The 54,542-nt window shown below is 61.7% G+C and carries 63 protein-coding genes and 1 riboswitch (2 of these 64 running past the window's edge); of the genes, 16 read left to right on the top strand and 47 right to left on the bottom strand.

Features of this window, described 5'->3' with window-relative positions; genetic code table 11:
• Window positions 1-779: the 3' portion of a Do family serine endopeptidase gene (locus R1T40_RS08815; protein ID WP_394805024.1), read on the top strand. 730 nt of this gene lie to the left of the window's left edge; 779 of the gene's 1,509 nt are visible here — the last part of the coding sequence; its start codon lies off the left edge, out of view; it ends in the stop codon at window positions 777-779.
• Between the two features lie 329 nt (window positions 780-1,108).
• Here R1T40_RS08815 and R1T40_RS08810 read toward each other — a convergent pair whose 3' ends face one another.
• Window positions 1,109-1,777, bottom strand: coding sequence for a Crp/Fnr family transcriptional regulator (locus R1T40_RS08810; protein ID WP_106162915.1), 669 nt, complete (start codon window positions 1,775-1,777; stop codon window positions 1,109-1,111).
• A gap of 127 nt (window positions 1,778-1,904) precedes the next feature.
• The gene (locus tag R1T40_RS08805) at window positions 1,905-2,540 is read right to left on the bottom strand and encodes a peptidoglycan-binding domain-containing protein (protein ID WP_317386648.1); all 636 of its coding nucleotides are present in this window, start codon (window positions 2,538-2,540) and stop codon (window positions 1,905-1,907) included.
• A gap of 403 nt (window positions 2,541-2,943) precedes the next feature.
• On the opposite strand from R1T40_RS08805, the gene R1T40_RS08800 reads away from it, so the two are divergent.
• Both R1T40_RS08800 and R1T40_RS08795 read left to right on the top strand, forming a co-directional pair.
• On the top strand, window positions 2,944-3,267 hold the full coding sequence (locus R1T40_RS08800) for a 2Fe-2S iron-sulfur cluster-binding protein (protein ID WP_317386647.1): 324 nt from the start codon (window positions 2,944-2,946) through the stop codon (window positions 3,265-3,267).
• Entirely contained in the window at window positions 3,267-4,088 is an 822-nt protein-coding gene (locus R1T40_RS08795) for an FG-GAP repeat domain-containing protein (protein WP_317386646.1), read from the top strand. Before R1T40_RS08800 ends, R1T40_RS08795 begins: the two co-directional genes overlap by 1 nt.
• Here the strand turns inward: R1T40_RS08795 and R1T40_RS08790 are convergent.
• The 3 genes from R1T40_RS08790 to purD form a co-directional block, all read right to left on the bottom strand.
• Window positions 4,085-4,969 (bottom strand): bestrophin family protein, encoded by an 885-nt coding sequence (locus tag R1T40_RS08790; RefSeq protein ID WP_106162912.1) that lies wholly within the window; start codon window positions 4,967-4,969, stop codon window positions 4,085-4,087. The genes R1T40_RS08795 and R1T40_RS08790 overlap by 4 nt on opposite strands.
• 110 nt (window positions 4,970-5,079) lie before the next feature.
• Window positions 5,080-5,544, bottom strand: a complete 465-nt coding sequence (locus R1T40_RS08785) for a GNAT family N-acetyltransferase (RefSeq protein WP_317386645.1) — start codon at window positions 5,542-5,544, stop codon at window positions 5,080-5,082.
• Window positions 5,544-6,806, bottom strand: coding sequence for a phosphoribosylamine--glycine ligase (purD, locus tag R1T40_RS08780; RefSeq protein ID WP_317386644.1), 1,263 nt, complete (start codon window positions 6,804-6,806; stop codon window positions 5,544-5,546). The genes R1T40_RS08785 and purD overlap by 1 nt, the downstream gene beginning before the upstream one ends.
• Before the next feature lie 131 nt (window positions 6,807-6,937).
• Here purD and xseA point away from each other — a divergent pair, with 131 nt between their 5' ends.
• Entirely contained in the window at window positions 6,938-8,467 is a 1,530-nt protein-coding gene (gene xseA / locus R1T40_RS08775) for an exodeoxyribonuclease VII large subunit (protein ID WP_317386643.1), read from the top strand.
• A gap of 72 nt (window positions 8,468-8,539) precedes the next feature.
• On the opposite strand, the gene R1T40_RS08770 is transcribed toward xseA, so the two are convergent.
• A complete protein-coding gene (locus R1T40_RS08770) occupies window positions 8,540-9,037 on the bottom strand; it encodes a hypothetical protein (protein ID WP_317386642.1) in 498 nt (165 codons plus the stop codon).
• A gap of 15 nt (window positions 9,038-9,052) precedes the next feature.
• On the opposite strand from R1T40_RS08770, the gene R1T40_RS08765 reads away from it, so the two are divergent.
• Window positions 9,053-9,712 (top strand): lysoplasmalogenase family protein, encoded by a 660-nt coding sequence (locus tag R1T40_RS08765; RefSeq protein WP_317386641.1) that lies wholly within the window; start codon window positions 9,053-9,055, stop codon window positions 9,710-9,712.
• A gap of 73 nt (window positions 9,713-9,785) precedes the next feature.
• Window positions 9,786-10,916, top strand: coding sequence for a signal recognition particle-docking protein FtsY (ftsY, locus tag R1T40_RS08760; protein ID WP_317386640.1), 1,131 nt, complete (start codon window positions 9,786-9,788; stop codon window positions 10,914-10,916).
• A 23-nt stretch (window positions 10,917-10,939) separates the two neighbouring features.
• On the opposite strand, the gene R1T40_RS08755 is transcribed toward ftsY, so the two are convergent.
• On the bottom strand, window positions 10,940-11,431 hold the full coding sequence (locus tag R1T40_RS08755; RefSeq protein WP_106162905.1) for an MgtC/SapB family protein: 492 nt from the start codon (window positions 11,429-11,431) through the stop codon (window positions 10,940-10,942).
• A 92-nt stretch (window positions 11,432-11,523) separates the two neighbouring features.
• On the opposite strand from R1T40_RS08755, the gene R1T40_RS08750 reads away from it, so the two are divergent.
• The gene (locus tag R1T40_RS08750; RefSeq protein WP_106163109.1) at window positions 11,524-12,429 is read left to right on the top strand and encodes a DMT family transporter; all 906 of its coding nucleotides are present in this window, start codon (window positions 11,524-11,526) and stop codon (window positions 12,427-12,429) included.
• Window positions 12,430-12,473: 44 nt separating this feature from the next.
• Window positions 12,474-13,112: an inner membrane-spanning protein YciB gene (locus R1T40_RS08745; RefSeq protein ID WP_317386639.1), complete on the top strand. Its 639-nt coding sequence runs from the start codon at window positions 12,474-12,476 to the stop codon at window positions 13,110-13,112.
• A 383-nt stretch (window positions 13,113-13,495) separates the two neighbouring features.
• Here R1T40_RS08745 and R1T40_RS08740 read toward each other — a convergent pair whose 3' ends face one another.
• Window positions 13,496-14,428, bottom strand: coding sequence for an alpha/beta hydrolase (locus tag R1T40_RS08740; protein WP_317386638.1), 933 nt, complete (start codon window positions 14,426-14,428; stop codon window positions 13,496-13,498).
• 248 nt (window positions 14,429-14,676) lie between these two features.
• A riboswitch (SAM riboswitch) is annotated at window positions 14,677-14,755 on the top strand.
• A 75-nt stretch (window positions 14,756-14,830) separates the two neighbouring features.
• Between R1T40_RS08740 and metZ the strand changes: the two genes are divergently transcribed.
• A complete protein-coding gene (gene metZ, locus R1T40_RS08735) occupies window positions 14,831-16,018 on the top strand; it encodes an O-succinylhomoserine sulfhydrylase (protein ID WP_317386963.1) in 1,188 nt (395 codons plus the stop codon).
• A gap of 193 nt (window positions 16,019-16,211) precedes the next feature.
• Window positions 16,212-17,315: a GTP cyclohydrolase FolE2 gene (folE2, locus tag R1T40_RS08730; RefSeq protein WP_317386637.1), complete on the top strand. Its 1,104-nt coding sequence runs from the start codon at window positions 16,212-16,214 to the stop codon at window positions 17,313-17,315.
• A 287-nt stretch (window positions 17,316-17,602) separates the two neighbouring features.
• Here folE2 and R1T40_RS08725 read toward each other — a convergent pair whose 3' ends face one another.
• A complete protein-coding gene (locus tag R1T40_RS08725; RefSeq protein WP_317386636.1) occupies window positions 17,603-18,187 on the bottom strand; it encodes a hypothetical protein in 585 nt (194 codons plus the stop codon).
• 195 nt (window positions 18,188-18,382) lie between these two features.
• On the opposite strand from R1T40_RS08725, the gene R1T40_RS08720 reads away from it, so the two are divergent.
• From R1T40_RS08720 to ptsP, 3 genes are all read left to right on the top strand, one after another.
• Window positions 18,383-19,831 carry a TrkH family potassium uptake protein gene (locus R1T40_RS08720; protein ID WP_106162901.1) on the top strand — a complete coding sequence of 483 codons (1,449 nt, stop codon included), beginning with the start codon at window positions 18,383-18,385 and terminating at the stop codon, window positions 19,829-19,831.
• Between the two features lie 136 nt (window positions 19,832-19,967).
• Complete coding sequence (locus R1T40_RS08715) at window positions 19,968-21,206, top strand: aspartate kinase (protein WP_106162900.1); 1,239 nt, start codon at window positions 19,968-19,970, stop codon at window positions 21,204-21,206.
• Window positions 21,207-21,558: 352 nt separating this feature from the next.
• A complete protein-coding gene (gene ptsP, locus R1T40_RS08710; protein ID WP_106162899.1) occupies window positions 21,559-23,796 on the top strand; it encodes a phosphoenolpyruvate--protein phosphotransferase in 2,238 nt (745 codons plus the stop codon).
• Window positions 23,797-24,430: 634 nt separating this feature from the next.
• On the opposite strand, the gene R1T40_RS08705 is transcribed toward ptsP, so the two are convergent.
• Window positions 24,431-25,093, bottom strand: a complete 663-nt coding sequence (locus R1T40_RS08705) for a hypothetical protein (protein ID WP_317386635.1) — start codon at window positions 25,091-25,093, stop codon at window positions 24,431-24,433.
• A gap of 541 nt (window positions 25,094-25,634) precedes the next feature.
• Between R1T40_RS08705 and R1T40_RS08700 the strand changes: the two genes are divergently transcribed.
• Complete coding sequence (locus R1T40_RS08700) at window positions 25,635-26,780, top strand: hypothetical protein (protein WP_317386634.1); 1,146 nt, start codon at window positions 25,635-25,637, stop codon at window positions 26,778-26,780.
• 5 nt (window positions 26,781-26,785) lie between these two features.
• Window positions 26,786-27,358 carry a hypothetical protein gene (locus R1T40_RS08695; protein ID WP_317386633.1) on the top strand — a complete coding sequence of 191 codons (573 nt, stop codon included), beginning with the start codon at window positions 26,786-26,788 and terminating at the stop codon, window positions 27,356-27,358.
• A gap of 24 nt (window positions 27,359-27,382) precedes the next feature.
• Here R1T40_RS08695 and R1T40_RS08690 read toward each other — a convergent pair whose 3' ends face one another.
• Genes R1T40_RS08690 through R1T40_RS08640 form a run of 11 tightly spaced genes read right to left on the bottom strand, consistent with a single transcriptional unit; the run spans window position 27,383 to window position 35,110 of the window.
• Complete coding sequence (locus R1T40_RS08690; RefSeq protein ID WP_317386632.1) at window positions 27,383-27,628, bottom strand: hypothetical protein; 246 nt, start codon at window positions 27,626-27,628, stop codon at window positions 27,383-27,385.
• A complete protein-coding gene (locus R1T40_RS08685; protein WP_317386631.1) occupies window positions 27,606-27,968 on the bottom strand; it encodes a hypothetical protein in 363 nt (120 codons plus the stop codon). Before R1T40_RS08685 ends, R1T40_RS08690 begins: the two co-directional genes overlap by 23 nt.
• Window positions 27,965-28,210 carry a hypothetical protein gene (locus R1T40_RS08680; protein ID WP_317386630.1) on the bottom strand — a complete coding sequence of 82 codons (246 nt, stop codon included), beginning with the start codon at window positions 28,208-28,210 and terminating at the stop codon, window positions 27,965-27,967. Before R1T40_RS08680 ends, R1T40_RS08685 begins: the two co-directional genes overlap by 4 nt.
• A gap of 1 nt (window position 28,211) precedes the next feature.
• A complete protein-coding gene (locus tag R1T40_RS08675) occupies window positions 28,212-29,027 on the bottom strand; it encodes a peptidoglycan-binding protein (protein WP_317386629.1) in 816 nt (271 codons plus the stop codon).
• A 44-nt stretch (window positions 29,028-29,071) separates the two neighbouring features.
• Window positions 29,072-29,467: a hypothetical protein gene (locus R1T40_RS08670; protein ID WP_317386628.1), complete on the bottom strand. Its 396-nt coding sequence runs from the start codon at window positions 29,465-29,467 to the stop codon at window positions 29,072-29,074.
• A gap of 29 nt (window positions 29,468-29,496) precedes the next feature.
• Window positions 29,497-29,982: a hypothetical protein gene (locus R1T40_RS08665; protein WP_317386627.1), complete on the bottom strand. Its 486-nt coding sequence runs from the start codon at window positions 29,980-29,982 to the stop codon at window positions 29,497-29,499.
• Window positions 29,975-30,280 carry a hypothetical protein gene (locus R1T40_RS08660; protein WP_317386626.1) on the bottom strand — a complete coding sequence of 102 codons (306 nt, stop codon included), beginning with the start codon at window positions 30,278-30,280 and terminating at the stop codon, window positions 29,975-29,977. Before R1T40_RS08660 ends, R1T40_RS08665 begins: the two co-directional genes overlap by 8 nt.
• Before the next feature lie 17 nt (window positions 30,281-30,297).
• Complete coding sequence (locus R1T40_RS08655; protein WP_317386625.1) at window positions 30,298-31,290, bottom strand: phage late control D family protein; 993 nt, start codon at window positions 31,288-31,290, stop codon at window positions 30,298-30,300.
• Window positions 31,290-31,502 carry a tail protein X gene (locus R1T40_RS08650; RefSeq protein WP_317386624.1) on the bottom strand — a complete coding sequence of 71 codons (213 nt, stop codon included), beginning with the start codon at window positions 31,500-31,502 and terminating at the stop codon, window positions 31,290-31,292. Before R1T40_RS08650 ends, R1T40_RS08655 begins: the two co-directional genes overlap by 1 nt.
• Window positions 31,502-31,924, bottom strand: coding sequence for a phage tail protein (locus R1T40_RS08645; protein WP_054462408.1), 423 nt, complete (start codon window positions 31,922-31,924; stop codon window positions 31,502-31,504). Before R1T40_RS08645 ends, R1T40_RS08650 begins: the two co-directional genes overlap by 1 nt.
• 9 nt (window positions 31,925-31,933) lie before the next feature.
• Entirely contained in the window at window positions 31,934-35,110 is a 3,177-nt protein-coding gene (locus R1T40_RS08640; protein ID WP_317386623.1) for a phage tail tape measure protein, read from the bottom strand.
• 66 nt (window positions 35,111-35,176) lie between these two features.
• Between R1T40_RS08640 and R1T40_RS08635 the strand changes: the two genes are divergently transcribed.
• On the top strand, window positions 35,177-35,380 hold the full coding sequence (locus R1T40_RS08635) for a hypothetical protein (protein WP_317386622.1): 204 nt from the start codon (window positions 35,177-35,179) through the stop codon (window positions 35,378-35,380).
• A gap of 151 nt (window positions 35,381-35,531) precedes the next feature.
• Here the strand turns inward: R1T40_RS08635 and R1T40_RS08630 are convergent, their stop codons facing one another.
• The 26 genes from R1T40_RS08630 to R1T40_RS08505 all read right to left on the bottom strand — a co-directional run.
• On the bottom strand, window positions 35,532-35,831 hold the full coding sequence (locus tag R1T40_RS08630) for a phage tail assembly protein (RefSeq protein WP_317386621.1): 300 nt from the start codon (window positions 35,829-35,831) through the stop codon (window positions 35,532-35,534).
• 10 nt (window positions 35,832-35,841) lie between these two features.
• Window positions 35,842-36,348 carry a phage major tail tube protein gene (locus R1T40_RS08625; protein ID WP_317386620.1) on the bottom strand — a complete coding sequence of 169 codons (507 nt, stop codon included), beginning with the start codon at window positions 36,346-36,348 and terminating at the stop codon, window positions 35,842-35,844.
• 86 nt (window positions 36,349-36,434) lie between these two features.
• Complete coding sequence (locus R1T40_RS08620) at window positions 36,435-37,613, bottom strand: phage tail sheath subtilisin-like domain-containing protein (RefSeq protein WP_317386619.1); 1,179 nt, start codon at window positions 37,611-37,613, stop codon at window positions 36,435-36,437.
• Window positions 37,614-37,720: 107 nt separating this feature from the next.
• Window positions 37,721-38,119 (bottom strand): hypothetical protein, encoded by a 399-nt coding sequence (locus R1T40_RS08615; RefSeq protein WP_317386618.1) that lies wholly within the window; start codon window positions 38,117-38,119, stop codon window positions 37,721-37,723.
• A gap of 12 nt (window positions 38,120-38,131) precedes the next feature.
• Complete coding sequence (locus tag R1T40_RS08610; RefSeq protein WP_317386617.1) at window positions 38,132-38,836, bottom strand: hypothetical protein; 705 nt, start codon at window positions 38,834-38,836, stop codon at window positions 38,132-38,134.
• 10 nt (window positions 38,837-38,846) lie between these two features.
• A complete protein-coding gene (locus R1T40_RS08605; protein ID WP_317386616.1) occupies window positions 38,847-39,362 on the bottom strand; it encodes a phage tail-collar fiber domain-containing protein in 516 nt (171 codons plus the stop codon).
• A complete protein-coding gene (locus R1T40_RS08600; protein WP_317386615.1) occupies window positions 39,362-40,123 on the bottom strand; it encodes a phage tail protein I in 762 nt (253 codons plus the stop codon). The genes R1T40_RS08605 and R1T40_RS08600 overlap by 1 nt, the downstream gene beginning before the upstream one ends.
• Entirely contained in the window at window positions 40,116-41,072 is a 957-nt protein-coding gene (locus tag R1T40_RS08595) for a baseplate assembly protein (protein WP_317386614.1), read from the bottom strand. The genes R1T40_RS08600 and R1T40_RS08595 overlap by 8 nt, the downstream gene beginning before the upstream one ends.
• Window positions 41,069-41,458 carry a GPW/gp25 family protein gene (locus tag R1T40_RS08590; protein WP_317386613.1) on the bottom strand — a complete coding sequence of 130 codons (390 nt, stop codon included), beginning with the start codon at window positions 41,456-41,458 and terminating at the stop codon, window positions 41,069-41,071. The genes R1T40_RS08595 and R1T40_RS08590 overlap by 4 nt, the downstream gene beginning before the upstream one ends.
• A 5-nt stretch (window positions 41,459-41,463) precedes the next feature.
• A complete protein-coding gene (locus R1T40_RS08585; RefSeq protein WP_317386612.1) occupies window positions 41,464-41,691 on the bottom strand; it encodes a hypothetical protein in 228 nt (75 codons plus the stop codon).
• Between the two features lie 21 nt (window positions 41,692-41,712).
• On the bottom strand, window positions 41,713-42,006 hold the full coding sequence (locus tag R1T40_RS08580; RefSeq protein WP_317386611.1) for a PAAR domain-containing protein: 294 nt from the start codon (window positions 42,004-42,006) through the stop codon (window positions 41,713-41,715).
• Window positions 42,006-42,479 carry a phage baseplate assembly protein V gene (locus R1T40_RS08575; RefSeq protein ID WP_317386610.1) on the bottom strand — a complete coding sequence of 158 codons (474 nt, stop codon included), beginning with the start codon at window positions 42,477-42,479 and terminating at the stop codon, window positions 42,006-42,008. Before R1T40_RS08575 ends, R1T40_RS08580 begins: the two co-directional genes overlap by 1 nt.
• Window positions 42,479-43,255 carry a hypothetical protein gene (locus tag R1T40_RS08570; RefSeq protein WP_317386609.1) on the bottom strand — a complete coding sequence of 259 codons (777 nt, stop codon included), beginning with the start codon at window positions 43,253-43,255 and terminating at the stop codon, window positions 42,479-42,481. The genes R1T40_RS08575 and R1T40_RS08570 overlap by 1 nt, the downstream gene beginning before the upstream one ends.
• Window positions 43,255-43,626 carry a hypothetical protein gene (locus R1T40_RS08565; protein ID WP_317386608.1) on the bottom strand — a complete coding sequence of 124 codons (372 nt, stop codon included), beginning with the start codon at window positions 43,624-43,626 and terminating at the stop codon, window positions 43,255-43,257. The genes R1T40_RS08570 and R1T40_RS08565 overlap by 1 nt, the downstream gene beginning before the upstream one ends.
• Window positions 43,626-44,012 (bottom strand): hypothetical protein, encoded by a 387-nt coding sequence (locus R1T40_RS08560; RefSeq protein WP_317386607.1) that lies wholly within the window; start codon window positions 44,010-44,012, stop codon window positions 43,626-43,628. The genes R1T40_RS08565 and R1T40_RS08560 overlap by 1 nt, the downstream gene beginning before the upstream one ends.
• Before the next feature lie 113 nt (window positions 44,013-44,125).
• Window positions 44,126-45,124 carry a major capsid protein gene (locus R1T40_RS08555; RefSeq protein ID WP_317386606.1) on the bottom strand — a complete coding sequence of 333 codons (999 nt, stop codon included), beginning with the start codon at window positions 45,122-45,124 and terminating at the stop codon, window positions 44,126-44,128.
• Between the two features lie 13 nt (window positions 45,125-45,137).
• On the bottom strand, window positions 45,138-45,518 hold the full coding sequence (locus R1T40_RS08550; RefSeq protein WP_317386605.1) for a head decoration protein: 381 nt from the start codon (window positions 45,516-45,518) through the stop codon (window positions 45,138-45,140).
• A gap of 3 nt (window positions 45,519-45,521) precedes the next feature.
• Window positions 45,522-46,595 (bottom strand): head maturation protease, ClpP-related, encoded by a 1,074-nt coding sequence (locus tag R1T40_RS08545; protein WP_317386604.1) that lies wholly within the window; start codon window positions 46,593-46,595, stop codon window positions 45,522-45,524.
• 17 nt (window positions 46,596-46,612) lie between these two features.
• Window positions 46,613-46,873 carry a hypothetical protein gene (locus R1T40_RS08540; protein WP_317386603.1) on the bottom strand — a complete coding sequence of 87 codons (261 nt, stop codon included), beginning with the start codon at window positions 46,871-46,873 and terminating at the stop codon, window positions 46,613-46,615.
• Entirely contained in the window at window positions 46,870-48,450 is a 1,581-nt protein-coding gene (locus R1T40_RS08535) for a phage portal protein (RefSeq protein WP_317386602.1), read from the bottom strand. The genes R1T40_RS08540 and R1T40_RS08535 overlap by 4 nt, the downstream gene beginning before the upstream one ends.
• Window positions 48,447-50,417, bottom strand: a complete 1,971-nt coding sequence (locus R1T40_RS08530) for a phage terminase large subunit family protein (protein ID WP_317386601.1) — start codon at window positions 50,415-50,417, stop codon at window positions 48,447-48,449. The genes R1T40_RS08535 and R1T40_RS08530 overlap by 4 nt, the downstream gene beginning before the upstream one ends.
• Window positions 50,417-51,142, bottom strand: coding sequence for a hypothetical protein (locus tag R1T40_RS08525; RefSeq protein ID WP_317386600.1), 726 nt, complete (start codon window positions 51,140-51,142; stop codon window positions 50,417-50,419). Before R1T40_RS08525 ends, R1T40_RS08530 begins: the two co-directional genes overlap by 1 nt.
• Window positions 51,143-51,358: 216 nt before the next feature.
• Window positions 51,359-52,081, bottom strand: a complete 723-nt coding sequence (locus R1T40_RS08520; protein ID WP_317386599.1) for a phage tail protein — start codon at window positions 52,079-52,081, stop codon at window positions 51,359-51,361.
• 359 nt (window positions 52,082-52,440) lie between these two features.
• On the bottom strand, window positions 52,441-53,112 hold the full coding sequence (nusG, locus tag R1T40_RS08515) for a transcription termination/antitermination protein NusG (RefSeq protein ID WP_317386598.1): 672 nt from the start codon (window positions 53,110-53,112) through the stop codon (window positions 52,441-52,443).
• On the bottom strand, window positions 53,106-53,696 hold the full coding sequence (locus R1T40_RS08510; RefSeq protein ID WP_317386597.1) for a hypothetical protein: 591 nt from the start codon (window positions 53,694-53,696) through the stop codon (window positions 53,106-53,108). Before R1T40_RS08510 ends, nusG begins: the two co-directional genes overlap by 7 nt.
• A 240-nt stretch (window positions 53,697-53,936) precedes the next feature.
• A protein-coding gene (locus R1T40_RS08505; protein WP_317386596.1) for a hypothetical protein crosses the window boundary here: on the bottom strand, window positions 53,937-54,542 show its 3' portion. 15 nt of this gene lie beyond the right edge of the window; 606 of the gene's 621 nt are visible here — the last part of the coding sequence; its start codon lies off the right edge, out of view; its stop codon occupies window positions 53,937-53,939.

Raw genomic sequence — 54,542 nt, 5'->3', positions numbered from 1 at the left:
ACGGCGAAGTGGTCGGCGTGAACACCGCCATCCTGTCGCCCAATGGTGGCTCCATCGGCATCGGCTTTTCCATGGCCTCCAATGTGGTGACCAAGGTGGTCAGCCAGTTGAAGGAGTTTGGCGAAACCCGTCGTGGCTGGCTTGGTGTGCGTATTCAGGACGTGACCGATGATCTGGCCGAGGCGATCGGCCTGACAAACGACGAAGGCGTGCTGATCACCGATGTGCCGGAAGGCCCGGCCAAGGAAGCCGGTTTGCTGGCCCGTGACGTGATCACCAGCTTTGACGGTTTCGAGGTCAAGGATACTCGTGATCTGGTCCGCCGCGTTGGCGATACCGAAGTGGGCAAGACTGTGCGCGTGGTGGTGTTCCGCGATGGCAAGACCGAGACCGTTCGCGTGACCCTTGGTCGTCGCGAGGATGCGGTTGGCAACGATGCTGGCACCGGCACCGGCGATGATGTCGTGCCGGATGAGAGCGAGAAAGAGATTCTCGGCCTCACTGTCGGCGCGGTTCGCGATGATATGCGCGAGGAACTGAACCTCGATGCAGACACGCCCGGTCTGGTGATCCTGTCGGTGGACGAAACCTCCGCTGCTTGGGAAAAAGGCTTGCGGGCGGGTGACGTGATCACCGAGGCGGGGCAGAACAAAGTGGCCTCCATTGCCGATCTCGAAGCCCAGATCGAGGCCGCCGAGGAAGGCGGACGCAAGTCCATCTTCCTGATGGTCCGTCGGGCGGGCGAGCCGCGCTTCGTGGCGCTGAACCTCGACGACTAAACTGCCCCGACCCTTGAGAGGGGCAGGGCGTAACATCAAACGACCGGCCGGGCCATTGGTCCGGCCGATTGTCGTTCGGGGGCAGCAGCAGGCGGCACGGGGCGGGTTCAAGGAGCGCAGAATCCAAAGAGCCATGTGTCGGGCGGACACATGGCTCACGATGGGACGGACGATCATTGGGATGGATAGGAGAATGACCGCCTTGCAGATCTTATGGCAGGCGCGCGCGCGATGTACTGTGAAACAGATCACATTGGCGCCGGGTATTTTGCTTTCTGGCGGGAATATTGCATGCCGCCCCGTGGGGAGGTTCGCCAGAGGCGCGCCGCTCAGATGCCCTCGGGGTCGGCCAGAACCGCCAGCCCGCCGCGATCCTTCAGTTGCAGCCCGCCGCGGCTGATCTCGATCAGCCCGGCCTTGCGCCAGTTCGACAAGGTCTTGGACACCGCTTCACGGGTTGCACCGACAAATTCCGCGAGTTCGGATTGCGACAGGCTGAGATGGCCGTTGCCCTCTGCCGGCGTGAGATACAACAGCTTGCGCGCCAGCCGCACTGGCATTGGCAGGAACACCTGTTCGTTCAGCTGGGTGTTCATCCAGCGCATGCGCTGTCCGGCAAGCTTCAGCATGTCGCCAGCCAGTTCCGGGTGCCTGGTCAATTGTCCCAGCACATCGCGGTGACGCAGACGGCGCAGATGGCTTGGCTCTGCTGCGGTGGCGGTGGCGGTGCGTTCGCCGGGGTCGAACATGGCGATTTCGCCAAAAATTGCACCGGGGCGCATCATATCAAGTGACAGCTTCCGCCCCGCTGCCGAAAGCGTGGAAATTTCCAGCGCACCGGAGATGATCGCATAGAGCGCATCGCCTTCGTCGCCCCGTTCGAACAACACGTCGCCGGTGGCCAGATGCACATCCGTAGCCTGACTGTCGAGCATCGCTCTGAGGCGCTCCGAGGCTCCGAACAGGAAGCTGGAGGCAGGAAGCGGGGCGACGGGCATAGGAGATCTCCGGCAAGGGCGAACGATATCGGGGCGATGTTCGGCTTTTAGGCGGCAAGGCGGCGTCGCGCAAGCTCAGGCATCAAGACTGGAATGTTTGCGGTGCCATTGTGCAGCAAATCGCGGCTCAGCGGTCCACCACCACGGCACTGAGCCCCAGGCTGCGTGCGCCGCGCAATGACAGGCTGGCGCTGTCGATGCCTATGTCTTTTTGATAGCTGCGGATGGCGGCGCGGGTCTCGGCGTTCAGGGTCCCGGTGATCTCGCCTTGATAGAGGTCACGGGCTGCCAGCGCACGTTGCAGCGAGGAGACATATTCGCGGGTCATGGCGTCGGGGCAGGGGGTCTGAAAATAGGTTTCCTTGCGCGGGCGGGTGATCTCCTGCCGGGTTTCAGTGGCAAAGACCGCAGGTTTTGTCACCGAACCGTCGGCGGCTGTTTCCGGCGGCGAGACCATGACCTGCTCGGTTATGGTCTCCACCCGTGCAGGTTCAATCAGCGTATCCCAGCAGGTTCCGGGCAAAGCGCCCGGCGGAGCTGGACGACCGACACCTTCAAACGGGGGCGGGGCCAGACAGCCGCTCAGGAGGGTGAGATTGACCGTCATCAACGCGGCCAGCCGAAGCCGTGAGGACGCAGATCTGGGCACCACAACCCCGTCCGGGACCGATGCGCGCACATGCAGCTGTCGCATGAGGAACAGGTTCAGGACATCGTGTCGCAGAAAAGCGAGGCCGGAACGCGGAGGCAGCGGGGCGGTCATAGGCTCTGACAGGGTCCTCGGGTAAAGCGGGCTTCGGGATCCTGTAATGACCCGATTATGGCGGATGCTATCTTAAATCCGAAGCGCGCGCAAAGCCCGCATTCGCGCTACGGTCCTGTTTTGCCGACAGAAGATCCTGCCTTTTGCTGGCACCGCATGCGGTGAGGGTTTCACACGGTAGGACGCGAGGGTCGGTTGCGGGCGTCTGACGGGGCTGCATCTGATGGCGCGTCATCGGCGCGCAGGGCTGTCGGCAGGGGCGCGCGCGTGACGGGGTGAGAACAAACATGGAAAATGTAGCGTGAAATGGCATGCGACACCGGGGATGACGTAAATGGGGCTGGAACGGCTGGGATACGCTCGCTACACACGGGGGCGAGTACCGAAAAAGGGAAGACGGATCATGGCAAAAATCACCTACATCGAGCACAACGGGACCGAACATGTGGTCGACGTCGCCAACGGGCTGACCGTGATGGAAGGTGCGCGTGACAACAATATTCCAGGCATCGAGGCTGATTGCGGTGGCGCCTGTGCCTGCTCCACCTGCCATGTCTACATTGCACCGGATTGGGTCGAGAAACTGCCCAAGAAGGACGACATGGAAGAGGACATGCTGGATTTCGCCTTTGAGCCGGATCCGGCCCGCTCGCGTCTGACCTGCCAGCTCAAGGTCTCGGACGCGCTGGACGGTCTGATTGTGCATATGCCCGAAAAGCAGATCTGATGCGGTCGGCGGGCCGGGCGCGGCGTCTTCTGACACGCACCAGGCCCCCGGTCATCCGCCGCGCGGCGCAGGTGTTGTGCCTGTCGCTGGCGGGGGCGGCGAGCGCGCTGAACGCGCAAGAATCCTGGCGGGTCATGGGCGCAGATTTTGATGCGCCCACGACCCGCTATGGCCATGCGGTTCTGGGGGATGACGTCGAATACGGCCAGCTTCGCATCCATGTGCAGCAGGATGAGGGCGGCACCGCTGAGCAATCCGCGGCAGGCGTTCGACGAGATGTCTTTGAGGTCGATCTGCCGCTGGATCATGTGTTTGAGGATCTTGCGCCGCGCCTCTGGGATATCACCGGCGACGGGATGCCCGAGGTTGTGGTGGTCGAGACGGATGTGGCGCTGGGCGCCCAGTTGGCGGTCTACAACAGCACGGGCGACAAGATCGCCGCCACGCCCCATATCGGCCAGACAAACCGCTGGCTGGCGCCTGCCGGTGCTGCGGATCTGGATGGCGACGGCCATATCGAGGTCGCCTATATCGACCGGCCCCATCTGGCCAAGACCCTGCGGATTTGGCGGTTTCACTATGGCAAGCTGGTGGACGTCGCCGCCGCGCCCGGCCTGACGAACCATCTGATCGGTGAGGATGTCATCACCTCCGGTCTGCGCGACTGCGGGCAGGGGCCGGAGATCGTGACTGTCGATGCCGATTGGTCCCGCATCATCGTCTCACGTCTCGACCCAGACGGCAGCATCAGCCGCCGCGATCTTGGCCCGTTTGACATGCAGACCCGGCTTGGTCCCGCGCTGGACTGCCAACTGCCCTAGCTCAGGTAGTAGCCGACCGGTTTCAGCGGCGCCGGAGCCTCCTCGCCCAGCTGCGACAGCAGAGAGATCTCGATGGTGCGGCACATGGCATCCAGCGGCAGGCCGTTCACGGTCTCGCCAAAGGGGTTGGACAGCTCCTCGGTCACCTCGGCCAGGCCGAAGAAGACATAGGCGATGATCGCCACGAACAGTGGCGTCATCCAGCCTGCGCCCTCCAGCAGGGCGAAAGGGAACAGCAGGCAGTAGAGGTAGGTCGTGCGGAACACCAGCAGCGTGTAGACAAACGGCAGGGGCGTCGCCGCGATACGCTCGCAGCCCGCCTGCGCCAGCGCGATGGAGCCGATGCGCTCGCTCAGCGCCTTCTTGGCAAACCCGTCAGGTGCATGATGCGCCACGTCCCGCGCCATCAGGTCGAGCGCGGCGCAGGGCGGATGCGGCGCGTCCCGCAGATCCTCGCCGTCTTCCAGCCATGTGTGCCCGTCGTCATAATGGCTCAACCGGCGCAGGTTGGCGCGGTGCAGGTGGATGAAGGCCAGCGCCAGCCGCAGGGGACGGCGCTGGTGACCCTCGGGCTGGAACATCACCACCTCGCGCCCCAGTGCCCGCATGTCAGCCACCAATTGCCCCCAAAGCCGGCGCCCCTCCCACCAGCGGTCATAGGCGGCGTTGTTGCGAAAGCCGAGGAACAGCGACAGCGCCACGCCAAAGACCGCAAAGGGCGCAGCATTGGTGTGGGGCAGGGCCAGCAGGCTGCCGTCAAGCCAGACCAGCAGCGCGGCCAGGGCCGTCAGCGCGAGAATGCGCGGCAGGATTCGCGGCAGTACGGAGCCATGGGTGGCGATCAGCAGTTCGAGGAAGCCGGGTTTGTGGCGGACGATCATCGGGAGCACTCCGTTGCGGTTGCGCCCTCAAGAGCAAATTTCGCGTCTGTTATCCTGTCGCCAAACGCCGGATCAGGGCCGCGCTGCGACGGGTATGGCGATCGGAGCGATCAGAGCGAGCGGCGCAGGACGACGGAGGTCGGGCGGGTGTATCCCGGATGTGCGCAGGTCGCCGTCTGCACGAAGCCCAGTTGCGCAAAGGTGGCGTGGTTTTCCAACAGCTCCACCCGGGTCTGCAGCTCCAGTGCCTCCAGCCCATGGGCGCGGGCCCGCTCTGCGGCCAACTCAACCAGCTGCCGTGCCAGACCGGTGCCGTGCTGGTCCGCCGCAACAGCCAGCTTGCCAAGATAAAGCACATCTGTTCGGGGGGTCAGAACCACGCAGGCCACTACCGGCGTGCCGATGGCCCAGACCTCACCCGCCTCGGCCTGCGCCGCTAGATCCGCAACGGTGAGATGATGCATGGAGGAGGGCGGATCGATCCGCCCGTCCATATCGGCAAAGCTGCGCCGGATCAGCTCCAGAACCTCGATCAGCGCGGGGCTGTCGGAGGGGAGCTGAACCGGCGCGGGCATTACAAGGCGCGCCAGCCGATGTCGCGGCGCACAAAGCCTTCGGGCCAGTCGATCTGATCCACCATCGCATAGGCACGATCCCGGGCTTCCTCCAGGCTGTCACCGCGCGCGGTGACATTCAGCACCCGACCGCCATTGGCCAAGATCCGGTCGCCGTCTGCCTTGGTGCCGGCGTGAAAGACCATGTTCATGCTGTCCTCGGGAAGCGCCTTCAACCCCTTGATCTCAGAGCCTTTCTGATAGGCGCCCGGGTATCCCTCAGCGGCCATTACCACGGTGATCGCATGATCCTCGGCCCAGTTCACCCGGGCCTCCGACAGGCGGCCCTCGGCGGCGGCCTGCATCAGGTCCAGCGCCTGCGCGCCCAGCCGCATCATCAGCACCTGGCATTCCGGGTCGCCAAAGCGGACGTTGTATTCCACCAGACGCGGCTCTCCGTCCTTGATCATCAGACCGGCGTAGAGCACGCCCTGATAGGGCATGCCGCGTTCGGCCATCACGCGCATGGTGGGCTTGACGATCTCTTCCATCGCGCGCGCCTCGATCTCCGGACTCAGCACCGGTGCCGGGGAATAGGCGCCCATGCCGCCGGTGTTGGGGCCGGTGTCGCCTTCGCCGACCCGCTTGTGGTCCTGCGCGGTGCCGATCGACAGGATCTCCTCGCCATCACAGAGCACAAACAGCGACGCTTCCTCGCCCTCCATGAACTCCTCGATGACCACCTCGGCCCCGGCGCCGCCAAAGGCCCCGCCGAACATGTCATCAATTGCATCCAGCGCGGTCTGCTCGTCCATCGCCACGATCACGCCCTTGCCAGCGGCTAGGCCATCGGCCTTGACCACGATCGGCGCGCCATTCTCGCGCACATGCGCCTTGGCGGCCTCGGCTTCAGTGAAATGGCCGTAGCCTGCGGTCGGCGCGTTTGCAGCGTCGCAGATCTCCTTGGTGAAGCTCTTGGAGACCTCAAGCTTGGCCGCCGCCTCGGAGGGGCCAAAGACCAGGATGCCCGCCGCCCGCAACCGATCCGCCACGCCCGCCGCCAGCGGCGCCTCGGGGCCGATGATGACAAACTCGATGGCGTTTTCCTCGGCAAATGTGACCACCGCCCCGCCGTCCTCGGCGTCGAGGCTGGCGCAATCGGCGATCTGCGCGATGCCCGCATTGCCCGGCGCCACGATCAGCTTGTCACATTTCGGGTTCTGCATCACCGCCCAGGCAAGTGCATGTTCCCGCCCACCGCTGCCGAGGATGAGGATATTCATGAGCCGTTCTCCGATCTGCTTGGCCTCCGTTGTCGCGCGTTCTATGCTGTGCGCGACGCATAAACAAGAACGCCCTGTGCCACGCGGGCGTCAAACCTATCCACCCGAGCAGCCAAGAGCAAGAGTTTCCCATGTCCGACCTCCTCGACGACCCGACACCCGGTCAGAACGCGCCCGAGTTTTCCGTCTCCGAGATCTCCGGCGAGGTGAAACGCACGCTGGAAGGCACCTTTGGCCGCATCCGCGTCAAGGGCGAGGTAGGCCGGGTGTTCAAGGCGCGGTCGGGGCATCTCTACTACGACATCAAGGACGACCGCTCGGTGCTGGCCTGCACCACCTGGAAGGGGCAGGTGAGCAAGCTGGCTGTGGTGCCCGAAGAGGGGCTGGAGGTGGTGGTGACCGGCCGCCTGACGGCTTTTGGCGCCCAGTCGAAATACAACATGAACGTCGAGGAGGTGGCGGTCGCCGGTCAGGGCGCACTGATGGCGCTGCTGGAAAAGCGCAAGACCCAGCTGCAGTCCGAGGGGCTGTTTGCCCCCGAACGCAAGAAGCCGCTGCCCTATCTACCACAGATCATCGGCGTGGTGACCTCGCCCTCCGGCGCGGTGATCCGCGACATCCTGCACCGGTTGCGGGATCGTTTTCCGCGCAAGGTGCTGGTCTGGCCGGTGGCAGTCCAGGGCAGCAATTGCGCCCCCGAAGTGGCCCGCGCCATCGACGGCTTCAACAGCCTCAGCCCCGGCGGCGCCTTGCCCCGGCCTGATCTCATCATCGTGGCGCGCGGTGGCGGCTCGATCGAGGATCTCTGGGGCTTCAACGAAGAAGCCGTGGCGCGCGCGGTGGCGGCCAGTGACATCCCGCTGATTTCCGCCGTGGGGCATGAGACCGACACCACGCTGATCGACTATGTCTCTGACCTGCGCGCCCCCACTCCCACGGCGGCGGCGGAACATGCGGTGCCGGTGCGGCTGGAGCTTCTGGGATGGGTTGAGAACCAAAGCGCGCGCATGGCCCATGCCACCACCCGCGCAGTGCAGCTGCGCCGGCAGCGGCTGGGCGATCTGGCGCGGGCGCTGCCCAAGCCCGACACGTTGCTCGAATCGCCGCGCCAGCGACTGGACCGGGTCTCCGACCGGCTGCCCAACGCGCTGATCGCGGGCGTGCAGAAACGCAAGCTGACCCTCAGCGAGCGCGCCGCGTCGCTGCGCCCGGCCACCCTGCGCGGACTGGTGGAGCGGCGCCGGGATCGGCTGAACAACCTCGCCTCGCGGCTGAGCCTGCGTCCCATTGAACAGGACGCGCGCCGCAAGCGCGACGCGCTGGATCAGATCGCCAACCGGCTCGATGCCGCGCAGACCGCGCGCATCCAGCGCCAGCGGGATCGCCTGATGGCCACCGGACGCCAGCTGGAGATCCTCAGCTATAAGGCCACCCTCAGCCGTGGCTACGCGGTGGTGCGCGACGGCAAGACCTTGGTGACCGACACCGCAGGCGCGAAGGGGGCACAGGCGCTCAGCATCGAATTTGCCGATGGTATCACCGAAATCGGCGGCGCGAGCAGTGCCGAGACAAAAGCCCCGGCCCCTTCCAATCCGGCCACCGCCAAGCCGGCAAATCCCAAACCGCCAAAGACACCCGGCGAACAGGGCTCGCTGTTCTAGCAGGCGGCCAGCCCCTTCATCTTTTCATAAATATCTCGGAGCGCGAGGCAGAGCCTCGCTTCCAAGGCCGCCTCAGACACCCACTTCGGGGCCGAGACAAACCATGTCCTTGGGCGGATCAGGCTGTTCGGTCAATGTGAGCGCCGGCCCGTCGCCCGTGATCGTGACGCTGAGACCCTCGCTGCCGATCTCATAGCTCCAGCACTGCGCCTCCGGTCTGTCCTCGTAGACAAAACAGATCTCATCGCCCTGCGCATACCACTCCCCCTCGACGCAACGCCCGTCGAGAAAGGACCATTGCACCCGCTGGCCGGGCAGATAGCGTTCCGCGCCGTAGTGCTGCCCCAGAAAGTCGAAGTGAATGGTCCGTCCGCGGGTGTAGCTGTCGAATTGCTCCGCGTCGGCTGCACTCAGAGGCGCGGCGACACAGGAGAGGCCAAGGATCACGGCACAGAAGCGCAGGGGGGCAGAGTTACACATGCCCTCACCATGGCGCATGTCCGAAGCCGCGCCAAGGGTACAATTGCCGGGTGCTGGCTGGCGCAAGGTCAGCTTTGACCTGTCGGCCATGCCCGGCGCAGGCTGATGCAAATCGGCAGGGAGGCCGCGATGACGGTGCAGATGATCGGACTGGGTGCGGCTGCGGTTTTGGCGCTGGGATATCTGGCACAGGTGCGGGCGGCAGAGAGCTGGCCGCGATCGGCGCTGAAAACCGGCGCGGTGGCGCTGCTGGCCGTCCTTGCCTTTGGGCAACTGCCGCTGCTTGGTCTGGCGCTGGGGCTCTGCGCGTTGGGGGATCTGGCCCTGTCGCGCCCGGGCGAGCGCGCCTTTCTGGCGGGGGTGGCCAGCTTTGCCGCCGGGCATCTTGCCTATGTGGCGCTGTTCTTGTCGCGTCCTCCATCTGATCTTGCGGCGCTTCTGACCGCTCCGATGATCTGGGGGATGGCGACGCTTGTGTTGGTGGCGGGCTTGATGGCGCGGGTGCTGACGCGCCATGCGGGCGAGATGCGCGGGGCGGTCCTGGCCTATGTGCCGGTGATCCTCGCCATGGCGCTGGCTGCACTGACGCTGCCACTGCCGCTGCTGTGGGTGGCGGCGGTGATGTTCATGTTCTCGGACATGGTGTTGGCGCTGGAAACATTTGTGCTGCCGCCAGCCCATGCCTTGCGTCGCATCACCGGGCCAGTGGTCTGGGTGCTCTACTGGGGGGCGCAGGCGCTGTTTTTCGCGGTGTTTGCGATGTGACACAGCCGCATTGCGCTTTGCATCCCGCCTCAAAGGGCATTAGGTGAATATCAAACGACCTGCGGAGACCCAGATGGCGCTTTTCTCGAAGCTCAAGGAACGGTTGCTGAAATCCTCATCCCGCCTCGGCAAGGAGGTGGATGCGATCGTGGAAGAGGGGGCCACGTCCCCGGAGCCCACACCAGCAAGCCCACCGCCCGCGCCCGGAGCGCGCGCGGCGGCAGAGCCTGCCGGGACGCCGCAAGCAGGGGCTTCGACTGAGGCGCCCGCCGCAGATGTGCCCACCACCCCTGCACCGCAGGCCGAGGTGTCCAGACCGGGCCTTCTGGGGCGGCTCATGGGCCGCAGTGCCGCGACCGAGCCGCGCCGGGTGCTCGATGACGACATGCTTGAAAGCCTCGAAGAGATGCTGATCGCCTCCGACATGGGGGTGGACACGGCGCTGCGGGTGACCGGCAATATCGCCGAGGGCCGCATGGGCCGCCGCGTTTCGGGTCGCGAAATCCGCGAATTGCTGGCACAGGAGATTGCCCGGGTGATGGAGCCGGTGGCGCGTCCGATGCCGCTTTATCCTTCAAAACCGCAGGTGGTGCTGGTGGTGGGGGTCAATGGCTCCGGCAAGACCACCACCATCGGCAAGCTCGCCAGCCAGTTCCGCGCTGCCGGGAAATCCGTGGTGATCGCCGCGGGCGACACATTCCGCGCCGCCGCGGTGGAACAGCTGCAGGTCTGGGGCGACCGCGCCGGGGTGCCTGTGCTGACCGCGCCTGAGGGCTCCGACCCGGCCAGCCTCGCCTTTGATGCGATGACCAAGGCCGAGGCTGATGGCGCCGATCTCTTGATGATCGACACGGCCGGGCGGTTGCAGAACCGCGCCGACCTGATGGAAGAGCTGGCCAAGATCGTCCGCGTCATTCGCAAGAAGGACCCCGAGGCACCGCACAACACGCTGTTGGTGCTGGATGCCACCACCGGGCAGAACGCGCTGTCGCAGGTGGAGACCTTCCGTCAGCTGGCGGATGTGTCGGGGCTGGTGATGACCAAGCTTGACGGCACCGCCAAGGGCGGTGTGCTGGTGGCGCTGGCGGACAAGTTCGGCCTGCCGATCCATGCCATCGGCGTGGGCGAGCAGATCGACGACCTGTCGCCCTTTGACCCGGAGGAATTCGCCGCCGCGCTCACTGGGCTTGAAGACGGGGCTTGAAGACGGGGCGTGAGGATCACGGATCAATGCCGGCTCATCCATTTCTCCACATGGCGGAGCAGGAACAGCACCGTGAGGACAATGGCCGTGGCCATCGCCGCCAGCGGCATCTGACCGGCACCGCACCCAAGGCCAATGGCCCCCACCAGCCAGAGCGACGCGCCGGTGGTCACGTTGCGCACCCGGTCGCCGGAGGTGAAGATCAGCCCTGCCGCCAGGAAGGCCACGCCCGCCGTTACCGCCTCGATCATGCGCAGGGGATCGTTGCGCTGCGCCTCGGCGCCAAAATCCAGCGCCGCGATCTCCCGCCCCAGCACCACGAACAGGCAGGCGGCCACGGAGACAAGGATATGGGTGCGCAGGCCCGCGGGTTTGTCCTGCAACTCACGCTCCAGACCGACCAGGGCGGCCAGCACACTGGCCGCCAGAAGCCGCGCGAAAGCAATCGGTGCCGGTATCACGGAAAAGGTGCTGGTGAGCTCTTCGATGATCTGTTGCAGGGCGGTATCGAACATGGGACCTCGGGCGCTGGTGGACGTGTCTTAACGTCTGCCCCGCGCGGATGTTCCGAAAACCACCACGTTCACAACAAGGATGACAGCATATGCTGAGCGACTGGCTGATTTCGCTTGAGGGCACCGAACAGGGCCATCAGGTCGCGCTGATCCTCGCGGTCTCGGCAGCGTTCCTGCATGCGGTTTTTGGCGCGCTGCAAAAAGGGCGGCATGATCCCTGGCTGTCACGGGGGGCGATCGATGCCTCCTACGGGCTGATGGCGGCGCCCTTCGCGCTGTTTGTGGTGCCCTGGCCGGAGCCGCATATGTGGCTGATCTTCGTGGGTGTCTGGGTGATCCATGTGCTCTACAAGGTGCTGCAGGCGATGGCCTATACAAAGGGCGCCTATACGGTGGTCTACCCGGTGGTGCGCGGGACCGGGCCGCTGTTTGCGGTGATCGGGGCCTATTGGCTGTTTGGCGAGACCTTTACGCTGGTGCAATGGCTGGGCGTCGGGGTGCTGCTGGCCGGGATCTTCGGGCTGGCGGTCTATAACTTCATCTTTCTCGTTACCGCGCGCGACACGCTGGTGATCGCGCTGGTGCTGGCGGTGGCGACGGGGCTGTTTGTGGCGCTCTACACCACCTATGACGCCTATGGCATCCGGGCGACCGCGGATCCGTTCACCTTCCTGGCGTGGTTCTTCATGATCGACGGGCTGACCATGCCGCCCTATGCCTATTGGCGCTGGCGTCGGATGGGGGCAGAGCGGCCCACGGTGGGCCCGCTGATGCTGCGCGGGTTCTTCGGCGGCTTGGTGGCCTTTGCCTCCTTTGGGTCGGTAATGCTGGCAACGCGGCTCGACAAGGTGGGCGAGGCGGCGGTGCTGCGAGAGACATCAACGGTGTTTGCCGCCCTCATCGGCTGGCTGGTGCTGAAGGAAACCGTCGGCCCGCGCCGCATCGCGCTGATGGCGCTGATCGCGGCGGGCGCGGTGATTGTTGAAATGGGTGGCTGAGAGCGCCATCTGTGAAAGATCAATTGGGACATATGAGGCAGCGCATGAGCGAACAGACAAGTGAGCAACCGATGGACAAGGGGCGTCCGATCAACCCGCTGCTGAAGTCGGTGTTGGAGTACGGCCCTGTTGTGCTGTTCTTCATCGCCTATCTGCGGCTGAAGGATCAGGCGTTCGAGATCGGCGGCACCTCCTATGAGGGTTTCATCGTGGTCACTGCCGGATTTGTGCCGCTGATGGTGCTGTCGACGCTGGCGCTGTGGAAGCTCACCGGTAAGCTGTCGAAGATGCAGGTGATGACGCTGGTGCTGATCGTGGTGTTCGGCGGGCTGTCGGTCTGGTTCAACGACGAGCGGTTCTTCAAGATGAAGCCGACGATGATCTATCTGCTGTTCGGCGGGTTGCTGGGCTTTGGCCTGTTGCGGGGGCAGAGCTACCTGCGGGTGGTGATGGAGGAGATGATGCCGCTGCAGGACGAGGGTTGGATGATCCTGACCCGGCGGCTGTGCGCGGTGTTCTTTGCGCTGGCAGTGGCGAATGAGCTGATCTGGCGGATGATGAGCACCGAGTCCTGGGTCTATTTCAAGACCTTCGGGCTGACCGCGGCGATGTTCCTGTTCTTCATGACGCAGGCGAGACTCTTCCAGACCTACGGGCTGGAAGAGGACAAGGACACAAGCTGATAGTGCACAAGACCTCGGCAGTCCTCATCTGAGGGTTTGCGCTGCGCTTCGCGCATCGCGGTGGGGCGGGGGCCGCGCCTTTCAGGCGCGGCCCCCGCCCGGCCCAACGCTTTGGGTGCAGCCTCCGGCTGTGTGGCAAAGGGGCGGGAGCGCCCCGGGCTTTTCCTGACCGGCCGAGTTTGTGCGGGGCAAGGTATTTAGGCGGATAGGTCAGGCGTTCTGACTTGATGTTTCGCGCGCGAAACAATGGGTCATCAGCGGTGATACTTTTTGTGCCCGTTGTGTCCTCAGCGCGCGCATAGATCTGGGTTGCGTCCCCGGCGGGCGCTGATGTCACCAAAAACTGAGCGGTTGAAAAGGCGCGCGGCTGCGGGCGGCGTGGCTCAGATACGTTGCCAGATCGGCATCGGGCCGGGCAGGGGCCGCAGGGTCAGCAGACGGGACCACCGCCGCGCAGGGGTTTCCGGCAGCACCTGCTGCATCAGCGGCAGTGGCGTGCGTTCCGGCTGCCGGATCAGGCGCTTGTAAAACCGCAGCGCACCGGGGCGCATGTAGGCGGACCAATGGCACACACGCCGCTCCGGCAGGCCGATGGGATGGCCCATTTGCGACAAATGCTTCAACGTATCCAGGCAATCGAGCTGCAGCGTCACCGCGTTCACCGCCTCGAACCCGTGGCCGATGGCACGGTCGCCGCGCGTGGGCGAGCGGGTGAGGCTTTCGAACATGAAGTCAAACGCATCGTTTTCGCGGCTGGTCACGTTGAAGAACTCGGTGCTGCGACCCGCAGGTGTCGACAGGGCCTTGTCCACCCGGCTCTGATAGCTCGCACCTGCAAGCGAGATGACCCGGCGCACCGCGCCCGAAGGCAGCCAGTGCAGCGCTTCCAAGGCAACTTCGGTGCCCAGAGAGTGGGCGATAATATGGATGCCGCGCTCTGGTGCATCGGCGTGCAAACTGCGGATCACACGGGCAAGCGCGCGCCCTGCAGCAACTGCGCGGCCCTGGGCCGAGGCCAATGTCCCGCGGGCATCCCAGCCAAACGCGACCGCCAGCCCTTCGTCCTTGCGCCCGAGACCAAATCCCAGCTGACGCGGCCAGGAAGGCGCGCGCCAGGGCAGATGTTGGGGGTCGAGAGACAGGATATGTCGATGCGGGCAGTGGTTCGGATTGCCGGGCTGATATTTATAGCCATGAACCATGATCACCACTGGTCCCGGCACGCGGGCCACCCTGGCGATGCCCTCGTTGATCGACCTTGGCCGGGCATGAAATACCGGCGTCTCACCTAGTGCGTTGATACGGATCAGTGCCATCACACAGCCCCTCAGCAGCCATGACTTTTCCTGTACGATAGCCCGCTCGGGTGACGGCAAGGTGACGTCTGCGTAACGGCTGGGTGACGTGGGCGCGGTGTGGGGCACGCCCCGGTCGCGCGCGCGGCGGGGTCCTCAGTGGGGGGCTGGCACATGCGGTGTCGTTGGGGCCAGCAGCAGGCGCGGCGCAGCACGGCCCGCCGCGCCCCTCTTGACTGAGGCGCGCTGCAGGCGTATCCGATGCGCGACATAAGAACCGTGGCGATTTGTTTACCGGATTGCGGGCCACGTTAAAGAAGTCGCTAAAGAGGTCAGGACGACGGGACTCCCTTTCGCTTGGCCGGACGGGAGTTTTTTTATGCCCGGACCGCAGGTCAGTGCGGATCCGGCGGAGGCGAGATGATGACTGAGACCTGGAACAAACGCACCAAACTGGTTCATGGCGGCACCCGGCGCAGCCAATACAACGAGGTCAGCGAAGCGATCTTCATGACCCAGGGCTTTGTCTACGACAGCGCCGCCCAGGCCGAGGCGCGGTTCATCGAGAGCGGCCCGGATGAGTTCATCTATGCCCGCTATGGCAACCCCACCGTCGCCATGTTCGAAGAGCGTATTGCGCTGCTCGAAGGCGCCGAGGATGCCTTTGCCGCCGCCTCCGGCATGGCCGCTGTGAATGGTGCGCTGACGTCGCTTCTGAAGGCGGGGGATCATGTGGTGTCGGCCAAGGCGCTGTTCGGCTCCTGTCTCTACATCCTGGAAAACATCCTGGCCCGCTACGGTGTCGAGGTGACATTTGTCGACGGCACCGATCTGGAGCAGTGGCGCGCCGCCGTACGCCCCGAGACCAAGGTTGTGTTCTTCGAGAGCATGTCGAACCCGACGCTGGAGGTGATCGACATCGAAGGTGTGGCGCAGATCGCCCATGCCGTCGGCGCCACCGTGGTGGTGGACAATGTGTTCTCGACGCCGGTGTTCTCCAACGCCATCGCGCAAGGGGCCGATGTGGTGGTCTATTCCGCGACCAAGCATATCGACGGTCAGGGCCGGGCGCTGGGCGGCGTGGTTCTGGGCAGCAAGGACTATATCCGCGGCACGCTGGAACCCTATATGAAGCATACCGGTGGCTCGCTCAGCCCGTTCCATGCCTGGATGTTCCTGAAGGGGCTGGAGACCATCGATCTGCGGGTGAACGCGCAGGCCGACAGCGCGCTGAAGATCGCCGAGGCGCTCGATGGCCATCCGGCGCTGGCGCGCACCATCTATCCGGGCCTGAGCACCCATGCGCAGAATGACCTCGTGCAGCGTCAGCTTGGCGGCAAGGGCGGCACGGTGCTGTCGCTGGACCTCAAGGGCGGCAAAGCGGCGGCCTTCGCCTTCCTCGACGCGCTGACTATCCCGGTGATTTCCAACAATCTGGGCGACGCCAAATCCATCGCCACCCATCCGGCCACGACGACGCATCAACGCCTGTCGGTGGACCAGCGCAAGGAGCTGGGCATCACGGACGGGCTGGTGCGGTTCTCGGTGGGGCTGGAAGACACCGGCGATCTGATCCGCGATCTGAAAAACGCGCTTGCTCGTATCGGTTGAGCCGTCAGCCACCTCAGCGCCCCTCCGCCAGCACCACATCGCGTCTCAGTGTCCTGGATGCAGGCGGAGGGGGCAAAAGGTCAGAAGTGGGACATGTGCTGGCGTTTTTTGGTGATCTATTTTGTGTTTAGTGCCGTACTACCCTACATAATGAGATGCAGCGCCGTCGCTGTAGGGACAGGAGTACACGACAATGAACGTCCACTCTGGTGACTTGAGAGACACCCCGGATCAGTCAGACGCCGCAGAGGCGCTGGCGGTGTTGCGGCGCTGGGCCAGCAAGGCGAGCGCGACGGAAGTGGCGCAGCTCGATCCGGCGATCGCTCGGCTGTTGCCGGAACGTCAGGTGCAGAACTACCCGGATCTGAAGCGCCAGTATCCAGAGGAGTTCGAGGCAGATGCGGGCTATCGTGCAACGCTTCCGGATTTGCAAAACGGTCCGTCCAGCCTGATCCGCGGCGCGCAGGAGCAGATCCAGCATGTCGGCATTTCCAATTTCCGATTGCCGATCCGGTTTCACACCCGGGCGGGCGGCGATCTGACGCTGGAGACCAGTGTGACAGGCACCGTCAGTTTGGATGCGGAGAAGAAGGGCATCAACATGTCCCGCATCATGCGCAGCTTCTACCGTCATGCGGAAAAGACCTTTTCCTTTGAGGTGATGGAAGCGGCGCTGGAAGATTATCTGAGCGATCTGGAAAGCGGTGATGCGCGCTTGCAGATGCGGTTTTCCTTCCCGGTGAAGGTGGAGAGCCTGCGCTCTGGCCTGTCGGGCTATCAATACTATGACGTGGCCCTGGAGCTGGTGCAGACGGGCGGTCAACGTCACAGCATCGTGCATCTGGACTATGTCTATTCCTCCACCTGCCCCTGTTCGCTGGAGCTGTCGGAACACGCCCGCCAGTCCCGTGGCCAGCTGGCAACACCGCATTCGCAGCGCTCGGTGGCGCGGATTTCCGTGCAGATGGAGCCGGGCACCGGGTGCCTGTGGTTCGAGGATCTGATCGACCATTGTCGCCGCGCGGTTCCGACCGAAACGCAGGTGATGGTGAAACGCGAGGATGAGCAGGCCTTTGCGGAGTTGAATGCGGCCAATCCGATCTTTGTCGAGGATGCGGCGCGCCTGTTCTGTGAAGCGCTGCAGAGCGATGCGCGGGTGGGCGATTTCCGGGTGGTGGCAAGCCATCAGGAGAGCTTGCACAGCCATGATGCGGTGTCGGTGCTGACGCAGGGCAAGACCTTTGCCAGCCAGAGCCTTGATCCAAAGCTGTTTTCGACGTTGATCCACCAGGGTTGATCTTGCCGATGCGAGGGGCGCTGCCCCTCGCGCTCCCCGAGGTATTTTTGAAAAGATGAAGAGGGGTGGCGCTGGGCACGGGCGCGCCGCTCAAATTTGCCGCAATGCGGCATTTTTCTGCTGCTGCGAAGAAAAACCATGTTACCGTGATCCTCAAGGGGGCGCTTGCGTCATTCGTCCGGGTGCCCGCCCTGTTCGAGTGTTGTTTAAGGTCGACCCTGAGGAGATCACATGATCCGGTTTGAAGGTTTGAAGGACATCCCCACCACCCCGCAGGCCTGGGCTGGCTATGCGCTGGGGCGGCAGATGAAAATGCTTCGGTCCATTGCGGCCCTGACGGCAGAGGCGCCACAGCGGCAATTGCACCTGACACAGGCGTTGCTGAAAATGCAGCAGGAGTGGATCAGCGGGCTGCCTGGTTCGCTTTCGACGGTCACCAAGGCTGTGTCGGCGCCGGCTGCAACACAGTCCTCCAGACAGGCTTCAGCTACAGAGGCCGCGCCGTCCCAGACTGCGCCTGCCGATGTCACCGCACCCGCAACCACAAAACCGAGGCCGAAAAAGCCCGCTGCGCCGCGCAAGGCCCCCGCCCGCAAGAGCGCAAGCGCGACGAAATCTGGCGTGCGAAAGGCTGCTCCGGCGGCAAAAACATCCTCCGCCAAAGGCGCTGCATCAGCCACGGCCGCTGCCGCAAAGCCCGCGCCCGTCAAATCCGCGCCTGCGCCATCAGCAAAGCCCGCCGCCCGAAAGCCCGTTGCGGCCAAACCTGCGCCAAAGGCGGAAGCCTCCGTTGCGACGAACACGAAGTCGGTGTCTTCGTCAAAGCCGAAAGCGCCGGAAGGCGCGCTGGCTGAGCGACCCGCGTCGGGCAATGGTGCTGCGACCAATGCTGTGCAACGTGACGCGCGCGCCCCAGAAAATGGCGCCAAGCCGTCGCGCCGACGTCCGCGCGCGCCCGCCACTCCGCCGGTGATGCCGGAGGCCAGCGCGGGGACGGGCGGAACAAACGACGAGTCGTGATCGCTTTGGCTTGACAGTCTGACCGGGGCTTGCCAACGCTTCGCGTCATGTTGGATCTGCGCCCGGTTGGATATGTCATTGGCCTTCTTGTCACCATTCTGGGCGGCATGATGGTCTTTCCGTTTCTCCTTGACCTCTATGATGGTCAGGGGGAGTGGCCGGTGTTTCTGGAAAGTGCCATTTTCTGCCTGCTCTCGGGCGGTCTTTTGGCGTTGTCCTGCGCCAATGGGGTGGGGCGCGGGTTGTCGATCCGCCAGACCTTCTTGCTCACCACATTGGTCTGGGTCGCGCTGCCCTTCTTCGGGGCGCTCCCGCTGATGCTGGGGGCCACGGAGCTGAGCTTTACGGATGCGTTTTTCGAGGCGATGTCGGGGCTGACCACCACAGGCTCCACCGTGATTTCCGGCCTGGATGAGCTGCCGCGCGGGCTGTTGCTGTGGCGCGGCATCCTGCAATGGCTGGGGGGCATCGGTATCATTGTGGTCGCGATGGTGTTCCTGCCTGAGCTGCGGGTTGGTGGCATGCAGATCTTCAAATCCGAAGCCTTTGACACCATGGGGAAAATCCTGCCGCGCGCGCAGGAAATCGCCAAGCAGATCTCGGTCATCTATCTGGTGCTGACGATGGTCTGCGCGCTTGTTTACACGGTGCTGGGCATGGGCCCCTTCGATGCGGTGGTGCATGCGATGACCACCGTGTCCACCGGCGGGTTTTCCAACTATGATGCCTCCTTTGGCACCTTCTCCGGCCCGGCGGAATATGCCGCGTCTTTCTTCATGGTGGCGGCGGCCTTGCCCTTCGTGCGTTATGTGCAGATGGTGAACGGCCACATGGTGCCGCTGTTCAAGGACAGCCAGATCCAGACCTTTCTCGCCACGATCACGGTGCTGGTTCTGGTCACCGCAGGGGTGCTGGTCACGATCTTTCCGCATCACCCCGAACAGGCGGTGCGCGAGGCGCTGTTCAACATCATCTCCATCATGTCAGGGACCGGATACGCCAGCGTGGATTACATGCAATGGGGGTCTTTCCTGATCATGCTGTTCTTCTTCATCGGGCTGATCGGGGGCTGTGCGGGGTCGACCGCCTGTTCGGTGAAGATCTTCCGCTATCAGCTGCTGTTTGCCTCGATCCGGGTGCAGGTGCAGCGAATCCGTTCGCCCAATGGCATCTTCGTGCCGCGCTATCAGGGACGGGCGGTGACGCCGGATGTTCTGAGTTCGGTGATCTCGTTCTTCATGTTCTTTGTCATCACCATGGGCATCGTGGCCTGGGCGCTGGCGCTGACGGGGCTGGATTTCATCACTGCGATCTCCGGTGCCGCAACGGCGGTGGCCAACATCGGCCCCGGTCTGGGGCAGACCATCGGCCCGGCAGGCAACTTCGCACCGCTGAATGACACGGCCAAATGGATCCTCGCCATCGCCATGCTGATCGGACGGCTGGAGCTGATGGCGGTCTACGCCATCCTGACGGTTCGTTTCTGGCGCAGCTGAGGTCGCATGCAGACAATGCTTGCGCAAATCGCCGGGGTGCGGGCAAGAAACGGCGCCGCCCATCTTGCCCTTGCTGGGACGCTCGCCTAGAAACGCGCGAACCTTAACCCCGCAAGCGGAGGGAGTCTCAGGCCCCATGCCCCTACTTGTGATGAAATTCGGTGGCACATCTGTCGCCAATCTTGACCGCATCCGCCGTGCTGCCAAACGTGTCGGCGTTGAAGTGGCAAAGGGCTATGACGTGATCGTCATCGTCTCCGCCATGTCCGGAAAAACCAACGAGCTGGTGGGCTGGGTTGGCGAGACCTCGCCGCTCTATGATGCGCGCGAATATGACGCCGTGGTCTCCTCAGGTGAGATCGTGACCGCCGGTCTGATGGCGCTGACCCTGCAGGAGATGGACGTGCCGGCGCGCAGCTGGCAGGGCTGGCAGGTGCCGCTCAAGACCAACTCCGCCCACAGTCAGGCCCGGATCGAGGAAATCGGCACCGAGCATATCAACGCCAAGTTCGGCGAAGGCATGAAGGTTGCAGTGGTTGCGGGCTTTCAGGGCATCAGCCCCGAGGGCCGGATCACCACGCTGGGCCGGGGTGGATCGGACACCACCGCGGTGGCCTTTGCGGCGGCCTTTGGCGCCGAGCGCTGCGACATCTACACCGATGTGGATGGGGTCTACACCACCGATCCGCGGATCTGCGACAAGGCGCGCAAGCTCGACAAGATCGCGTTTGAGGAAATGCTTGAGCTGGCGTCCTTGGGCGCGAAGGTGCTGCAGACCCGCTCTGTTGAACTGGCGATGCGCTACAAGGTGAAGCTGCGCGTGCTGTCGAGTTTCGAAGAACAATCCGACGAGGCCGGAACCCTGGTCTGCGACGAGGAGGAAATCATGGAATCCAATGTTGTCAACGGCGTTGCCTACTCTCGTGATGAGGCCAAGCTGACATGCCTGTCGGTGGCCGACCGTCCCGGCATCGCGGCGACCATCTTCGGTTGCCTGTCGGATGCGGGGGTCAATGTTGACATGATCGTGCAGAACATCTCGGAAGATGGCCGCACCGACATGACCTTCTCGTGCCCGACCGATCAGGTGCAGCGCGCCGAACTGGCCCTGAACGCGTTCAAGGACAAGGGTGAGCTGAACTACGCGGAACTGGTGGCTGACACCGGCGTGGCGAAGATCTCTGTGGTTGGCATCGGCATGCGCTCACAATCGGGCGTTGCCGCCAAGATGTTCAAGGTGCTGTCGGATGAGGGCATCAACATCAAAGTTATCACCACGTCTGAGATCAAGATTTCCGTGTTGGTCGACCGCAAGTACATGGAGCTGGCCGTGCAGGCGCTGCATGACGCGTTCGAACTGGACAAGGCCAGCTGAGCCGATCACCAGCACGAGACTTGAAACGCGCCGGAGCTGAGCATCCGGCGCGTTTTTCGTGAAGGGGGGCAATGGCTGCGTTGGCCCGCGCGCAATGCGGTGGTGCAGCCCGGTTTTTTCAGCCTTTCACGGGGGGCGCCGCTCCGGTGAGCAGGAGGTGTAACCCTGCGTGTCGCAGACGTAAAACCACTTGCCAGCGCCCGGAGCAGCCGACACATTGCCAAAGACCACCAATGGTCTGCGTGAAGAGTGTTGATGCGCATGAGCGTCATCTGTTATTCCGAGCGCCGGGCCCAGCCAAACATCTGTCAGGCATCGCGGTGGTCTAAGGAAAACCCGAGAAAGGGCGAACATGGTTGAGAACACGGAATCCGAGAGCAGGAAGCTTCTGGTTCGTCTGCGCGAGGCCATGGCGGGAGATGACGCCGGGCAGGCGCGCCTCGACAAGATCACCCAGCTGATTGCCGACAGCATGGGCACCGAAGTGTGCTCCATCTATCTGTTTCGCGACGAAGAAACGCTGGAGCTATGTGCCACCGAAGGGTTGAACCGCGAATCCGTGCACCAGACCCGCATGCGCGTAGGCGAGGGGCTGGTGGGTCGTGTTGCCCGTACCGGCAAGGTTATCAACACACCCGACGCGCCCAGTGCGCGGGGCTTTCGCTACATGCCGGAGACTGGCGAAGAGCGGTTCTCTTCCTTCCTTGGCATCCCGATCCAGCGGTTGGGCGAGATGATGGGCGTGCTGGTGGTGCAGTCCAAGGAGACCCGCGACTACTCTGCCGATGCGGTCTATGCGCTGGAAGTGGTCGCCATGGTGATCGCAGAGATGACCGAGCTGGGCGCCTTCGTGGGCGAAGGCTCCGCCATGTCGCCGCTGCACCAGCACTCGGTGCTGCTGAAGGGGATTACCGGCCAGGAGGGCGCTGCGGAGGGCCATATCTGGCTGCATGAGCCGCGCGTGGTGGTGACCAATCCCTTTGCTGATGATCCCCACCGCGAGTTTGAGCGCCTGCAAGAGGCGGTGGACGAGCTGCGCGTTGGCGTCGACAAGATGCTGCAGGTCTCGGGGGGGAATAAGGAACAGGCCCAGGTGCTTGAAACCTATCGCATGTTCGCCAATTCCAAGGGCTGGATGCGGCGCATGGAAGAGGACATCGCGCGCGGTCTGAGTGCCGAAGCGGCGGTTGAGAAAGAGCAATCTCTGGCGCGCGGTCGCATGGCACAGGTGCAAGACGCCTATCTGCGCGAACGGCTGAGCGACCTTGATGACCTGTCAAACCGGCTGCTGCGCATCCTGACCGGGCAGGGCAAGGACACCGGGGCCGAGCTGCCGGAGAACCCCATTCTGGTGGCCCGCAACATCGGCCCGGCTGAATTGCTGGAGTACGGCCGCAAGCTGAAGGGGGTCATCCTGGAGGAGGGCTCCGTCGGTTCGCATGCGGCGATCGTGGCGCGGGCGCTGGCGATTCCGCTGGTGGTGCGGGTGGGCCGGATCACCACCGAAGGGCTGAACGGCGATCATGTTCTGGTCGATGGCGATCACGGCGCGGTGCATCTGCGCCCCGATGATCCGGTGGTCAGCGCGTTCCGCGACAAGATCGCGATGCAGGCGCAGGCGCAGGAACGCTACACGTCCATACGTGAGAAACCTGCCGTAACCAAAGATGGGCAAACGGTTAATCTGCTGATGAATGCGGGTCTCATGGCCGACCTGCCATCGTTGGAAAACTCTGGTGCGGAGGGCGTGGGGCTGTTCCGGACCGAGTTGCAGTTTCTGGTGCGCAACCAGATGCCGAAACGGTCAGAGCTGGTGGTGCTCTACCAGCGCGTGATGGAGGCGGCGCGTGGCAAGCGGGTGGTGTTCCGTACGCTGGACATCGGGTCAGACAAGGTCTTGCCCTACATGAAGCCGCAGGACGAACCCAATCCGGCGCTTGGTTGGCGCGCAATCCGCGTCGGGTTGGACAAACCCGGCGTCATGCGCATGCAGTTGCAGGCCCTGATCCGGGCAGCCAACGGCGGTCCGCTCACCGTGATGTTCCCCTTCGTGGCGCAGTTCGAAGAATACCGCCAGGCACGTCAGGAGGTCGACAAGACCATTGAGCGCGAGAAACGGCTTGGGCATGTGCTGCCATCAAGTCTGGAAGTCGGGGCGATGTTGGAAACACCGTCTTTGGGATTCGCACCGCTTCGTTTCTTCGAGGAAGTGGATTTTCTGTCGATCGGCGGCAATGACCTGAAGCAGTTCTTCTTTGCTGCCGACCGCGAGAACGAGCGGGTGCGCAAGCGCTATGACTCGCTCAATGTGAGTTTCCTGAGCTTCATTGAACGCATCGTGGAGCGTTGCGATATCTCCGGTACGCCGCTGAGTTTCTGCGGCGAGGATGCGGGCCGCCCGATCGAGGCGGTCTGTCTGGCGGCCATGGGCATCCGCACCCTGTCGATGCGCCCGGCCTCGATCGGCCCGGTAAAGTCGCTGTTGTTGCGGGTCGATTTGGCTGAGCTGCGCAATATCATCTCTGACGCGCGCCATCGCGGGGATCAGACCGTGCGACCGGCGGTCATGGAGTATCTACGCGGCCTCTGATGCCGCCTCTGTGTGTTTGTCGGCTTGCCGCTTATCACGGCGGGGTCGCATTTGCGCTCGACACGCACCACGCTGTTGAGCGCCAGTCAAATTGCAGACGGCGCCCATCAGGTTGGGTGGATTTCAGATGGGGTGCCTGCGACGGTGAGGCGCTCTAAGTACATCAGAACACTAACATTGCCTTGCACGGCATCCCTGAAAGCCTCGCTGGATAGGGCAAATGACCGCTTGCCCACGATGCTGCATCCCTCATGTCATATTTTCGCGCGCGCCGAAGGATCTGCGGTGGACTGCCACGCGATGGCGCGGGTGACCCGCAGCAAATCATGAAAGCGAGACAGGCCACAGACAAACGCAGGTGAACGAAGCCGGACCACAACAAGAACCCGATACCGTCAGTGGTACTGAGGAAGCGAAAGAATACATAAGTTATTGAAAGTGTTGGAGGCGAGTACCGGAATCGAACCGGTGTACACGGATTTGCAAAACTCCAGAGGTGGTTGGATTTGCACAGGTTTTTGCTTAGATTTTGCCGCCAAAATCGGCGAACAAACCGTGATTGTTTAGACGCTGAACGAAGTTCATTCCGGGCCTTCCACAAGATAACTTTCAAGGTTGAAATCAAGCTCAGCTCTCAGATGACTCGATAAATGTCTTTCGCCAATTTTCTGACCGCTGAGACAACAGTCTTGCAAAACGGAACTGGTTCTGCACCCACGGCCTCAATCATGGACTTAACTTCTAGTATGAAGTCGACCCGGAGCGGTTCGGCAGCACCTGTTTTCCGGTTGGTTGCTTCGCCCTTGAAATTGATGTTCCCGGAACCACCTATGGTCATACTCTCTATGTAGAGGTTTTGGCCTTTCCCAATCCCTAGCCCAGACGTTTGCGTGGTCGAGATCTCCGGAAAATACTCATGTCGCAACACGGCTATCTTGTGGGCTTGGGGCAGCCAGGTTGTGCCACGGTACGGTTGCACGGCCTCCAGCAGCGCGAAGAGTTCTCCATCGGTTTCTTTCAAGCTGGGCATTTGATACTGACGCAAGCGGTCAAAGAACTTCCGTTCGCTTTCGCAAACTGGAAAATACACATGAGGTTTCTTCTTGCCGTTCGATGGCTGTGCCTTTGCAGCCCAGATGGCGTTCATCGCTTTGTCCAAAAGCAGCATGCTGGCGTTACAAATTTCCGCGACAAGAACGCTAACTTCTTCGCCGACTTCTGTTCTCAAGTTCTGCAATTCGCGTACATGCTTTTCCAAGCGTCTAATTTGGGCATCGACTGAAACTGGTACAGGCAATTGTTATCTCCATGCTTTGTCGCAACACTGAGGTGGTCTAAGCAAAATGTACGTGTACCTTTCCCCAGATTTTCATTGGTTCACATGGGATTAGAGCTAGCCGAACAAAAGGAGAATGTTAAGAGATTTCGCCTAGATAACTCATCTAAGCACCAGCATTTCAGCCAAAATCCTGCTAAGTGTTTGAAAAATATTGGAGGCGAGCACCGGAATCGAACCAGTGTACACGGATGCAATCAGAGATGGAATGCCGCTGATTTCGCACAGCTATTCGATTAGACCAAGCCGGAAATATCGCGGAACGTATCGTGAATGCCTAGAGGCCCTTCAGGGCTTCGCGGTGGCTCCACGTGACTACATCGAACAGCAGCTGCGGGAAGGACACACCTTACCGAATGCTCGAAAACATCTACTTCCCTTGCCTTCCATTAAGTAACTGTTGATAACACTTGTAGATAACTCAACGCCTAGTGGTGCTAGTCGCTTTTAAGGCCCGAAGACGAAAAGTCGGACCAACACGAATTACGGAAGCAAGTTTACTATGCCGACCCTTAAAATTGATCTTTCAACGAGAATTCTAAGCGACGATATGAAGGTGTTCTTGGTCCATCCCGGAGCCAGATATGTCTTCCATAACACGGTATTAGAGCATAGCGTCCTACCCGCAGACGTTCCATTCTTGAGCATTGACAATGGCAAGGGGGTTCCGGAAGCAGATGATATTGGCCCCATGCTTGAACGCGCGCGCCAGATGCGAAAGTGGGCAAAAAGACCGCTGGCGGACGAGAACAGACCTCGCCCTATAATGGATTTGGATTTCTACCGAGTCGGGCTTGAGGCAGAAGCGGGAGCGCAAGGCGCTAGAACAAAGCTTCGGAACTCCGCGCAAAAAATCCTCTGGTCGATACCGGAAAAGTCTCTCATTGTGGTGCCCTCTCAGCGCATAACGGAGCATGCGTTGATTGCAGAGGCCGGTCCACGTGAGGCCGACCGCCAAAAAGTTGCGGGGATCGACCAGTACCATGGAATGGAGTTTCTGGCCCGACCACTTATCGGTGTCAAAAAAGTTCCCATGCTGAAGCTACCCGCTTCCGTGGTCGCCAGTGCCCGAAGTACCAGCATTGTCGAAGAAGTAGACGGCCATGCCGAAGACCAATTGCTTCGCCTCTACTATGGTGATTATCAGCGTGACAGTGAGTACGTCGCAGGGGTAATCGCCAACACCGACGACTTTGACTCAATGGTACTGGGTCAAATGATCGATCTACATGTAGCAATCCAGCACTTTTTGGAAACTGGAGTGGCCCTAGAACCGGGTCGCGCTCTATACGACAAAAATGTTGAGAAGGCACCGAGACTTCATGCGACGATCAACAGTCCTGACGGTCGCGCTTCACTTGAATCTAGCGGGATAGCAACCTTTGCCGTCAAGCTACTGATGATTGTCGCGGCCAGCGGGGTCGCGCTTACGGACGCCGGAAACCTTATCGCAAACGCCGATGTCATCTTGGAGAACTCTGCACAGCAGATGGTTGACCCTGCGCTGATGACCGCCAGTGCGCACGCTCTTGTCGATTTTTTCGCAACATCTGGATATTCGAACTATAATGAATACCTAGAGGCTCTACAGAACGGCTTGGAACGAAACGCGACAACCCCAACAGGAACGGCTGTTATACAGCCTTGATTTCTATGACTGCTGACGAGAACAACACCACATGGCTACACACCATGGCCTCTGTATGGGACAAGGTGCGGTCGAATTGGATTGTGCGGACCATCATATGGTTGCGTTGGGTAATCACCGTAGTGGGCTTCCTCGCTACGATACTTTGGTATTCCTATCTTGAAGGACAGGACATCAGTGGAAACCTATCCACTGACTACGCCGCAGTGCAACAGGCGCAACAAACACTGCTGGATGACAGCTTGATCCTTCAGCAACAATTATTGAACCCCAAGGTCAGCCTGGATCTAGATGCAGAACTGTCTGAACTTAGGGAAAGGTCTCGGAAGACCATTGGAGCGCTCTCCGGACTAAGAGCACCAACCGATAGCATTGCCGAAGCGCAAACAGAATATCGCAAGGCGCTCGAGCAACTCATTGCGACATCGAACCGTTTGGAGAGGGGCGAAGTCGAAGGCATGGCTATTTCGTTTCATAATAGCTTACAAGGGGTTGGCAACGCTGGCGGGAACTTCAATGAAGCAGTGCGTGACTTTCAGGGCGGCATGTGGCCACAGTTGATTGGCTCAATTTTCTGAAGTCTTGCACTGCTGGACAGACCGCTAAAGACCGGCCCGTAGCTGGTCATACCAGTCAGCACAGCGCGCGGTTCGGGCATTCTGACGAGCCAGCGCCGCATCAACCTTTAGCACCGCCACATCCAGCCGGTCACCTGCACGCACGCCGCTATAGGACAGGCGACGGCAATCTTCCGGCAGGTCCGGCAGAACCTGTTCCGCACGCGCTTCCCCGACAGCTTCGCCAACGGCCTGAATGCGGGCGATGTCAGTTTGCCCGCAGGCGCTCAAGAAGACCGGAATCCACAACACCTTCAGGATTGACTTGCGTGTCACGTTCATATGCCTCCAGTTCGGCGGCAAAGCGCAGGGCTTCGCCTTCAGCCGCCTGCACCTTTTCCCGCAGGGCTTGGTTCGCTTCATCCGCCGCAGCCATCCTGCGGCGCATCGCATCCAGTTCGGTCTGAACGGCGGTCAGTTCGAATTCGCGCACAAACCCGTCGCGGGCTGCGCTGACCGCTTGGCGCTTGTCATAGACATGCCAGCCCCACAGAAGGGCGCAGACCACGACCGCCAGACCGATGCGGCCGGTCAGAAACCGCCAGCCATATCGCAGAACCACCGCCATCATTGCCCGTCACCCCATGCGGTTTGGGTGCTGACCCATTCCATGCCGTGGGCCAGCGCAAGGTTCGCGATGACCATGGGAAAGGCCAGCGACAGGATGGATTGCGTGCCATCCATGGCCACGCCAGCGGCTTCCTTTGCCGCCATCCACGCGAACGCAAAGCACCACAGAAGGAACACGGCCCACGCCTGTTCCCGCTTGCCTGACCGACCGCCGATGATGAACCGACCGAAGAACTTCAGCATGTCAAAGCCTCGCGAATTGGAAGTGCATCCAGTCTTTGCCCCATGCGTAGCCCGCAGGGGTGCCGCCATGGGCCATCACGATGTTCCAGAAGGGTTCATATTCCCGCCGGGCGAACTGTGCCCGGTCAGCACCCCAGCGAAGCTGATTCTGTTCCGGGTTCAGGTCCACCGCCGCGCCATAGGCGTGGGTGGACAGCGTGCTGCCGCCACGTTTCTTGCGGAAGTTGAAACACCCACCAAAGACGTTCAGCTGCAGCCGTTCGATGTCAGCCTGCCCGTAGTGCTGCAGGGCATGGCGGAAGATGTCGGTCAGCGGCTGCGCCAGCTTTTCGTGGCAGGAAAACCGCTGGATGGTCTGGCGCTTGTTCCACGCGATCACCATTGGATAGGCAAGGTCCACCTTGCCCGCCGTGCACTGCGGCCCACCGGCTTCACCATAGAAATCGGCCATGTCGCGCTGGCGCGGGAAAGTGTCTTGCTTCGGATGGCTACTCGATCCGGCGACCGGCGACCGCTCCACCGCAGCAGACACGCCCGCCTTGGCGCTGCGCCACGCGGTCAGGGCTTCAGCGGTATTGTGCCCGGTGCGCCCGTCGATGACGCCGGGTTCATGGCCAAGAGCAGTCAGCGCGGCCTGACCGGCACCAATCAGGCGACGGCGCTTCGACCAGCGTGACGGCGCATCGCGGTAATTCGTGCCCTGCAGCTGTTCTGCACGCGACACCGCCGCCCACGTTTTCGGCCCGGCATCACCGTCGATTGCGCCCGTGTACCAACCGACATCGGCCAGCAGCATCTGGATGTCCGACACTTGCATGTCACACCTCGCTTCAGTTTCGATTTTCAGGGAAATGCCGCGCGTCAGATGCGCTGCAGCAATGGCCGCAGCAGGAACTTCAGCGCGACCAGCGGGAACAGGTAGGGAAAGCGCAGCCGATAGCCCTTGGCCTTCAGGTCGCCGCGCGACACCAGCTGGCGCTGGATGTTATCAGTCCAGCCGCGACCACGGCACCAGACCACGGCATGCCCCGCACCACCCGGCGAAAGGCAATGCCAAAGCACGTATTTGAAGGTGACCAGCGCCCACCAGAAACGCCACATCGACCGGCCCTCATAGAGCCAGACCAGCGTCAGCGAATAGTCTTCGCAGTCGCCCGCCACAGGCCCGTCACCGCCCATGATGCGCCAGCTTTCGCCTTTGTCCGCACGATAGGTAAAGCGCCCGTTCAGGGACGCCTGAACAGCATCAGCAGCCATTGCCGCCTCCTTCGATTGTGAAAGTCAGGTCAGTTCGCGGGCAGCCACGGGCCAGCCGCAAACAGGTTCACCTGAAGCCGCCCGTCAGGGCACAGGTGAAAAGCGAATATTTCCCATCCGGCGGCGCGGCCATATAGCGGCGCGGAAATGACCCATGGCCCCCACACTTCCGCCATTTCGGAAGGGGGCCGCGATCCACCGCCCCAGACATCCGTTTCCGTCGAAACATCCAGCGCGACAGGCACGCGCAAACCACTGGCGCGAAACACATAGGCCCGAAGGCCCTGAAATTCGCACCGGCGCTTGACCATCGTGCCGCGCACGGCCAACCCGCCATCAACCGGTTCGGCTTCAGCGGTCACCGCATAGAACGGGGTCTGCATCGTGATGTCGCGAAACCACCGCTTGCCCGACAGGGCATCCCATGCGGCGGAAAATCCGCTGATGAATGTCACCGCCAGCAGCAGCACAATCATCGCAAGGTTTTGGCGCAGGGCCGCACGGGTGTTAATCATCCTTCGACCCCCCGCCAACACGCCGCCGCACCATGTCCTTCACGAATTCACGATCCGCGAACAGCGCGGTGATGGTATCCAGAAGCACCAAGGCAAAGGCCATGATGGCCAGCGCCGCAAGAACTTCGGACCCCCGCGCCAGCGGGGCCAGCGTGGGCGATAACCCATAGGACAGGAATGCAGACGCGACGGTCTTCACCGCCCGCCGCGCCAGCGGTTCCCGCTCCGCATCGCGACTCATGACATAGAAAACCATGCCGATGACCACGGCCCAATACTCAAGACTTTTGCCCAGCAAGCCTGCCCCCTTGACTGTTATTCAGCCTTCAATTTGCCTGTGAAAGCGGTGCGCAGACCGCCGGATTTCGTGAAGGTGTGCGTCACCCGGTCAAGGATGAATTCACGGCCATCGACCAGCGGGCGCACCCCCGCATAGATGACAGGCTGGCCCGCCATCAGCGCCGGGCGACCGACGATCGAACACCCGGTTTCAATCAGGCCCCGCATCATTTCGCGGGCAGCGGCCTTGGCGGCAGCGGTTGCCTCTTCCTTTGAACTGTACGGGTCGCGCAGGACGTGTTCACCGCTTGCTTCAGGGTCGGCATCCACGATGACTTCCTGCCGCTTCGCGCCCTTGCGGTCCTGCCAATAGGCTTTGACCTTCGCAAACCGGTCTACATCGGTTTCCGACACCCGGCACGACCCTTCGATGATGGATGGCACGAATACCAGCGATGGCGGAATGGCCGTACCGTCTGCCGTCTTTCCGGTGCCGCGTTCCAGCCAAAGAAGCGTGCCGTTCTTGATGGTGAACAGCGCCCCGTGGCGCTGCGCCAGACGTTCCAGAAAGTTCAGGTCGGATTCGTCCTGCTGCCCGATCCATTCATAGACATGGCCCGACACCGCATCGGAAATCTTGGATTGCAGACCATAGTCGCCGGCCTTTTCTTCCACGATGTCCTTCACCGACGCATTGTCCCAATGCTTGGTCTTGTTCGCCTTCATTTCCGACCGCAGGTCAGTGGAATGCCCCCTGACCGTGATGGTGTGGGGCAGGCACGCGAATTCCACCCGGTCGATGATGTAGGCCCCGACAAACCCGCCGCTGATGCCGTTCAGGATGGTGACGGTGACAACCGCCCCACGCCGGGGCGACTGAAAATGCGGGGCTGCGTCATTGAAAACCAGATCCAGCGTATCAGACCGGAGGCCTTCGCGGTCGGTGATGGTAAGGCTGACAAGCCGATCAAAGAACGCGCCTGACACGGGCACGCCATCGACAGTCACCAGAATGCGCGGATGCGTCATCAGTCCCACAACCTCAATGGCTGGCCAGCCCTATCCTGCACCACCATATCGGGCAGGGTGATTTCAGCGCCCACCGGCAATCGGTGGGCAACGGTTTTGATGTGCGGGTTCGCCTCGAGTACCCGTTCGACCGCACCCGCCTGCGCCCCGTATTCGCGCAGGCAAATCAGGTCCAACGCATCCCCGGCGGCGGTCACGTAAACACTGGCCATCAGAAAATCCCCAGCAGTGACAGCAGGCTGAACCCGGCCCCGATGCGCTTCACTTCGATGGTGAAGGCATTGCGGCCCGGCGTGCCGTAGCGGTCATGGAACGCGCGGTCTTCATCGACCTTCTGGATGGCGTGACTGCCGAAGACCTTGCCACCCAAGGAAACCAACATCAGCGGCACCCCGGATTTCGCAGCCAACCGCACACCTTCCAATGTGCCAGCCCCGCCAAATTCCTGCGGGAATAGCACGCCATTGATAGTCACCACTTCGGTGCGGGGTCCGGTCCACTGCAGGGCGTTCAGCCGCCCCGCAGTTTCGATTTCAGCCCACGTGGTGTCCAGCTTGCGCCCGACTCCGGTGTAACCGAAGCCGTGGGCACGAAACATGAATGGCCCCAAGGCCATGGTCACAGGTCCAGCCATGTCATCCCCTTAGTCGGAAAAACTGGCCGACATCGTGGCAGCAACACGCTGCCCGATACGGTCAGACACAAGGTCCGCAATGGCGTCAGGGTCGGACACGCCAGACGGCACATGCATAGTGAAGTTTTCGATCTGCACCGTCACCGCACCCGAACCGGGCTTTGCAGCCTGTACTGGATCTGCTGCAGCCGGTGCCGCAAGCGCCGAACTGGTCAGCACCGCAAGGCTGGCAGCGCGAAGCCCCTGCGCCCCACGATGCAGCCGCGCCAGTTCGGGATTGCGACCGACTGGACGCGCGGCGATGCCAGACAGATGCGACCGGAAAGCCGCCTGCGCCTGACCAACGTTCAGAACGCCACCCGACCGGCTTGGAACGAACCACTCCGAACGTGGGGTGTTTTCGTTCACCAGATAGGGCAGACCCATCCGAACAGGTCCACCACCAGCACGGGCACCGGCGGGCTTGGGCGTGGGCGCACCACCGGCACCCGACGAAGGCAAAGCGCGAATACCTGCAGCAAGCTGCTGCACTTTGGCCATCGCACGGTCGATGGACTCCGTGTTGATTTCCGGGGCCACTTCAGTTCCGTTCAGAACCTGCAGCGCCTCAGTTAGCTGCGCCGACGCAGCTTCAGTGCTTTTCAACCGATCTTCGGCACGCCGGAGACCTGCTTCAGCAGCATCCAGTTCACCCTGAGCCTGCACGCGAAGCGGATTGGTGACGCCATTGCCGAATTCCGGGGTGGCATCTAGCGCCGCCTGTGCGGCTTCGACTTCCGCCCGATACGCAGCCACCTCTTCGCGTAAGTGCGCGATACGTTCAGGGTTCGGCAGACTTTCATCACCGGCATACTGATAGACAGTATCTGCCGCAGCCCTGACGCCGGGGTCATTCGGCAGCAGCGCTGGTTCGACCGGCGGCGGCTTTCCATGCACCCACTCAAACGTGCGCTCATAGCCTTCAATCAGATGGCTAATTCCGGGCGTGTTGCGGAAAAGCCGGTCCATAGACTGAACATTGTTTTCCTGAAACGCGGCAAGGTTTTCCGGATCGTCTGGAGTATTGCGCATAGCAAGATAGGTCATCGCCCCGGCGGAAAACGCACCCCACCGTATACGCGAAAGGCTGCGCTGCATAGCGGCGGACTGCCGCCCGACATGAGTGGACAGCCGGGTGATTTCGCCTGAAGCATTGCGGCGGAAACCCGTAAACCGCGCCAGCGCGGGCGCGAAGTTTGGCAACAGCGCTGCAGTCCACCGCAACGGCGTCACCAGCGATGAAAGCGCCAATCGCCCGGCCAATCGCGCCCAAGGCAGCTTTGTCACAAGCCTTGCGGTCCAGCGCACCGGAGTCAGTAGCGTAGACAATGCAAATCGTGGCAGGCGCATTAGACCACGAAACGCGCCGCCAACACCCATCAGGTCACCCGCAGCAAAGGCCGCACGCGCCCCAAGCCCGACAAGCCCAAACCGCAGCACCGCTAGTGTGCCAATAAGACCCGCCGCAGCCGTCAGAAGCGCCCCGCCAGCAATCGCCATCGCACCAAGGGCCGCGCCACCGATGACCAGCCACTTGGTCAGCTTCGGGTGTTCCTTAGTCCACGCCACCATCCGGTCGATGACGCCCTGCGACATTTCCAGAAGGTCATTCAGCGGCGGCAGAACAACTTCCCCGATACTCATGCCAAGGCGGGCCATCTGGTTCCGCATCAGCTGAAGATTGTTCGCCGTGGTTTCCGCGCGGGCCGCATATTCAGCTTCAGCGCTGCCCTGATACTGGCGCTCTTTAGAGACCAGAGACAGAAGCTGCGGCAACAGTTCCGCGTTGTTAATCAGTTTGGTCAGTTCACGCGCTTCATCGCCAAATAGGTCAGACATCACCGATGCCTGCATATGCTCCGGCAATTCGCGAAGGCGCTGAAGCACGTCAGCGGTCGTGCCGACTGCATCACGCTGCATGTCACGGGCGACCTGCTCGGCATCAAGGCCAAGGGCCTGCATCGCTTCAGACTGCCGCTTGGTTGCACTTGAGCCGCGCGTTAGCGCCCGCCCCATGTTGCGGAAGGATGTGGCGGCGGTATCCGCACCAGCCCCTGCCGCGATCATTGCAGCGCCTACGGCAAGCGTTTCAGTATTGCTGAAGCCGAACGTCGCGCCGGATGCACCCGCGCGGTTCATAAAGTCCAGCGTTTGGTCAGCACGAGCGGCTGAATTGTTCGAAAGATGGTTCATCGCATCGAACAGGGAGCCTGTTTCATCCAGCGTCAACCCCATGGCGGTCTTGATGCTGGCCATGGATGTGCCCGCAAGATCCGCAGAAATATCGAATGCCACGCCGATCTTCGCCGCCATTTCAGCAAAGCGCGTCAGTTCTTCGCGGGCGATGCCCGACTGGCCACCAGCCGCCACGATTTGCGCCAGACCGTCCGCCGCCATTGGAATGCGGGTGGACAGATCCAGAATGTCATCGGACATCTGCGCGAAGGATTCCGGCGTGTCGAAATCCACCACCTTGCGGACATCGGACATCGCGCTTTCAAATTCGATGGCCTGCTGAACAGGGCCGGACAGCGCCGTCATAATGCGGCGACCGGTCATCATCGAGGCATTGCCGACAAACGAAAGGTTTGCCGCCGTGGCCAGCGACCGGTCCATGCGTTCCCGCGCCTCCGCAATACGGGTCTGCATCGTTTCAAGGCGGCGCATGCGCTCCATCTGGCGACCGAAGGCCGTGGTCGCGCCATCTAGCGCTCCGGCCAGCCGCCGCTGTTCCCCGGCAAGATCGCCAGTGTTCACACCCGCTTGGCGCAGCTGCCCCTGCAGGCCGGACAGCGCTCGGCGGTTCTTCTGGTGCTGCTGCTCAAGTCGGTCAGCGGTAGCACGTGCCCGCTCAAATTCACGGCGCATCTGCGCGGTCGGATTGCGAGTGGTGGTGATGGCATGCTGTAGCTGGCGAACACGTTCCCGCGCACGCCCCAAGGCTTCACCGGATTGGCTGACAACCTGCTGCTGTTTGCGGAAATCTTCAATCAGCCGAAGCGGGCCGCGCAACCCCTGAAGGCGACTCATTTCGGTGCGCACACCATCTGCGAAACGCCCCGTGACCGTCCGCATGTTGCGCAGCATGCCGGAATACTGATCCACCGCCTTGATGGTCAGCTGCGTTTCGATGCGCTTGGTCGCCATGGTTCACCCACTCACATTGCAATTTTAGGATGAAATGCCTATATTTAGGCTATGGAATTTTTTGCGATGATCTTTGCCATCTGGATGATTGCCGCCGCTATCGCGGCGACAATACTTGTCGGAATGTTTGCTGGCGGGATTTGGGGCGCACTGGCCTTCGCAGCGCTGCTGGTGGTGACCTATCGCGCCATGACGTACCAGAACGGGCCAGCCCGCCCGATGAAGCGCGACCAGCTGAACGCCTTCCAGCGCCCATTGTCTGACGACTGACGCTATTCGAACTTCAGGCGGGTCGCCTCCCACACATCACGAGCCGTATCCTGCCAGATGTGGAATTCACTGACCTTCATGGACAGCACCTGTGGAAGCGGGGTCGCCAACGCCCGTGCGACAAACCCCGCGGCAAAGCGCAGGTCTTTCGCTACTTTGCCGGTTTCCCGTTTCCCGCATCAGATCCCTGCTGCGCGGCCACTTGGGCCTGATAGGGTTCCAGAACGCGCTTGCCGATTTCGCGGAAGTCGCTTTCTTTGACCTTCAGCATCACCGCGCGGTCCACGCCCGCCATGCCTGCCAGCAAGATAGCGGTCTGTTCTGCAGGCGACTTCGCCTCTTCGACCGCGATGCTGGTGCCAAGGTCGGGTTCATCGAACACCAGCTTGCCGATGGTTTTGCCGTCCATGGTGACGGGGCGCTGAAGGGTCACTTCAATTGGATAATCCATGGTGCCCCCCTTACAGCAGCAGCGCAGCGCGGATGTCGCCGGTCTGGCTGACGCCGCCCACCGAGAAATCGAAATCGTCAATCTCGTAGATTTCGGACCCGTCGATTTCCAGCTTGGCATAGTTCTGCACCACGGTGAATTTCAGTTCGGCCTTGTCGCCGGGCTTCCAGTTCCCGGCATCGCCCGCGACGAGGCGACCGCGCACGTAGTAGACGGCGCTGTGCGTCACACCGTCTTCATCGACATGGGCACCGGTGACCATGAAAGCATGTTCGGTGCCGGGCTTGCCGGTCATCAGCTTCAGGGTGGCAGGGTCGAAGGCGGTCAGGGTGAATTCAAGGTCATCATGTTCATAGCCCATGCTGGCCTTGCGTTCCTTAATCATGCCGCCGTTGCGGAAACTTTCGGTCTTTTCCTTCGGCATCGAAATCGACACTTCGGAAAACTGACCGACCTTCACGTCTTCATTGGCCCACAGGGCGCAGTTCCGCAGGATGAAAGCGGGGGTGGATTTCATGGCTGTTACTCCTTGTCAGCGCGATGTTGCAGCCCGAACGCGCCCTTCGGTGCATTCGGGCTATTCGGTCTTCGGGGCGGGTGGGCTTATGCCGCCGCCTTCAGCGCTTCCTTGGTCAGTTCCAGATAATACTGGATGTTGCGGTGGGCGATGAACCGGATGTCTTCCATCGGCGCGGGCGGTTCGAATTCCATGGACAGCGTGATCTTGCCTGCCGCCATTTCGGTCGGTTCGTTCAGGGTTTCGTCAATCCAGACGCGACCGCCCAGAATGGCCCCGGACGCCTTGAAGGTCCGCATGGCAGCGTTGCCGCTTTCCAGCATGAACTTCAGGTTTGCCGCCGAAAACGGCTTGTCCACGAATTCCAGATAGGCCTTTTCGATGGCTTCATTGATGAAGTCCGCCGTCCGGCGCACCGACAGGAACACCCACAGGTCATCGGTGGTAGCGGCGCGGTTGCCCCACGTGATGAACCCGGACCCCATGTTGATGATGGTGCCCACGTGGTTTTCATTCAGGTAGTTCGCCTGCAGCCCGTAGGTCACGGTGCGGGACGCTCCACCGATGCCGTTGATGTTCTTGTTCGACAACGAGTGCCAGAAGCCCAGATTGGTATCGACGCGGGCCTGCACACCGGCGAAGCGCGCCGAAGCCGGGCGGGCCACATAGGCGCTGGTGGCGGTATCCCAGACCAGCACCTTGGGGTCCACGACATAGACGCGCTGAGACCCGATCAGGTCGCGATAAGCAATGGCATCCGCGTCGGTAGTGTCCGGACCATCCACAAAGGCCACGGCCTTCAGCTGATCCAGCACACCAACCAATTCGGCCACCACGGGGTTCGCGGTTACACCGTCGCCGCTGGTGAAGCCCGGAATGGCGATCAGGCGGGGCTTGATGCCCAGCTGCGCCTCGGCTTTCTTCAGCGCATGAACACCCGTCAGTTGCGTGGCATCGCCCACCAGATTGGACATGGTGGCTGCGGGGTCCACCCCCTCATCGACACGGATGACAATGGTGTATGCGCCGATCTGGTCAAACACGTCATCCACCGCATCCTTCAAGGTGCCTGCATCCCCAAGGTCGGCTGCCGTAGCGGGATTCCCCGTCAGCAGCACCGGGGTGTTCAGCGGGAATTTGGCCGCGTCCGCATCCGGCGCGGTGCCCAGCAGGCCGACAACGGCGGTTTGCGCGATCTGCACCAGCACCGGGGTTTCATTGGACTCCTGCAGGCGGGTGCCGTGGTGGAAGCTAAGAAAGCTCATCTTCGTCTCCTTTGACAAAAGAAAACCCGGCACTCTTCAGCCGGGCACACCCCGGCATCCGCCGGGAAGGGATTTGAATTGTGACAGCAGCGTTGCTGCGCTCGACCTTAGAACCGGTCGATAAGAGGCGGAATTTCGGGTGGCAGCGCAGGCCAAGCCGCGTCGCTCATGAAATCCGCATCGGGATCTGCAGCCAAAGCCTCAAACGCCGCGCGCATATCAGCAACCCAAGCAAGGGCCAGATGCACGCCATCCAGTACCGTTTTGTCATCATCGGTGCGGTCAACTTCTGCCTTCGCAGAAGTGATTGCAGCAGCGGTCGCCATATTCATTTGCGCTTCGGCTGATGCGGCAGCGTAGATGCGGCGGCGGCATTCCGCACTGACTGCACGGCGGCGCACACCCTGCTTTGCAGACACGATAACCTCTGATGGCACACCGGCATTTCGCAGTTCGTCCGCAGACCAGTTGGCAAAGGTCTTTCCATTGTGCTTCAGTGTAAGCATATCAAGCCCTCCTTAATTCGTGATGGCTGGATCAATGATCCCGCCGCAGGCGTCAGCGGTAAGCGGGGCTCCGGCGGCAAAACCGTATACCCAACGGCCATCCATGTTGGAAAAAGTGGTGGAACGAATACCCAGAGCGAATGCACCGGCATATTGATGCAAGAGCGCACTATCGCCCGCAGCGCCGCCGTCGATGGCGCACCCATCGAAAGACATAGCAAGAAAACCACTGGACACGAAATGCTGGCCATCCAGAACGGCTTGCGACAATGACAAGTCCACGTTCAGGAAAGACACCATACCGGAGCCTGACATATTGATACCGGGCACCGAGGTGACTTGATTTACCGCCGCGCCAGCCAACGTAACAGACCGGTTCACAAATGTGCCTGCGCCCAAGTCATAACCGGCCAAGCGGATTTGCATCCCATAGCGCCAGTGGCGCTTGCCGAAAGTCGCATTGGTCAGGAGGCGAATTTCGACCGCCTGCCCATCCTTGAAAGCCGAAATCGCATCATCAATCGTGGCGAACGGCTCCGCTGAACTGCCGCTATTGCCGGGAAGGCCATTCGCCTCATCGACATAGACCACCTGACGCAAAAGCGCAGGAAGGTTATTCTTTGCCGTGTTTAGGTCATCACGCGCACCCTCGAAGTAGGCTTTCAGATCCGTGTAGCCCGCAATCAAGGCGTTGATTTGTTCCGTGCTGGTAGCCATCTGGCCCTCCTTAGTAGCTGCCGGTCAGGCGGCGCAGCACATCGGCCTGCCGCAACTGCTCAAGTTGAAGATTTGCCAGCGCTGCGGCGGTCGATGCAGCCACATCAAACACCACGTCATCCGGCGCGTTTACGATGACCAGACCATCCTCGACCCGCGTGAAACTCAGCACGTGGTCCACTAGATAGGTGATTGCCCCGGTCTGCCGGGCCACCACATCATTGCCAGCCCAAACGGCAATCAGGTCGCCATCGGCATCGAAGAACCCCATTTCCCGCACCGCAAAGGCGGGCGTTTCCGGGTCGAATTCCGCCTTCACGCGCCACGCATTGGTGCCGACGATGTGACGGGTCTGAATGGCCTGCCGCGCCTTTTCGCGCCGCAGGGCGGTCTGGGAATAGCTTGGGGCGTAGTTTGCCCCGTTACCGTCACCAAGCGCGATATGCGTGATGGCGACCGCTGTTCCCGACCCGGCGGCGGCTGTGATTTTCGCCTCCGCAATATCGGTCAGAAGTGTTGTCGGCATTAGCCCGCTGCCCTCCTTTGAACATCATGAAATTCCTGACTGACGGTCAGAACCCGCGCCGCCAGCCGCACAAAAGCCGCCACCGGCGCAGTGGCCGGTCGCGGTTGTGGTTCATGGGTTTCGCTGAACACCCGCCGGGTGCGCAGACCTGTGCGTAGCATCGGTCCACCCTCTACCATCGCAGGTCGCGGGCCGGGGTCGATGTCCGCCTGATGCAGCCGCGCCGGGCGAACGCCGGTGCGCAGATAGGCGTCAGAGCGGAAGCGCTCGCCAAGCCGGAAAATCAGCTTGCGCGACACCGGCGCGACCCGCTGCAACACCGCGTTCATCGCGTAAACCATCCGGTTGTCGATGGTGTTTTCATTCGGCCCATAGAGCGACCGGCCCGCATAAGCCGTTACCCTGAAGCTGCCCGCCTCGAGGCCATCTGCCACACCTTCGGGCTCGAACCATTCCAGCAGTTCGGTGTCCACATCGAAGGCGGCAAGTGCCATGCGGATGGCGTAGGGTGTACCCTTGAACCGGTGCACCTCGGCACTGACTGCGATGACGCTACGTTTGATGTCCTCAGGCCAGTCCGAATCCCAAGTATCGACCGAATTTTCCCACGCCAGATGGTCCAACCATCCAACTTCGACCGTGATCGGATCTTTCGAAACCATCTGGACCGGCAGGGCAAACAGCCGTTCTTCCAAGATGTCCAGCGCCTTGGCCAGCGGCGTGGCCGTGGGCGGCAGAAGGGTGTCTTTCACATCAAACATCGCGCCAGCCCCCGGTGATGGACTGCAGGGTCAAGGTGATGCCGGTGCAGTGGGGCGCATCGAACGGCCCGATGTCCAAATCAGCGGCAGGCGACACCAGTTCGACATCGACCACGCCCTGCACATTCAGCGCGGCAGCGATGGACGTGCGATAAAGTTTGCGACCAATGCGGATACGGCCATTCACGAACGCCTCCGCCGCCGCCTGCGCCGCCGCCTGAACCGCTGATGCAGTTTCCGGAGTGGTGACATGCAGAACCGCTTCGATGGCGTAGGGCACCGGCTGCGCGGACACCACCGTCAGCTTGTCGGCCACAGGGCGGCGCTTGTCGGTTGTGCAGTGCTGGAACACCGCATCCAGAAGCGCCGCATCCGCTGTGCCATCGCCTTCGCTGGACAGAATGACCATCTTTGGTTCGGCGGGCGGAATGGCCGGGTCTAACCCGTGGTTTGGCCCATAAACTGCCACGTCCACTACGCGGTCATCGGCATCCAGCGCCCAATAGACATATGACCCTTCGGTGCCATGCGGCGACCACGCTTCGATGACCAACTGGATGCGTGCGCGAAACGCTTCATCGCTCTCCATGACCGGGTTGTCCGGGTCGCTGTCATCCAGCACCTTGCGCAGCACGCCACGATTAGCCCCGATCTGGTCAAGGTCATCGCCACGCGCCGTGGACAGGAACACCGACCGCACCGCTTCATTAATGCGGTTTTCCAGATACAGTTCCCGCGCCGCCGCAGCTTCACTTAGGTAGCGTATCGGGCTGGCCGCGATGTTGCGGGCCAGCGCCATGACTTCGGCCACCTTCGGCGCATCGAAGACTCCCGCCAACTGCGCTTCCAGTTCGACCAGTCGCGCTTCCAGAATGGCGTCGAAGTCCAGCACGCCAATCGCGGTCGGGTCCGGCAGTGTGGTCAGGTCCAGCGCGGCAAATCGGCTCATGCGGCAAGGCTCCAATTTTCCACCCGGTCGCGCATGACGCGGATGGTCTGAATGTCATCGACAACCGTTGTCAGGTCGCCCTTATGGGCGTTCGGGCGGTGGTTCCCGATCAAGGTCATGGTGATGGCCCCGGTTTCCGCACCTTCCACGGAAACATCAGTTAGTTCGAAACGGGGTTCCCACCGTTCCAGCGCCTCGGCCACGGCCACATACAGCGCCAGAACATTGGCTTCATTCATCGGCGCATCGACCAGCGCCGGGACTTCTGACCCGAATTCACGCCGGAAGACGCGGGCATTGAGCCGCGTGGCAAGGATGGTCTGAATGCTTTGCACCACATGGTCCCACCCCTCGACCGCGCCCCCGGTATCGTGGTTCAGGTCCATGACGGTCAGCCTTCAGCCTTGTCGCCCTTGGTCGCGGGCTTTTCCGCATCCGTTTTCGACTTTGCCGCACCCATCGCGGCAACAGCCTTCAGGCCCGTGCCGTAGGGCGGCAGGTAATACTTCGCCTGCAGCGGCGTCAGGGTGACGGTTTCGCCAACAGCGCGGTGCACACCACCGATTTCGCGAGCTTGCGTCACTTCATAGTCCGCCGGGGCGGGTTTCGAATTGTCCATTTGTCTCTCCTTGGATTTGGGCTATCCGCCCGCAAACACATCGCCAGACCCGCTGGCGACACTTGACCCGCAGTCCACCGGATCACCGATGCGCCCGATTTGACGCCCGTTCACGAAAACCGTTCCCGACCCGCTGGCCAGCGCACCAGCGTGGGTTTCTGGTATTGCCGGGCAAGTATGGGCTGCCCACGCATCGCCCTGCCGATGAACGGCAATGGCATTCGCAAAGACATCGCTGCTGCCTTGCGTACTTCCGCGAGGGGGCCAGCAACCGTGCCCCGTGCAGCTATCGCCCTTTCTGGTGACCGCAGGCATCAGTTTAGGTCGATGCGCGGCGAGTTCAGAACAATTCCACCATCCGTCAGGGTCACGGTACTGCCGCCAACCTTGAGAACCATGGAAGCCCCCCCACCACTTATCGTCACACTGGCGGCACCCACCGACGCCAAAACATATTCATCACCGGCCCCGGAAGGCCGACCGTTCGCATCTGAATTCAGGCTTCCCTGAATACTTGCATCATGCAGATCACCGGATTCCGAATACAGCTTGACCTGCTGACCGACCGATGGCGGGTTGTGGGTCTTGTTCGCACCCGCTGCAGGTTCTTCCCACGGTATCCATCCGGTCACGAATGGCGCATCACCATCTAGCAATCGCACCCGCGCCAGACCGTTCGCCGCGTCTACTTCTTCGACTACCCCGGTGCGGGATTGCGACCGGATGCGCCTTTCCAACTCACTGACACGGCGGCGCAGGTCATCAATGATTTCAGGCAGGCCCGCCATCAGGCCGGCACCGCTTGAGTGGCTGCATCGGTCACCACCACATCACGGGGCACGCCCTCGAAAGTGTAGAGGCGCAGCGACTGCGCATCGCGCGTGGTCATGCCGATCAGCCGTTCGAATTCCTCATAGGCCCCCGACGCGGGGTCACCCACCAGCTGCTGGAACAGCGCCAGCTGCGGCACGCCATGTTCCGCCATCAGCGCCATGAAGCGTGGCCAAGGGCCACCTTCAGCCAAGGGCTGGCCATGACGTGGATCAGCAAAGACATCGACCGTCAGCTTCGTCTGGCCCGCCGCAAGGCGCACATTTTCCGCCGAACTGCTGGACCGCACGTGTTCCTTCGCCACATAGGCTTGCACGAAATCCCCAAAGACCTGCGCCCACGCGTTGTCCGGGTCGGTCAGAACGCGGCTGATTTGGACATCCAGCGCATCCAGAACCGCTTCCAGATTGGCGTCGGTCGCCGGGAACAGGTCCACGATTTGCGTCTCTCCGGTTTCCTTGTTCGTTTCGGCCATCGTGACCGACACGCCGCAATTGAACATGATGTCCACCCGGCCATTCGACCGCAGGCCGGTCCGGCCCAAATCTTGTGCCTTGGCCGCATCGGTATAGACCGCGATGAAGGGTCGCTGCTGGTCGCTGCGCAGCTGACCATCCGCCGTCTGGTCGATGGCGGAAATCTGACTGTCCAGCACGTTGTCACCGACCAGCGTGCCGCCAGCCTTCAGCGCCTGAACCGCCGCAATCCGCAGTGCCATCATCGTCAGCGACATCAGTTCGCATCCCCAAGTTCGCAAATCAGTCGAAGGTGCGACCGATCATCGACCGACAGCACTTCGAACACCGGCTGGCCATCACGATCCAGCGCCACCACCTTGTCACCCTTGCGGACTACCAGCGCAGCATGCACCGCACGGTCGATGCGCAGATTGCCACCGTCAGCCGTCACACCGGCGCGGGCGTTATTCCCGCGACCGAAGTTCATCCGCTCCGCATCGCGGTCACCCGTCCGCAGCACGGCGGTGAATTCCACCGCATCGCGCTCCGGGTCTTTCCGGCCATCGGCCAGTGGAAGATGGCGGATGGTCTCCGACCACACATCGTCCACTTCAGCCATCAGGTCTTCGCGTAGGCTGCTATCCATCAGGATGCGGACTGCAGCGCGTCCAGTTCAGCTTCAGCTGCCGCCAACGCTTCGCGCGCCTCTCCCTCATCAGCAGTGCCTGCCACAGACTTCAGATGCAGGTCTGCGTCGGACACCGCCTGTTGCGCTGCGGCCAGCTTCTGCGCGGCCTCTGCTGCCGCCTTTTCCTCGGCAGATTGCCCACCACCCGATTTCTTCGGGGCCGTCTTCTTCGGGGCATCGCAGAAAGCGGCAAAGCCATCCTGCACCACATGATTGGCATAGGATTCCGGCAGCTGGACGGGTTCACCGACCTGCATCTTCTGGTCATTGTCTTCACCCATCACATCGCCAGGCACGGTGGCATTGCTCTTGAAGGCCACCCACTTCTTCTTCGACTGCGCCATGATTGTCTCCTTCACAGGCTGAATTCCGAAGCGCCGCGCGGGCGCTTGGGGATGCAGCCAAAGGCCCGGCAGTTTCCTGCCGGGCCTTGCTTCACTGTCCTGTTCGAAAGGGTTCAGGCGATGGTCAGCTTTTTCAGAACACCGGGACGGGTGCAGAGCGAAATCGCATTCATCTGACTGTCCAGATGGCGACCCTTGCCATTCGGCATCGCATACTGGTGCGCGTAGCGCGGCAGGCCGATGGTGTTCACCGTTTCTTCGAGGTCCGCCGGGGCGAAGCGCGTGATGAACAGATCCGCGACACCGACCGGGAACACCCGCGCTTCATCCGCTGCAATGAAGGCTGCGCCACCATTTGCGGCGGTCGCTTTCTTTCCGGTGCGGTAGCGCTCGAAGGTGACCTTGCCGACCGTGAACACGTCCGGCGCACCGTCGCGCAGCTGATAGCCCATGTTGTCGGCAAGGAAGGTTTCGCGCACTTCCTTCTGGTCCCATAGATAATCGTGGAAATCGCGACCACACATCGCGTGGATGTGATCATAGGGCGCGTCCAGTTCGTCTTCGATGGCATAGACCACATCGCCCTTGATCTTGGTGGCGATGTCGTCCACCTGCGCGTTGATACCAAGCGCAATCGGCGCAGGCACAGCAAGGCCGAAGCGGTCATAAAGGTTGTGCAGCACCTTGCCTTTGCCGGACAGGATCACACCCTTGATGGCCCCGACGCGCTGGTGTTCCAGCGTGGCGTCATGTGCCCGCGCGTGGGTGGACAGCTTGGAATCAACCCGGTTCTGGACTGTTTCCAACTGGTCATCACTGCCGAACATCCGCACCCCTTGGGTTTCATCGGCCAGCACGGCATCATTGATTTCGTAGTGGTCGATTTCAAACGGAATGACGCGGCGGTCATCGTCACCGATGGTCTGACCGGGGCCACCGCGCGGGGTCGGTTCGATCAGCGCCAGCGTGCCGTTGTTTTCTTCGATTTTGATGGTGGTTACGGCCACGCCATCTTCATCGAAGATGCCGGTCGCGCCAAGCTGACCCGGCACGAACGGTTGATTGTTGATTGCTGCCGTCAGGGCCAGCACAGAAAATTCAGTTTCCCACATGGTCGCGGTCTCCTTAGCGCACGCGGATGCCGACAGCGTTCAGCTGCGTCACCTTCGCACCGGTTTTGGTCTGGTCATCCACCGAGGCGTCGAAGGACAGCATCGGCAGCTTGGCTTCGGCATCGCGGTCGATGGCGGTGACTTCCACCGCTTGGCCGATCGCATCGACGCCATAGGCCAGAATGGCCACGGCGGTTTCAGCACCTTCTTTGCCGACCACTTCGGCATCGGGCGCGGGAACGTATTCGCCGGTGGCGGTTACCTTGCCCAGAACAGTGCCAGCGGCCAGCTTGCCTGCGCCATTGGCGATGGTGACGATGCTGCGCGAACGGCGACCTGCGGCTTCAGACAGCAGGAACGCCAGATTGCGGGTCTGCATGGTTGCATTTTCCATGGCTTATGCCTCCTTTCCGGCACGGCGGGCGGCATAGATGCCTCCGGTGTTGATGGTGGCCTTCGTCTTGGCCGAAGTGCCCGGCGCGGGCTGCGCAAGGTCAGCGGCAGCACTGCGGCTGGCCTGATACTTGGCGGGGTTCGGTGCACCGTCGGTCTTCGCTTGGCTAGCGCCGTCGGTTGCTGCCGCCTTCAGCGCCGCTATGGCGTCATCGGCGGGCATGTCGGTGTCGAAGGCCAGATGCTTCGCAAGGGCTTCATGCCCCTTGGCCGCATCGTCTTCGGTGATGGCTTTGATGCGTGCCTTCACATCTGCAGCGCTGGAAACATCAGCGCCGCCGGTCGGCTGACCGGTGGCCGGATTGGCGGGTGCCTTGTCCGCCGCTTCGGGTTTGGGTGCCATGGTCGGTGTCTCCTTTTCATGGTCCGGGGGAGGCGCGGCGGACGCCGCGTTTCGGGTCGCAGCTTCGAAGGACCACTTTTCCTTCTTCGCCATGGCCACGAGTTTCTTGGGGGCATGGGAATAAACCCGGTAATCGAAGGCGGCGACAGCCTTGGCGCGGCCCCCTTCGGTGTCGGTCGCGAACCCGCGTTCCACCGCTTCCGCGCCGGACAGCCACAGTTCCGCCTTCATGTCTTCGCGGATGGTTTCGGCATCTTCGCCGGTCTGTTCGGCGTAGATGTCGGCCATCAGGTCAGCCAGTTTGTTCAGCTGTTCGGTGGACTTTTCGTGGTCGCCCGCGTTGCCCCATGTGAACTTCGCCGGGTCATGGATCATCATTAGGGCACCGGCCCGCATGGTGATGGTGTCACCCGCCATGGCAATGACCGAGGCTGACGATGCGGCAATGGCATCGACCACCACGGCGACATCTCCGCGATGTGCCTTCAGGGCGTTGTAGATCGCAATGCCGTCATCGGTGTAACCGCCGCCCGAATTGATGCGCACAGTGATGTCCGCATCCCGCCCCAGCATCGCCAGCGCGTCGATGACCTGCGATGCGGTGAAGCCATCACCCCAAAAGTCATCCCCGACGAACCCGTAAAGAACGAGTTCGCCATCCACCAAGATGGTCATGTCTGTCTCCTTGTCGGTCAGGTAAAGCGAAACCGCTTCGCATGTCTGGTGCGGGCCGCGCCGCCGGACTTCCGGCGGCAGGCGTTCTCGTATTCCGCAATCAGCTGTTTCAGGTCATCCAGTCGCGCCCGCTGGAATGTCACTTCTTCACCGTCAATGCGGACGGTTTCCCGCAGCTGACCCGCACTCAAGCGAATGCGGACCTTGCGCAGCGCATCGGCCATCGCGCAGGGGTCATCCATCTGCACGATATCTTGTCCAACCTTCATCGTACTCATGGCGCAGGCTCCGTTTCGATGACGGGCTGCACAGCCCGTGCCGCATAGGGCGATTCCATCCCGGCATCGACATAGCGCTGGTGTTCCCGCTGACGCTGTTCAAACAGCGCATCCGGGTCCACCCCAAGGTCGCCGGTTTCATTGGCGATGGAACTGGTTCCGTTCGACAGCCGTTCGGTCGATGCCCTTGCCGACTTGTAATCGTCCGCCGTGGGCTTTGCGGGGCCTTGCCAGTTCGCCGCAGACACCCGGTCACGGTTCGCGCGGAAGGCTTCATATCCGCCCTTGAACGGAATGCGGCCTTCGCCCACTTCTTCATCCAGCCAGTTGCCATAGACCATCTGGCACATCGGGGCGGCGATGCGTTCGCGCCGCCGCATGACCACGGCCCAGATGGACGCATTTTCCATGCGCACGCTGGAATAGGTCGCAGCGGTGTGGTCCATCGTCAGCCCGCCATAGGTGATGCCGATGGTGCGGGCCATGTCGCGGGCAAGGCTGTTCGAAAACGGCAGGAAGTCCTGACCGGGAACCTTCGCGGTTTCCATGCCCAGCTTTTCACCGGGACCAAGGTGCGACACCTGCGGGTCAGCCCCGACCGAAATTCGGCTTTCCGCCGCCCGGTCCAGCTGCGCCCCAAGGAAATCCAGATACTCCTGCGCATAGCCCGTGCCGCCCTTGCTTTCCTTCAGCACTTCCAGCGCTTCATAGGCGTCTTGGCTTGGCGCTTCGGATGTCAGCGTGATCGCAAAAACCGTCTGCAGAATGGCCATTTGCAGGGTTGCGTCATCAAGCAACTCCGCCTGAATATGCTTCCGAAAGGCCGGGGCCAGCAGGGAAATGCCGCGAACATCGGTGGCGTCCATCGGATCGAAGACGTGCATGACCAGCGGGCGTCCATCGACATCGAAGGCGGCATAGTCGCGCTTCGACTTCAAACCGCCAGTGACGGTGTCGAACCGGTAGGACACCGGACGGCCCTTGCCATCGTGGTGAACGCCCTGAAACAACCCTTCCAGTGGGCTGGTGTCTTGCACCAGCCGGGGCGGCGGGACAAGGCATAACTTGGTGCCGCTGGTGATGCCATAGCGGCTGCGGTCGCTAGCGGTGAAGAAATCGAAGACGCCGGTTGCCTCGCCATAGGCGATGTGCCAGCGCAGCCCGATGTCCACCATCTGCGGACCTGTCAGCTTGCCACGCATGTCGCATTCGCGGGCGTTGTGCCAGTAAGCCCGCCAGCGCTTTTTGACCAGTCGAATCCAGTCAGCCTTTTCCTTTTCATCATACCCCATGCCCGAAAGGTCCGGGTCAGGCGTCAGGGTCAGACCCACGCCAACCGTATCGGCAAGAACTTGGTCGGTCGCGCCCTTCAGGCGACCGCTGTTCTGGATCAGGTCCATGGCCAGACCTGCAGCCCGCGACCATGACCGTCGCACATCGTCACGATGGCTGGTCAGTGGCGCGGCCCGACTGGCGATGACGCCACTCTTGGTGTCACGCATATAGCGGGCGGTCGGGCGCGAAGACCGTTCAGCCGCCACCAGTGGCGTTCCGTCTGGCTTGATTAGACCGCTCATCGCGTCCTGTTTCTCCACTTAGACCGCGCACGCTCTTTGGCCTGCGCTTCAGTTTCGTCTTCGGCGGGTTTTTCATCCGCCATCTGTTCGGCCTGCGGCTGCGCCGCCATCAGCAGGTCTTCGAAATCACTCTGCACATCTTCCGGCGGGCACTCGCGTTCCGCCATCAGGCGGTCCCACTCGGTGTCCGGAAGATCGCGCACCCCAAGGCGAAGGGCCGCAGTTTCCGCCTGAAGGTGGGTGTCCAGACCTTCGTTTGCTTGGTTCGGGTCTTTCACCCACAGATACCGTGTGAAGCCCGATTTCGCTTTTTGTGCCTTCCGGCTTTCCGCCGTCAGCTGGCGAAAGAATTCATCTTCCAGACCTTTCGGCAGGGCGATGAACCCGCGCTCTTCCGGATCTGTCTTCTTCAGGTTCCGGTAAAGCCCCATTTTCAGAACCGACGAGGCGAAGTTGAAGAACCGTTTTGAATAGCGGAGAATCTTGCCGCGCCGGTTCCGTTCCTTTTTCACCTGCGCCAGCAGTGGGGCGCTTTCAGGTTGCACGCCGCGCACCATGATGACGCGGGATGCAGGGTGCCGACGTGCCCAATCCCAAACGTCTTCGGTGTAGGCGTTGCCGTCGATGGCAAGCAGGTCGATTTCAACCTTCCGGCCATAGGCGTTCCGAAAGCCCTGCCGCAGCAGGCCGTTCAGCTTCGACTGGCACCCTTCATCGGAAATGTGCCCGTTAAACACACCATATTCGACCACCGCGCGGCGCTTATTCTGACCCCATGCGACAACTTGCCATTCCACTCGGTCGCCCTGACAGTCCACACCGCAGGTCACCAGCGGGAAGCCCGCAGGGATGGTGCCGTGGGCATAATCCGATTCCGACGCACGGTCGCGGATGTCTTCCCATGGCGGCGCTTCACCCAAGACGCGATAGGCTTTGCCCACCACATCATTCCAGAAGGTCTGTTCCTTTGGCGGGTCGCCCTTGGCCGACAGCCATGACCGCGCGATGCGCTCAAACGACTGCAGCAATGAATAGGCCGACCAGATGTAGAATGACCGGTGCACCCGCTTCATCTTCGGGTTCGCGGCGATCCACTTGCCCCCCCGCAGCATCTTAGGGCGGTGGTGTTCTTCAATCGAAGCGCCGCAGCCTTCGCAGGTGAAATGCGCACGTTCTGGATGGTCTTCATCGAGACTGGCCAGCATGTTTTCCCATTCCAGCACCTGCATGTGGCCGCATTCGTCATGCGGGCACGGCACGTGCAGAAACTCCTGACTGCCGGATTCGAAGTTCTTGGTGATGCGGCATCCCGGCACCACCATGGGTGTCGAAATCTTGAAAATCTTGGCGAACTCGTAACCCTGACTGCGGCTGTCCGCTTGGGTTTCCGGGTCGCCCGCGCTGTTCATATCCCACTTCGCAAGGTCATCCTGCACCTGCCGGGACATGGACACCTGCGAAAGCGAAGCGGGCGAATTCGCGCCTGAAATCTGGATGGCCCCGCGACCGTCGCGGCGCTCTTTGTAGAAAACCGAATCCTGCCCGTCGCGGGCCTTCATCGGGAAAATTTTGCGCAGCGCCGTGGTGCCTTTGAGCATCGGGGCCAGCTTCATCTTCGACCACCGCCGCGCGTTTTCGTCGGTCGGGTGGACATAGAGGAAATCGCCGGGGTCCATGTCCATGGAACCGCCGGTGAAGATATTTGCCAGCACCGTGCCACCCAGCTGCGCCGATTTCGACAAGGTGACAACCCGGCACGGGTCATCGGGCGACAAGGCCCGCAGGATTTGGTCAAAGTAGCTGAAGCGTTCCCGGTTGTACGGGCCGGGCAGCGGACTTTCCCGCGACGAAAACACGATGTTTTCCTCTGCCCATGTCAGGTAATCGACAGGCGGCGGCGGGTCGATGACATCCGCCAGAACATCGTGCGCCATCCATTCAGCGCTTGTGACTGCAACATCCAGCATCAGGCATCCAGTTCAACCGAGGTGGCCACGTCCTTTTCCACTTCATCCGCGCGGGCGCGTTCTTTCATCGCAGCGGTCTTGCGGACCTTTTTGAACTCTGCCCGCAGTAGGTGCAGGACATCACGCTGCGGGACGTTGAACTGCGCTGCCATCGCAGCGGCGAAGTCAGGCAAAGCGCCTTCGAAAATCTGCAGCATCATACCCGCGATGCGGGTCATCTGTTCGCGGGCATCGTCGGCAGACATCAGCATGCCTTGCCGCAGCGCTTCATCCGCAGCCTGAATTCGGTTGCGGCGCAGCTGTTCTTCCAGCTTGGCCCGCTTCAGCTGGTCTTCGACCGTATCGGGCTTTGGTGCAGCCGGGGTCGATGACGCGGCAGGCGCTTCGGGAACAGCCTGTTCAGCCGGGGCGGCTTCGGCCATCGGCAGGCTTGGCTGTTGAACCGGCGCGGGGTCGGGATCAGGCGCAGCGGCAGGCTGCACCTGCGCCGCATCATCCACCGTGGTCCGGGTCGCGATACCGTTGCCAAGCGATTGGCCGATGTCACGGTTGCGCCGGACCTGTTCAATCGCGACCGCATAAATGATCTTGCCGGACTTTCCCGGCTTGGTGAACGCATCGTCGCGCAGGATGTCCTTCGACTTCCATTGGCTGACCGCCGCGCGGCTGACCCCCATGGCCCGCGCAAAATCGGCCTGCGACATTTCCTGATGTGCAGCTTCCATGCCTGACCCGTTCAGTCCGTTGCCGGTCGGGCTAATTGTTAAGCCCCCGGCATTAAGCGAACCCCCTTGTGTTAAGGCTTTCCCAAACCCGTCTGACTACCGAACCCTCGGGCGGTTCCACCACCGCGTGCTTTCAAAACGGGGGTACGGTCCCTTTTTTCAGGGGCCGATTCTGACCTGTTTTGGCCCCCCTATGCTTGTACTCATATCGCCGGGTCACAGCCCCAAAAGGCGGCTGATTTCGTGATCAAGTCGGCGCGGCAGGTTCTGCTGCACGCTGCGCTCAAAGGCGTCGGCGGTCGCGCCTTCCACCATCTCTTCAGGGATGAACACGCCAGACTTCACTTTCTTCAGATGGAAGCGCCGTTCGCTCATCCGGTCCATCACGTGCCCGCCGAAGGCGCTTAGATCCACGCGGCGGGGGAAAGCGCCGCCCCGGAAGAAAGTGCGGGGGAACAGAACGCGGCCACGGGCTGAACCAAGATTGGCGACCACGCCCTTCTTGGTCTCGCGCTTCTGGAAATACTTCAGCGCCACATCACCGCCCGCCGACTTCAGCGTGTAAGTCAGGTCATCCCAAGATGACCGCTTGACCTTCACGGACTTGCGGATGGTCTTCTGCGGCAGGCCGGTCTGCTTTGCCAGCGTGCGGACAACCTGCGTCCGCGCCATGTCGCCGGTGCGGTTGATGGCCCGGTTCACCGCCTTTGGCGCTTCCGCCCCCAAAGCGCCCAGCATGTTTTCGAACCGCTGCAGGCCTTTCACATCGACTTCGCCCACGCTGAACATCTTGACCCCCTCCGAAATAGGTACGCGCAGGCGCGGTGCATAGTCGTGGCGCATCACGCATCTAGCTTTAACCCCGCAGGCTAAATCGGCAGCAGGTGCGCCCGCCACCGAACCCCCTCTGGTTCGTTTGGACCTATCGAACCACTGCACGCACAAAAAAGGCCAGCCGCAGGATTTCCGCGACCGGCCTTCAAACCGAGGGACAAGGGAAAGTTCAGATGCGCTTCATAGCTGCCTCCGTTGCTGGCGTTCAAATCTCACACACCCGTTAGACATGAAAAAGGCCCGCGCTTTCCAGCCGGGCCATCGAACAGAGTAATACCGTGCGCGATCTGGTGGCGTTCATTCGCCTAAATCACGACGCGCAATGCCATCAAAAGCACTTGCCCCACCTACTCGGTCTAACTGCATCGCGCTGAAGCACTTCCGTCAGGGACTTGGTATTAGTGGTGGAATCACTGTTAACTCCACCACCGCCCTTGCGTCAACCCCCCCCTTAACAAATCCGATTAAAGCTTAACATCGGATGACCGAAGAGCTTCCAGCATGTCACTGCGAATTTCGGTGACAACTTCGCCGCCAAGAATATCCAGCGCCGCCTTGACGGTCGGACCCGTGACATCAATGACCCGAACATTCACCCCATCTAGCGGACCCGTGACCACGCGAACGGTGTCACCCGCCGCAAATTCGCAGCCCGTCTTCAGGTAGCGATGGCATTCCGGCGAAAGCTGACCGCCACCCCATTGTCGCATCAGGCGCATCACACGGGCAGGCGGGATTTCCACCGGACGCCCTCCGGTACCCATGACGCCGGTGACCACATCCAACTCCATCAGGTCTGGCCATCGGCTTTCCCCGACCGACCACCCCACGAACATCCAGTCCACCAGCAGCGGCTGCGACACCAGAACCTTTTCCGGGCTAAAGCGGTTCTTACGCCTCAGCACCTTCTTCACCGGCAGGAAGACTTCGAATCCTGCACGGCGCAGAAGATGTTCGGGAAGAAACACCCGGTCGCCCGTACCATCGACCCGCCGCTTGCGCACGCGGCCCGCGCGGTCGCGGTAGGATTCGAACTCGCCACCGACCGTGACGGTGCGAATGCCGCCCACCTGTTTGCGCTTCACCCGGCACGCGAACCACTGCATTTCCTGCGCTTCGATTTTGCCCATCAGCATGCCGTGCCCCCCGACACCAATTCACGAATTTCTTCGCACTTCCGCTGCGCGGCATTCCGTGAAGCGAACCACTTTTGATCCGCCTCAGACACCAGCCTGCCGGATGCCTGCCGTTGGCGGATGTCTTCCACCCTGCGCAGCGCCAATTCCGACTCCGCCTTGATGCCCTGAATATTCAAGGCGCTCGGCCAAGCGCGGTTCTTCCGCAGGAACCGCAACAGTTCCGGCCCCCAATTCCCGGCCATGGCATCCCGGCCCAAAGCTGCGGCGAAGACCGCGCGCATCAGCGGCGACGCCTCAGCGGCAGGCGGCTGGATCTTCGCGGCCCGCTCAAGGATTTCATTCGGGATCATCATTTGGTCGCGACCCTTGCCCTTGGGATTGGCGGCGACTTCCTCTTCCAAGGCCGCAAGGCTTAGTTCGGTCATGTAGGCCAGCTTGGGGCACAGCACCTTTGCCACCATCACCTCAAAGTCCGCCTGTTTCGTGAACCCTTTGGGCTTTGTCAGCCCGCGCGCCAGCAGGGGTTCAATCAGCAACGCCCTGACCCGCTTTTCACCGTATGCCTGTTCAGCACTGTCCATCCGTCTTGCCCTTTTTCTCTGCATCTGCCCCGGTCTCAAATGGCGCTTCGGTCGGTATTGGGGCGGTGGTGGCAATTTCTTTTCTTTTTCTTTTCGTTTCTTCTCTTTTCAGCGGTTACAGATTGCGCGCAAAAAAAAGGGAACAAGCAGGAAACATCCGGGAAAAACCCGTAATTTTCTGTTTCTGTTCCGGAATATTCTGTGACCGTAACAGAATGTCACAGAATGGCAGGGCGGCAATCATCGGGCCATCTCCACCTGAAACTCTTCGAGCGCCGACCGGATAAACGGCTCCCGCCGCTGCGCCTCTGGATACCGGGCTTCCAGCCAATCGTTGAAACGTTCCAAGAAGTCAGGATTGCGTAGCAGTTGCCCGGCCCCAACGCGCTGCTCGATCATCTCACGAAGGTCCTTCAGGCGCTTTGCCCGTTTGCGTTGCTCAGTGTCCGCTTGGTTCTTGCGGCGGGTTTTCAACGCTTCCTGCGCCACCTCTGTAGCCACGGGATGGGCAAATCTGATTTCACCATTATCACACCGGACCAATGACCAGTTGTGCAAAGGGGTGATTTCCCGGTCGCAAAGCTGCCGCCAGCGATCCACAGAAATGTCCAACGCCTTCGCCAAAAGCCGCTCATCAGTGGGCAATGTCGCCACCGGCGTTTCGTCATGAGATTCACAGAAGAGAAGAAACCCGAACCACCCCACTTCCGGCTCCGCCAATTGGCGGAACTTGCTTTTACGCCAGCGCTTCAGGTTCCATTGGATGAAGAAGTGAGAATCCAATCGGTCTTCGACGGAAATCGGGTATTCCGGCAGGTCTTGTGCATCGACAGGCTGCAGGTTGCG

It is taken from the genome of Tritonibacter scottomollicae (genome assembly GCF_032924845.1).
Classification (GTDB): domain Bacteria; phylum Pseudomonadota; class Alphaproteobacteria; order Rhodobacterales; family Rhodobacteraceae; genus Epibacterium; species Epibacterium scottomollicae.
Note: the sequence above shows the minus strand (reverse complement) of the source record. Positions and strands in the feature narration are given on the sequence as shown.

Bases quoted from the DNA above. Each gene is read 5' to 3' on its own strand.
- R1T40_RS08810 (WP_106162915.1), bottom strand. From the start codon at position 1,777: ATGCCCGTCGCCCCGCTTCCTGCCTCCAGCTTCCTGTTCGGAGCCTCG.
- R1T40_RS08805 (WP_317386648.1), bottom strand. From the start codon at position 2,540: ATGACCGCCCCGCTGCCTCCGCGTTCCGGCCTCGCTTTTCTGCGACAC.
- R1T40_RS08800 (WP_317386647.1), top strand. From the start codon at position 2,944: ATGGCAAAAATCACCTACATCGAGCACAACGGGACCGAACATGTGGTC.
- R1T40_RS08795 (WP_317386646.1), top strand. From the start codon at position 3,267: ATGCGGTCGGCGGGCCGGGCGCGGCGTCTTCTGACACGCACCAGGCCC.
- R1T40_RS08790 (WP_106162912.1), bottom strand. From the start codon at position 4,969: ATGATCGTCCGCCACAAACCCGGCTTCCTCGAACTGCTGATCGCCACC.
- R1T40_RS08785 (WP_317386645.1), bottom strand. From the start codon at position 5,544: ATGCCCGCGCCGGTTCAGCTCCCCTCCGACAGCCCCGCGCTGATCGAG.
- purD (WP_317386644.1), bottom strand. From the start codon at position 6,806: ATGAATATCCTCATCCTCGGCAGCGGTGGGCGGGAACATGCACTTGCC.
- xseA (WP_317386643.1), top strand. From the start codon at position 6,938: ATGTCCGACCTCCTCGACGACCCGACACCCGGTCAGAACGCGCCCGAG.
- R1T40_RS08770 (WP_317386642.1), bottom strand. From the start codon at position 9,037: ATGGCCGACAGGTCAAAGCTGACCTTGCGCCAGCCAGCACCCGGCAAT.
- R1T40_RS08765 (WP_317386641.1), top strand. From the start codon at position 9,053: ATGCAAATCGGCAGGGAGGCCGCGATGACGGTGCAGATGATCGGACTG.
- ftsY (WP_317386640.1), top strand. From the start codon at position 9,786: ATGGCGCTTTTCTCGAAGCTCAAGGAACGGTTGCTGAAATCCTCATCC.
- R1T40_RS08755 (WP_106162905.1), bottom strand. From the start codon at position 11,431: ATGTTCGATACCGCCCTGCAACAGATCATCGAAGAGCTCACCAGCACC.
- R1T40_RS08745 (WP_317386639.1), top strand. From the start codon at position 12,474: ATGAGCGAACAGACAAGTGAGCAACCGATGGACAAGGGGCGTCCGATC.
- R1T40_RS08740 (WP_317386638.1), bottom strand. From the start codon at position 14,428: ATGGCACTGATCCGTATCAACGCACTAGGTGAGACGCCGGTATTTCAT.
- metZ (WP_317386963.1), top strand. From the start codon at position 14,831: ATGACTGAGACCTGGAACAAACGCACCAAACTGGTTCATGGCGGCACC.
- folE2 (WP_317386637.1), top strand. From the start codon at position 16,212: ATGAACGTCCACTCTGGTGACTTGAGAGACACCCCGGATCAGTCAGAC.
- R1T40_RS08720 (WP_106162901.1), top strand. From the start codon at position 18,383: ATGTTGGATCTGCGCCCGGTTGGATATGTCATTGGCCTTCTTGTCACC.
- R1T40_RS08715 (WP_106162900.1), top strand. From the start codon at position 19,968: ATGCCCCTACTTGTGATGAAATTCGGTGGCACATCTGTCGCCAATCTT.
- ptsP (WP_106162899.1), top strand. From the start codon at position 21,559: ATGGTTGAGAACACGGAATCCGAGAGCAGGAAGCTTCTGGTTCGTCTG.
- R1T40_RS08700 (WP_317386634.1), top strand. From the start codon at position 25,635: ATGCCGACCCTTAAAATTGATCTTTCAACGAGAATTCTAAGCGACGAT.
- R1T40_RS08695 (WP_317386633.1), top strand. From the start codon at position 26,786: ATGACTGCTGACGAGAACAACACCACATGGCTACACACCATGGCCTCT.
- R1T40_RS08685 (WP_317386631.1), bottom strand. From the start codon at position 27,968: ATGATGGCGGTGGTTCTGCGATATGGCTGGCGGTTTCTGACCGGCCGC.
- R1T40_RS08680 (WP_317386630.1), bottom strand. From the start codon at position 28,210: ATGCTGAAGTTCTTCGGTCGGTTCATCATCGGCGGTCGGTCAGGCAAG.
- R1T40_RS08675 (WP_317386629.1), bottom strand. From the start codon at position 29,027: ATGCAAGTGTCGGACATCCAGATGCTGCTGGCCGATGTCGGTTGGTAC.
- R1T40_RS08670 (WP_317386628.1), bottom strand. From the start codon at position 29,467: ATGGCTGCTGATGCTGTTCAGGCGTCCCTGAACGGGCGCTTTACCTAT.
- R1T40_RS08665 (WP_317386627.1), bottom strand. From the start codon at position 29,982: ATGATTAACACCCGTGCGGCCCTGCGCCAAAACCTTGCGATGATTGTG.
- R1T40_RS08655 (WP_317386625.1), bottom strand. From the start codon at position 31,290: ATGACGCATCCGCGCATTCTGGTGACTGTCGATGGCGTGCCCGTGTCA.
- R1T40_RS08650 (WP_317386624.1), bottom strand. From the start codon at position 31,502: ATGGCCAGTGTTTACGTGACCGCCGCCGGGGATGCGTTGGACCTGATT.
- R1T40_RS08645 (WP_054462408.1), bottom strand. From the start codon at position 31,924: ATGGCTGGACCTGTGACCATGGCCTTGGGGCCATTCATGTTTCGTGCC.
- R1T40_RS08640 (WP_317386623.1), bottom strand. From the start codon at position 35,110: ATGGCGACCAAGCGCATCGAAACGCAGCTGACCATCAAGGCGGTGGAT.
- R1T40_RS08635 (WP_317386622.1), top strand. From the start codon at position 35,177: ATGATCTTTGCCATCTGGATGATTGCCGCCGCTATCGCGGCGACAATA.
- R1T40_RS08630 (WP_317386621.1), bottom strand. From the start codon at position 35,831: ATGGATTATCCAATTGAAGTGACCCTTCAGCGCCCCGTCACCATGGAC.
- R1T40_RS08625 (WP_317386620.1), bottom strand. From the start codon at position 36,348: ATGAAATCCACCCCCGCTTTCATCCTGCGGAACTGCGCCCTGTGGGCC.
- R1T40_RS08620 (WP_317386619.1), bottom strand. From the start codon at position 37,613: ATGAGCTTTCTTAGCTTCCACCACGGCACCCGCCTGCAGGAGTCCAAT.
- R1T40_RS08615 (WP_317386618.1), bottom strand. From the start codon at position 38,119: ATGCTTACACTGAAGCACAATGGAAAGACCTTTGCCAACTGGTCTGCG.
- R1T40_RS08610 (WP_317386617.1), bottom strand. From the start codon at position 38,836: ATGGCTACCAGCACGGAACAAATCAACGCCTTGATTGCGGGCTACACG.
- R1T40_RS08605 (WP_317386616.1), bottom strand. From the start codon at position 39,362: ATGCCGACAACACTTCTGACCGATATTGCGGAGGCGAAAATCACAGCC.
- R1T40_RS08600 (WP_317386615.1), bottom strand. From the start codon at position 40,123: ATGTTTGATGTGAAAGACACCCTTCTGCCGCCCACGGCCACGCCGCTG.
- R1T40_RS08595 (WP_317386614.1), bottom strand. From the start codon at position 41,072: ATGAGCCGATTTGCCGCGCTGGACCTGACCACACTGCCGGACCCGACC.
- R1T40_RS08590 (WP_317386613.1), bottom strand. From the start codon at position 41,458: ATGGACCTGAACCACGATACCGGGGGCGCGGTCGAGGGGTGGGACCAT.
- R1T40_RS08585 (WP_317386612.1), bottom strand. From the start codon at position 41,691: ATGGACAATTCGAAACCCGCCCCGGCGGACTATGAAGTGACGCAAGCT.
- R1T40_RS08580 (WP_317386611.1), bottom strand. From the start codon at position 42,006: ATGCCTGCGGTCACCAGAAAGGGCGATAGCTGCACGGGGCACGGTTGC.
- R1T40_RS08575 (WP_317386610.1), bottom strand. From the start codon at position 42,479: ATGGCGGGCCTGCCTGAAATCATTGATGACCTGCGCCGCCGTGTCAGT.
- R1T40_RS08570 (WP_317386609.1), bottom strand. From the start codon at position 43,255: ATGTCGCTGACGATGATGGCACTGCGGATTGCGGCGGTTCAGGCGCTG.
- R1T40_RS08565 (WP_317386608.1), bottom strand. From the start codon at position 43,626: ATGGATAGCAGCCTACGCGAAGACCTGATGGCTGAAGTGGACGATGTG.
- R1T40_RS08560 (WP_317386607.1), bottom strand. From the start codon at position 44,012: ATGGCGCAGTCGAAGAAGAAGTGGGTGGCCTTCAAGAGCAATGCCACC.
- R1T40_RS08555 (WP_317386606.1), bottom strand. From the start codon at position 45,124: ATGTGGGAAACTGAATTTTCTGTGCTGGCCCTGACGGCAGCAATCAAC.
- R1T40_RS08550 (WP_317386605.1), bottom strand. From the start codon at position 45,518: ATGGAAAATGCAACCATGCAGACCCGCAATCTGGCGTTCCTGCTGTCT.
- R1T40_RS08545 (WP_317386604.1), bottom strand. From the start codon at position 46,595: ATGACCATCTTGGTGGATGGCGAACTCGTTCTTTACGGGTTCGTCGGG.
- R1T40_RS08540 (WP_317386603.1), bottom strand. From the start codon at position 46,873: ATGAGTACGATGAAGGTTGGACAAGATATCGTGCAGATGGATGACCCC.
- R1T40_RS08535 (WP_317386602.1), bottom strand. From the start codon at position 48,450: ATGAGCGGTCTAATCAAGCCAGACGGAACGCCACTGGTGGCGGCTGAA.
- R1T40_RS08530 (WP_317386601.1), bottom strand. From the start codon at position 50,417: ATGCTGGATGTTGCAGTCACAAGCGCTGAATGGATGGCGCACGATGTT.
- R1T40_RS08525 (WP_317386600.1), bottom strand. From the start codon at position 51,142: ATGGAAGCTGCACATCAGGAAATGTCGCAGGCCGATTTTGCGCGGGCC.
- nusG (WP_317386598.1), bottom strand. From the start codon at position 53,112: ATGCTGATGGGCAAAATCGAAGCGCAGGAAATGCAGTGGTTCGCGTGC.
- R1T40_RS08510 (WP_317386597.1), bottom strand. From the start codon at position 53,696: ATGGACAGTGCTGAACAGGCATACGGTGAAAAGCGGGTCAGGGCGTTG.